This window comes from Micromonospora sp. NPDC047670 (genome assembly GCF_043204915.1).
In the GTDB taxonomy this organism is placed as follows: domain Bacteria; phylum Actinomycetota; class Actinomycetes; order Mycobacteriales; family Micromonosporaceae; genus Micromonospora.
This window is the reverse complement of record NZ_JBIDDA010000024.1, coordinates 1-57,302: the sequence shown is the minus strand read 5'-3', so window position 1 is coordinate 57,302 and position 57,302 is coordinate 1. Positions and strand designations below refer to the sequence as shown.

Sequence of the window (57,302 nt, the reverse complement as noted above, 5' to 3'; positions counted from 1 at the left end):
CAGATCGACGTGCTGGTTCGGGGTCTGGTGGCGCAGGTGCTGGGGCACGGGGGCGCGGGGGCGGTGCCGGCGGATCGGGCGTTCCGGGAGTTGGGTTTCGACTCGCTGACCGCCGTGGAGCTGCGCAATCGGCTGAACGCGGCCACGGGGCTGCGGCTGGCCTCGACGCTGGTGTTCGACTACCCGACCCCGGCCGTCCTCGCCGATCACCTGTGGTCGGAGTTGGCCGGGGTCCGTCAGTCGACCGCTGGCGTGGCCACCAGCATGGTCCTCAGCACCGACGAGCCGATCGCGATCGTGGGCATGGCCTGCCGCTACCCGGGTGGGGTGGAGTCTCCCGACCAGTTGTGGGAGTTGCTGGCCGCCGGTGGCGACGGCATCTCGGAGTTCCCCGCCGACCGGGGTTGGGACCTGGAGTCGCTGTTCGATCCGGACCCGGACCGCAGCGGCACGTCGTACACCCGGCACGGCGGCTTCCTCTACGGGGCGGCGGAGTTCGATCCCGGGTTCTTCGGGATCTCGCCGCGGGAGGCCCTGGCGATGGACCCGCAGCAGCGCCTGCTGCTGGAAGCCTCGTGGGAGACGTTCGAGTCGGCCGGGCTGGACCCGCAGCGGCTGCGGGGCAGCCGGACCGGTGTGTTCGCCGGTGTGATGTACCACGACTACGCCTCCCGCCTCATGGATCTGCCGACCGAGGTGGAGGGCTACGTCGGCACGGGAACCTCGGGCAGCGTGCTGTCGGGTCGGGTCGCGTACACGTTCGGCCTCGAAGGCCCGGCGGTCACCGTGGACACCGCCTGCTCCTCCAGCCTCGTCGCGCTGCACCTTGCCGCGCAGGCGCTGCGCAGCGGGGAGTGCGATCTGGCGTTGGCCGGTGGGGTGACGGTGATGGCGACGCCGGGCACGTTCATCGAGTTCTCACGGCAGCGGGGTCTGTCGCAGGACGGCCGGTGCAAGTCGTTCGCGGCGTCGGCCGACGGCACGGGTTGGTCCGAGGGCGTCGGCGTGCTGCTGGTGCAGCGGCTCTCCGACGCGCAGCGGGAGGGCCGGCGCATCTACGCGGTCGTGCGGGGCACGGCGGTGAACCAGGACGGGGCGTCGAACGGGTTGACGGCGCCGAACGGTCCGTCGCAGCAGCGGGTGATCCGTCAGGCGCTGTCCAACGCGCGCCTGAGCCCCGCTGACGTGGACGCCGTCGAGGCGCACGGCACCGGCACCACGTTGGGTGACCCGATCGAGGCGCAGGCCCTGCTGGCCACCTACGGGCAGGACCGTCCGCAGGACCGACCGTTGTGGCTCGGATCGATCAAGTCGAACATCGGGCACACCCAGGCCGCCGCCGGCGTGGCCGGTGTGATCAAGATGGTCATGGCGATGCGGCACGGCCTCGTCCCGCCGACGTTGCACGTGGACGAGCCGTCGCCGCACATCGACTGGACGGCGGGTGCGGTGGTGTTGGCGACGGAGCCGACGCCGTGGCCGGTGGTGGATCGGCCGCGTCGGGCGGCGGTGTCGTCGTTCGGCATCTCCGGCACGAACGCGCACGTGATCATCGAGCAGCCGCCCGCCGACGTCGTCGAGGGCGAGGTCGTTGGTCGGGGCGTGCCGCCGGTGGTGCCGGTGCTGCTGTCCGCGCGGTCGGAGGCGGCGCTGGCCGCGCAGGCGGGCCGGTGGGCGCGATCGCTGACAACCGACGAGCACCTGCGTCCGCTGGACGTGGCCTGGTCCTCGGTGACCACCCGGCCGGCGCTGGAGCAGCGCGCCGTCGCGCTGGTCGCCGACCGGGACAGCCTCCTCTCCGCCCTGCGAGCCCTCGACGCGGGCGAGTCCTCCGGCGCCGTCGTCACCGGTTCCGCTGCCGCCCAGGGGCAGCTCGCGCTGCTGTTCTCGGGCCAGGGCGCGCAGCGTGCGGGCATGGGCCGGGAGCTGTACGGGGCGTTCCCGGTGTTCGCGGCCGCGTTAGACGAGGTGTGTGGGCAGCTCGATCCGTTGTTGTCGCGTCCGCTGCGGGAGGTGCTGTTCGCTGCCGAGGGTTCCGCCGAGGCGGGTCTGCTGGATCAGACGGTGTTCACGCAGGCGGGGTTGTTCGCGGTCGAGGTGGCGTTGTTCCGTCTGGTGGAGTCGTTCGGTGTGGTGCCGGACTTCGTGGGCGGTCACTCGGTCGGTGAGATCGCTGCCGCGCACGTGGCGGGTGTGCTGTCGCTGGCGGACGCGTGCCGGCTGGTGGCGGCGCGGGGCAGGTTGATGCAGGCGTTGCCGGCCGGCGGTGGGATGCTCGCAGTCGCCGCTGCGGAGCAGGCGGTGGTCGAGTCGATCGCCGGTCTGTCCGACCGGGTCGGGGTCGCTGCGGTGAACGGGCCGACGTCGGTTGTGGTGTCCGGTGCGCTCGACGTCCTCGATGAGGTGGAGCGGGCCTGGCGGGAGCGTGGTGCGCGGACCCGTCGGCTGGCGGTGAGTCACGCGTTCCACAGTCCGTTGATGGAGCCGATGCTGGCGGAGTTCCGCACGGTCCTGGACGGGCTGGCGTTCGCGGCGCCGTTGCTGCCGTTGGTGTCGAACGTGACCGGCGCCCTCGCCGACCCCGAGGAGGTCCGCAGCCCGGAGTACTGGGTGCGGCACGTCCGCGAGGCGGTGCGTTACGCCGACGGGGTCACCGCCCTGCGGGCCGCTGGGGTGGACACGTTCCTGGAGGTCGGCCCGCAGAGCGTGTTGACCGCGATGGCGGCGGACATCCTGCCCGACGACGACGACGTGTTGGCCGTCGCCGTCCAGCGCAGGGACCGGCCCGAGGCGCATGCGCTGCTGCACGCCCTGGCCGAGCTGCACGTCCACGGAATACCGGTGACCTGGCGGCAGTGGTTCGCCGACACCGGGGCGCGCCGGGTCGACCTGCCCACGTACGCCTTCCAGCGCCAGCGCTACTGGCCCGAGGGCACGCCCACGGCGCCGACCGTCCGGGACAGCGGCGACGCCGACTTCTGGGCCGCCGTCGAACGCGGCGACCTCACCGCCCTCGCCGCCGAACTCGGCGAGGACGCCGAGGCCCTGGACGCCCTCAGCCCGGCCCTGCCGGTCCTCTCGCGCTGGCGGCAGGCCCGGTCCCGGGACACCACGCTCGACGGGTGGTCGTACCGGGTCGCGTGGGAGCCGGTACGGCCGGCCCCGGCGGCCGGGCTGTCCGGGCGGTGGCTCGTCGTCACCGTCGACAGCGGGGCCGACGCGGGCGCCGCGAGGACGCTCACCGAGGCGGGGGCGCAGGTCGACACGCTGGCCGTGCCGCCCACCCTCGCCCGGGCCGACCTGGCCGAGCGGCTGCGCCGGACCGGCGCGGAGGGCTGGGCCGGGGTGCTCTGCGTCCTGCCCCGGCAGGACCAGCCCCTGGCGCACACGCCGGCGCTCTCCGCCGGCACCGCGGTGCTGCTCACCCTCACCCGGGCGCTGACCGACACCGGCCTGCCGGGCCGGGTGTGGGCGCTCAGCCGGACCGCGATGCCGGTCACGGCGGGGGAGCGGGCCGGCGACATCTGGGCGGCCCAGGCCTGGGGACTCGGCCGCGTCGTCGCCCTGGAACAGCCGGACCGCTGGGGCGGGCTGGTCGACCTGCCCGCCCGCGCCGACCGGAGCACCCGCGCCGGGCTCGTCGCGGTCCTGGCCGACGGCACCCTGGACCAGGTGGCGGTGCGTCGCAACGGCCTCTTCGGCCGGCGGCTCGTCCCGGCCGCGCCGCCCGCCGGTGCGGGGTGGCGGCCCGCCGGCACGGTGCTGGTGACCGGCGGTACGGGTGCGTTGGGTCGGCACGTGGCCCGGTGGTTGCTGGCCAGCGGGGCCGACGAGGTGGTGCTGGCGTCGCGGCGTGGCCCGGACGCGCCCGGCGCGGCGGAGTTGGTCGAGGAGTTGGGGGCGGTGCGGGTGGTGGCCTGCGACGTCACCGACCGGGGGGCGGTCGACGGGCTCGTCGCCGGGCTGCCGGAGCTGACCGCCGTCGTGCACACCGCCGGCGCGTCCGGCGGCACCACCCCGGCGTACGAGGTGACCGACGGCGAGCTGTCGGACACCCTGGCAGGGAAGGTGCTCGGCGCCGTGCACCTGGACGCCGCCTGCCGGGGCCGCGATCTCGACGCGTTCGTGGTCTTCTCCTCGGTCGCCGGCGTCTGGGGCGGCGGCGGGCAGGCCGGCTACGCGGCCGGCAACGCCCTGCTCGACGCCCTCGTCGCCGCCCGCCGCGCGGCCGGCCTGCCCGCCACCGCCCTGGCCTACGGCCCGTGGGCGGAGGACGGCATGGCCGCCGGGGAGACCGGGGACGGCCTGCGCCGCCGCGGGTTCAGCCCGCTCGCGCCCGACGCCGCCGTCGCGGCCCTGGGCCGCTGGGTGAACGCCCCGGAGGCGGCGCCGGTGATCGTCGACGTCGACTGGTCCCGGTTCGTCTCGGCGTTCACCGCCGCGCGGCCGAGCCACCTCTTCGACCGCGTCGCCCCGGCCGTCGCCGAGGAACCGGAGCGGCCGGAGAGCGCCGCGGCCACCGACGGGCTGCGCGCCCGGCTCGCGGCGCTGACGGCCACCGGCCAGGAGGCGCTGCTCGTCGACCTCGTCCGCGCCGAGGCGGCGGCCGTCCTCGGCCACGCCACCACCGACCAGGTGCCGGCCGGCCGGGCGTTCCGCGAGCTGGGCTTCGACTCCCTCGCCGCCGTGCAGCTGCGGGACCGGCTGGGCCGGGCCACCGGCCTGACCCTGCCGTCGACCGTGGTCTTCGACCACCCGTCGGCGGCGGAACTGGCCCGCTTCCTGCGTACCGAAATCGTGGTCGGCGCGGACGGCGGCCCGGCCACCGGCGGCGCGACCACGGCCCGGCCGCCGGCGGACGAGCCGATCGCGATCGTCTCCATGGCCTGCCGCTTCCCGGGCGGGGTGTCGTCGCCGCAGGAGCTGTGGCGGCTGCTGGCCGACGGCGTGGACGCGGTGACGCCGATGCCCACCGACCGGGGCTGGGATCTCGACGGCCTCTTCGACAGCGACCCGGAGCGGGTCGGCACCAGCTACACCCGCAGCGGCGGCTTCCTGCCCGACGTGGCCGGCTTCGACGCCGCGTTCTTCGGGATCAACCCGCGCGAGGCCCTGGCGATGGACCCGCAGCAGCGGCTGCTGCTGCACACCACCTGGGAGGTGTTCGAACGCGCCGGCATCGACCCGCACCGGGTACGCGGCTCCGCCACCGGCGTCTTCATGGGCACCAACGGGCAGGACTACGCCACGCTGCTGCTGGGCGCCCGGTCCCAGGTGGAGGGCTACCAGGCCACCGGAAACGGCGCGTCGGTGGTCTCCGGCCGCCTGGCGTACTCGTTCGGGCTGCACGGCCCGGCCGTCACCGTCGACACCGCCTGCTCGTCGTCGCTGGTGGCGCTGCACCTGGCCGCGCAGGCGCTGCGCAGCGGGGAGTGCGACCTCGCCCTGGCCGGCGGCGTGACCGTCATGTCGACGCCGGGCGCGTTCCTGGAGTTCTCCCGGCAGCGCGGCCTCGCCGCCGACGGGCGGGTCAAGGCGTTCGCCGCGGCCGCCGACGGCACCGGCTGGGGCGAGGGCGTCGGCGTCCTGCTGCTCCAGCGGCTCTCCGACGCCCAGCGGGACGGCAACCGGATCCTCGCCGTCGTGCGGGGCAGCGCGGTCAACCAGGACGGCGCGAGCAACGGCCTCACCGCCCCGAACGGGCCGGCCCAGCAGCGCGTCATCCGGCAGGCGCTGGACAACGCGGGCCTGACGCCCGACGACGTGGACGCGGTCGAGGCGCACGGCACCGGCACCACCCTCGGCGACCCGATCGAGGCGCAGGCGCTGCTGGCGACGTACGGGCGGGGCCGACCCGCCGACCGGCCGCTGTGGCTCGGCTCGGTGAAGTCGAACCTCGGCCACACCCAGGCCGCGGCGGGCGCCGCCAGCCTGATGAAGATGGTGCTGGCCCTGCAGCACGAGGTGCTGCCGGCGACCCTGCACGTCGACGCGCCGACCCCGCACGTCGACTGGACGTCGGGAGCCCTGGCGCTGCTCACCGAGGCGCGGCCCTGGCCCGCCACGGACCGGCCCCGCCGCGCCGGCGTCTCCTCGTTCGGGATCAGCGGCACCAACGCCCACGTGATCCTGGAACAGCCCCCGCAGCCGGACGCCCCGCCGACCGGGCAACGGCCGGCCGGGGGAGACCTGCCGTGGCCGGTCTCGGCGGCCGACCCCGCCGCGCTGCGCGACCAGGCGGGCCGGCTGGCCGAGCGGATCGCCGCGGGCGACGACCCGGCCGACCTGGTCGCCTGGGCGCTCGCCGACGGCCGGGCCCACCTCGGGCACCGGGCGACCGTGGTCGCCGCCGACCGGGCGACGCGGCTGGCCGCGCTGCGGGCGCTGGCCGGCGGGGAACCCCACCCCGCGCTGGTCACCGCCGAACGGCGCTCGGGCGGCCTCGCCGTCCAGTTCTCCGGCCAGGGCGCCCAGCGTCCCGGCGCCGGTCGACAGTTGTACGCCACGTTCCCGGTGTTCGCGGCGGCTCTCGACGAGGTGTGCGGGGTGCTGGACCGGCACCTGCCGCAGCCGCTTAAGCCGGTGCTGTTCGCCGACGACGGCAGCGCCGAGGCCGCGCTGCTCGACGAGACGGTGTTCACCCAGGCCGGGCTGTTCGCGCTGGAAGTGGCCCTGTTCCGGCTGGTCGAATCGTTCGGGGTGGTGCCCGGGCACGTCGCCGGGCACTCGGTCGGCGAGATCACCGCCGCGCACGTCGCCGGGGTGCTGTCCCTCGCGGACGCCGCCACGCTGGTGGCCGCCCGGGGCCGGCTGATGCAGGCCCTTCCGGCCGGGGGCGGGATGCTCGCCGTCGCCGCCGACGAGGCCGCCGTGGCCGCGTCGCTGGCCGGGCTGACCGACCGGGTCGGCGTCGCGGCCGTGAACGGACCCACCTCCGTGGTGGTCGCCGGTGCGGTCGACGACCTCGACGGGCTGGAGCGTCTCTGGCGGGAGCGCGGGGTGCGGACGCGCCGGCTGCGGGTCAGCCACGCGTTCCACAGCCCGCTGATGGAGCCGATGCTGGCCGAGTTCCGGGCCGTCCTCGACAGGCTGACCTTCGCCACGCCGCTGCTGCCGATCGTGTCGAACCTGACCGGGGCGGTCGCCGACCCGGACGAGATCCGCACGCCCGACTACTGGGTGCGGCACGTCCGGGCGGCCGTGCGGTACGCCGACGGCATCCACGCGCTGCGCGGCGCGGGGGTGGACACGTTCCTGGAACTCGGCCCGCAGGCGGTGTTGACCGCGATGACCGCCGGCCTGCTGCCCGACGGGGACGACGGCACGGCCGTGGCGGCGCTGCGCGCCGGCGCCGACGAGCCGGCCGCCCTGCTCTCCGCGCTGGCCGCCCTGCACGGCACCGGTCGGGACGTCGACTGGGCGGCGGTGCTCGGCGTGCTGGCCGGCCCGCGTCCGGACCCCCGGCGGCTGCCCGAGCTGCCCACGTACGCGTTCCGGCCGCAGCGCTACTGGCCGACGCTCGACGCGACCCCGACCCCGGCCGCCGATCCGGTGGACGACGCGTTCTGGCGGGCCGTCACCGACGGCGACGTGGACCGGCTCGGCATCGACCCGGACCAGCCGCTGCGCGACCTGCTGCCGGAACTGGACTCGTGGCGTCGCCGCCAGCACCTCGACGGCACCCTCGCCGGCTGGCGGTACCGGATCGCCTGGGAGCGCCGGCCCCTGACCGGCCGCGAACCGGGCACCTGGCTGGTGGTGGCCCCGCCGCAGCAGGTCACCGACCGGGTGGTCGCCGGGCTCACGGCCGGCGGCGCGACGGTGCACGTGCTGACCGTCGACCCCGCCACGGTCACCCGCGACGGCCTCACCGCCGACCTCGACCGGCTCACCGAGGCGCACCGGCCGACGGCACTGCTCTCCCTGCTGGCGCTGGACGAGGCCCCGCACCCGGAGCAGACCGCGCTGCCGACCGGGCTGGCGGCGAACCTGCTGCTCGTGCAGGCGCACACCCTGCGCGCCGCGCCGCCCGTGCCGCTGTGGTTCGCCACCACCGGGGCCGTCGCCGTCGCCGACGAACCGGTCGCCCACCCGACGCAGGCCACCACATGGGGCCTCGGCCTCGTCGCCGCGCTGGAGCACCCCCGCCACCTCGGCGGGGTCGTCGACCTGCCCGCGGGCGCGGGCCAGGCGTCGTACGCGGCCCTGGCGGGCGCCCTCACCAACGTCGACGGGGAGGACCAGCTCGCCGTCCGGGAGTCCGGGGTGCACGCCCGGCGCCTGGTCCGGGACACCGGCCGGCCGGCGGCTGACGGCGGGTACGCCCCGCACGGCACCGTCCTGCTCACCGGCGGGGCCAGCGCCCTCGCCCGGCACACCGGCGACTGGCTCGGCCGGCAGGGCGCGGAGGTGCTCCCGCTGGCCGAGCCGGCGGCGGGCAAGCTCGGCGACCTGGTCGACCAGCTGGCCGCCGAGAACCGGCCGGTGACCGCGCTCGTTCACGTGCCGGCGGAGACCGGGTCGGTGCCGCTGGCGGAGCTGACCGTCGCCGGCCTGGCCGCCGACCTGGCCGCCACCGTGGGCGACATCCCGAGGTACGCCGACGAGCTGACCCACCGGCCGCTCGACGCGTTCGTGCTCTGCACCTCCACGTCGGGCGTGTGGGGTGCGGGCGGCCGGGCCGGCCAGTCCGCGGGCGACGCGCTGCTGCACGCGCTCGCGGCCAACCGGCGCCACGGCGGGCTGGTGGCCACCGCCGTGGCGTGGGGGCCGTGGCGGGACGAGCCCGAGTCGGCCGAGCTGGCGCAGCTGCGCCGGCGGGGCCTGCCGGGCCTGCCCCCGGAGTTGGCCGTCGAGGCGTTCGGGCAGGCGCTGCGCGAGGAGGCCGCGCTGGTCGTCGCGGACGTGCGCTGGGACCGGTTCGTGCCGGCGTTCGCGTCGATGCGGCCGTGCCCGCTGCTGACCGGGATCCCCGAGGCGCGCGCGGCGCTGCCCGCCGACGACGTGCGCCAGCCGGCGGACGACGAGGCGGCGACCGCGCTGCGGGAGCGGCTGCGCCCGCTGAGCCCCGGCGAGCGGGAGGGGATCCTCGTCGAGCTGGTGGGCACCCTGGCGTCGACCGTGCTCGGCCACGCCGAGGGCGGGGGACTGGAGCCGGACCGCGCGTTCCGGGAGGTCGGCTTCGACTCGATGACGGCGGTGGAGCTGCGCAACCGGCTCCGCACCGCCACCGGGGTGCCGTTGCCCGCGAGCGTGGTGTTCGACTACCCGACGCCGACGGCGCTGGCCCGGCACCTGCGCGACCAACTGGTCGAGGACGGCGCCGCCGCGGCCGCCCCGCTGCTGGCGGAGCTGGACCGGCTGGACGGCGTCTTCGCGGCCAGCGCGCCGGACCGGCTGACCCGGCAGAAGCTGCTGGTGCAGTTGCAGGCGTTCGTCGCCCGGTGGGGCGACGACCGCCCCGTCGAGGAGAAGCCGGTCACGCACGCCCTCGACGACGCGACGGACGCCGAGATCTTCGATTTCATCCACCGCGAGCTGGGTGGTCCCGGCGGCAATCTGCCGGGGCTGTAGCCATGGGTCGGCGCGACCGTCACCGGCGGTCGCGCCCCCCGTGGCCGGGCGGATGCCGTAGCAGCACCGTCGAGCGAGCCGTCGGTCGGCTTTCCGAACAGGAGTCGATCGCCGGGGCGACACGATGTCGGAGGAGATGTACAGAGCGCGGTGCTCGCAGAGCGCAATGCTACGCGTACGCGCAGATCTGCGTCGACTACGACGGCGACCACGTCTACGTCAGGGACGGCAAGGCCGACGGCTACGCCGCGATGGGTTTCGTCTACTCCGCCAACGGCGTCGACAGCCGCTTCTGCCGGAACAACCACGGCCACGGCACCTGGGCCAGGTGCAACTTCGACTGGACCGAGGCAGGCAGGCACGCCGCGTCCGCAGGGTACGAGGAGCAGTTCTACATCATGCACCTCGACTACCTCTGGACCTGGTACGACAAATAACGGCCGGGCAGATCCGGGCCGGCGCCGCCGGCTCGCTGACTGCGCGTCGGTCAGATCCCGCCGCCTGACCGGCCGGCAAAAGAAGCCTCCTGCCGAATCTGCTCGCGACACAGCAGACTCGGCAGGAGGCCACCTTGACCCGGATCCCCAGGGTGGACTATTCGACCGTCGCGCCGACCGGGCAGTCGCCGGAGCCCGGAGGACGCCACCGCCCGGCGAGCCCGACGGCCTGGAACTCGCCCGTCCCTACTCCGTGAACGTCTTTCCGGGCCATACGTTGGGCGCGCAGCGGCTCATGCTGTTGTCGCCCGAACTGGTCACCGAGCAGATGACCATCGAGTAGGTGAGCCCCTCCAGGACGTTGTACTGGAATTCGGTGTACGTGCCTGCTCCGTTGCCGTTGTACTTGGTCGCGATCAAGGACCTGTCCGTAGGGGAGATCCACACGTAGAGGTACCCCTTTGCGCCGCGACCGTCCTTCAGTTGGTCGTAAACCCGAAATTTGTCGCCGTCGTCGACGTGTTGCATCGCGGCGACCCCGGTGTAACTGTTCACCAGGGAGACCCACGTGTCGCCGGCGAATGCGGGGGTGCTTGTCCCGAACACGACGGCGGGAACGGTCAGCGCGGCTGCAGCGCGAATGGACCATTTTCTTGACATCGTCATCCACCTCTCAGACCGAACCGCTCGCCGCGGCCGAATGCCAGGAGACTAAGAGGCGTTCCCGAATATCGACAATGATCGCGGGATGTTCTTGAGCCAGACTTGAGCTTCTGCCGGGTCCTTCCTGCCGCCGTGGCGCTGGTCGCGATGGTGCGACAGGCTCCGGCGGGACCGACGCGCTGGGCGATGCTGATGCCGCCGCACCGGGTCGCAGGCCCGGCGCCGATGTGGCCGGATCGACCACCCGGGATGTCGGCGTCGACGCCGCCAGCGCTGGGGTCCACCAGCACGTCGTCGGCGCGCGTCGGTGCCTCGTGCGTTGGGTCGGGCCGCCGGCGGGGTGGCGCGGAGCCGGTCGCGACGCACTCGGTCGTCCCCGCGACGGGCCGACGGAGTTGCGCCGGCCCGGCCGTCCGCGTGGCCGACCCGACCGCGAGGCCGCACCCGGCGCCGGCCGTCCGCGTGTCCGACCCGACCGGGTCGCTGCCGACCGTGCCGCGCTGACCGCACCCACCTGCGCCGCGTCGAGAGGTCACCTAGGGGCAGCCGTAGGGGCCCGCTAGGGGTTGTGACCGCCGTCCGGCGACAATTACCTTTCCTCCGGCAAGTAAGACCTGGTGTGCGCGGAAACGCTTTTCGTCTGGCAATTCGTGGTCGGCTGAATGGGCTCTGATCTTCGCGGCTTGTGGCGTCTGTGGACGGTATTGGGTCGCCTGGTTGTTTCCGGCCCGAAGAGGTGGCGCTAATGGCGACTGAAGATACGCTCCGGGAGTACCTGAAATGGGTGACGGCGGACCTTCACCAGACCAGGAGGAAGCTCGGCGAGCTTGAGGCGGCCAGCCGCGAACCCATCGCGATCGTCGGCATGGCCTGCCGCTTCCCGGGCGGGGTGCGCTCGCCGGAGGAGCTGTGGGAACTCGTCGACTCGGGCCGCGACGCCGTCTCCGGGTTCCCCGCCGACCGCGGCTGGGACCTGGCCCGGCTCTTCCACCCGGACCCCGACCACCCGGGCACGTCGTACGTCTCCGAGGGCGGCTTCGTCGACTCGGCCACCGACTTCGACGCCGCGTTCTTCGGCATCTCGCCCCGCGAGGCGCTGAGCATGGACCCCCAGCAGCGGCTGCTGCTGGAAACCTCCTGGGAGGCGTTCGAGCACGCCGGGATCGACCCCTCGGCGCTGCGCGGCCACCAGGTGGGGGTGTTCGCCAGCACCACCGGCCAGGACTACGTGGGGCTGCTCCAGCAGCCGCCGCCCGGCACCGAGGGCTACATCCTCACCGGCACCGCCGCGAGCGTGGTGTCCGGCCGCATCTCGTACGCCCTCGGCATCGAGGGCCCCGCGCTCACCGTCGACACCGCCTGCTCGTCCTCGCTGGTCGCGCTGCACCTGGCCTGTCAGGCGCTGCGGCAGGGGGAGTGCACCCTGGCGCTGGCCGGCGGGGCCACCATCATGTCCACCCCCGCCGCCTTCATCGGGTTCAGCCGCCAGCGCGGCCTGGCCGCCGACGGCCGGTGCAAGTCGTTCGCCGCCGCCGCCGACGGCACCGCCTGGGGCGAGGGCGTCGGTCTGCTCCTCGTCGAGCGGCTCTCCGACGCGCGGCGCAACGGCCACCCCGTCCTGGCCGTGGTGCGCGGCAGCGCGGTCAACCAGGACGGCGCCAGCAACGGGCTCACCGCCCCCAACGGCCCGTCCCAGCAGCGGGTCGTGCTCCAGGCGCTGGCCAGCGCCCGGCTCGCGCCGGAGCAGGTCGACGTGGTGGAGGCGCACGGCACCGGCACCACCCTCGGCGACCCGATCGAGGCCCAGGCCCTGCTGTCGACGTACGGGCAGGGGCGACCGGCGGACCGGCCGCTCTGGCTCGGCTCCGTCAAGTCGAACATCGGGCACACCCAGGCCGCCGCCGGCGTGGCCGGCGTGATCAAGATGGTGATGGCGCTGCGGCACGAGACCGTGCCGGCGACGCTGCACGTCGACGCGCCCACCCCCAACGTGGACTGGACGGCCGGCGCGGTGTCGCTGGTGACCGAGCCGCAGCCGTGGCCCGCCGGGGAGCAGCCCCGCCGGGCCGGCGTCTCCTCCTTCGGCATGAGCGGCACCAACGCGCACGTGATCATCGAGGAGGCGCCCGCCGTCGACGCGGCCCCGGTGCAGGCCCCGGACGGCCCCGCCGCCGCGCCCGACGCGGCCACCGCCACGGACGCGGGCACCACCGCCGCCACGGACGCGGGCCCCGCCCCGGTCACCGGGGCCGGCCTCGTGCCGGTGCTGGTCTCCGCCCGCGACGCGGACTCCCTCGCCGCGCAGGCGACCCGCTGGGCCGACTGGCTCGACGGCCGCCCCGACCTGCGGCTGACCGACGTCGGCTGGTCGTCGGCGCGCACCCGGGCCAGCCTGGAACACCGGGCCGCGCTGCTCGTGCCCGATCGCGCCGCCCTGCTGGACGGTCTGCGCGCGCTCGCCGCCGGCGGCCACGCCCCGGGCCTGGTCACCGGCGCCGGGTCGCGCGGCGGCAAGCTGGCGTTCCTCTTCTCCGGGCAGGGCGCGCAGCGCAGCGGCATGGGCCGCGACCTGGCCGCCGCGTTCCCCGTCTTCGCCCGGGCCCTGGCCGAGGTCTGCGCCGAGCTGGACCGGCACCTGCCCCGCCCGCTCACCCCGGTGCTCCTCGCGCCCGAGGGCGACGAGGCCGCCGCGCTGCTCAACCAGACCCTCTACACCCAGGCCGGCCTGTTCGCCGTCGAGGTGGCGCTGTTCCGGCTCCTGGAGAGCTGGGGAATCGTCCCGGACGTCCTGCTCGGCCACTCGATCGGCGAGCTGTCGGCGGCCCACGCGGCCGGCGTGCTGTCGCTGCCCGACGCCGCCACGCTCGTCGCGGCCCGGGGCCGGCTGATGCAGGCCCTGCCGGCCGGCGGCGCGATGCTGGCCGTCCAGCTCCCCGCCGACGCGGTAGGGACCGCGCTGGCGGGTTTCGAGGACCGCGTCGCCGTGGCCGCCGTCAACGGACCCACCGCCGTGGTCGTCTCCGGCGCCGCCGACGCCGTCGAGGAACTCGAACGCCGCTGGGCCGACCGGGGCGTACGCACCAGGCCGCTGCGCGTCAGCCACGCCTTCCACAGCCCGCTGATGGAGCCCATGCTCGCCGAGTTCGCCACCGTGGTGCGCGGGCTGGAGTTGCACCCGCCGGCGCTGCCGATCGTGTCGAACCTGACCGGCGCGGTCGCCGACCCCGAGGAGATCCGCACCGCCGACTACTGGGTGCGGCACGTGCGGGAGGCGGTCCGTTTCGCCGACGGCGTGGCGCAACTGCGCGCCCTGGGCGCGCGTACGTTCCTGGAGGTCGGCCCCAGCGGAGTGCTCACCGCGCTGGTCCGCGACATCCTGACCGCGAGCGGCACCGACGACGACGGCGCCGTGGCGCTGCTGCGCCGGGACCGCGCCGAGCCCGCGTCCGTGTTCACCGCCCTCGCCGAGCTGCACGTCGCCGGGGTCGAGGTGGGCTGGGCCGAGCTGTTCGCGGGCACCGACGCCGCGCGGGTGCCCCTGCCCGGGTACGCCTTCCGCCGGCAGCGGTTCTGGCCCGAGCCGCCGCCGGCCGCCCCCGAGGCCACCGCGCCCGGCGACGACGACGAGTTCTGGGCCGCCCTGGAGCGGGCGGACGTCGACACCCTCCGCGACGAGCTGGGCGTCGGCCCGGACGACGACGAGCAGGTGCGGGCGCTGCTGCCGGCCCTGCCGGTGCTCACCTCCTGGCGTCGCTCCCGGCGGGAACGCTCCCTGGTCGACGGCTGGTCGTACCAGGTGACCTGGCAGCCCGTCCCGGTCGAGGACCGGGACGGCCCCGCCGGCCGCTGGCTGCTCGTACTGCCGACCGACGACGCCCCGCGGTGGGCCGACCGCCTGGCCGGCCTCTTCCCCGACGCCGAGCCGCTGCCCCTGCCGGTCGGCGCGGCGGACCTCGACCGCGCGGCCCTCGCCGCCCGGCTGCGGGACCTCGTCGCCGGCCGGCCGGTCGACGGCGTGCTCGCCGTGGTCGCCGGCCAGGACCGGCTGCTGCCCGAGCACCCCGGCGTGACCCTCGCCGCCGGCACCACCCTCGCCCTGGTCCAGGCGATGACCGACCTCGACCTGGTGGCCCCGCTGTGGTGCGTCACCAGCGGCGCGGTGGCGGCGGCCCCGGGCGACCGGGTGGCGCACCCGCTGCAGACCGAGGTCTGGGGCCTCGGCCGCGCGGCGGCGGTCGAACAACCGCACCGCTGGGGCGGCCTGGTCGACCTGCCGGCCATCGTGGACGACACCACCACCCGGCGGCTCGCCGCCGTGCTCGCCGCCGCCGGCGAGGACCAGGTCGCCGTGCGGCCCGGCGGGGTCTGGGCCCGCCGGCTCGCCCCCGCCCCGCCGGCGTCGGACGAGTCCGCCGCCGGCGACTGGTGGTCCGGCACCGTCCTGGTCACCGGCGGCACCGGCGCCCTCGGCGGCCACGTCACCCGCTGGCTGCTGGACCGGGGCGTCGGGCAGGTCGTGCTGGCCAGCCGCCGGGGCGCCACCGCGCCGGCCGTGGCGGACCTGCTCGACCGGTACGGCGCCGACGGGCGGGTCACCGTCGCCGCCTGCGACGTCACCGACCGGCGTTCCGTGGCGGACCTGGTGGACTCGCTGCCCGGCCTGACCGCGGTCGTGCACGCCGCCGGCACCGACCAGCTCACCCCGCTGACCGACACCACCCTCGACGAGTTCTCCCACGTCGTCGCGGGGAAGGTGCTCGGCGCCCTGCACCTCGACGCGTGCCTCGCCGACCGCGAACTCGCCGCGTTCGTCATGTTCTCCTCCATCTCCGGCGTGTGGGGCAGCGCCGGCCAGTGCGCGTACGGCGCCGGCAACTCGCTGCTGGACGCCCTCGCGGTCAACCGGCGCGGCCGGGGCCTGCCGGCCACCGCCGTCTCGTGGACCGCGTGGGGCGGCGCGGACGGCATGGCCGCCGAGAACGTGGCCACCGAGCAGCTCAACCGGATGGGCCTGCCGCCGATCGACCCGGACACCGCGCTCGTCGCGCTGGACCGGGCGCTGCGCCGGCCGACGCCCTGCGTGACCGTCGCCGACGTCGACTGGACCCGGTTCCACCCCGCGTTCACCGTGGCCCGGCCCAGCCCGCTGCTCGGCGACCTGCCGCAGGTACGGGCGATCGTCGCACAGGAGGAGGTCACCGCCTCGGCCCCGGGCGGGATCGCCGCGCCGTTGCGGCACCTGGCCGCGCTGCCGGCGGCCGAGCAGGAGCGGGAGCTGCTGCGCCTGGTCAACGAGCAGACCGCGGCGGTGCTCGGCCACGCCACCCCCGACGAGCTGCGCGGGCGCCCGTTCAAGGACCTCGGCTTCGACTCGCTGACCGCGGTGGACTTCCGGGGGCGGCTGAACGCGGCCACCGGCCTGCGGCTGCCCACCACGCTGGTCTTCGACTACCCCACCCCGGCCGAGCTGGCCGCGCACCTGCGCGAGCTGGTGTCCGGCGCCGACCGGGCCGACGCGCCGCAGACCGTCGTCCTGGACGCCGACGAGCCCGTCGCGATCGTCGGCATGGCCTGCCGCTACCCGGGCGGCGTCGACGGGCCGGAGGCGTTCTGGCGGCTGGTCGCCGACGGCGTCGACGCCGTCTCGCCGTTCCCCACCGACCGGGGCTGGGAGATCCCCGAGACGGTGGCGGGGGCGCCCGCCCCGGCCGGCGGCTTCCTCTACGACGTGCCCGACTTCGATCCCGCCTTCTTCGAGATCTCGCCCCGCGAGGCGGTGGCGATGGACCCGCAGCAGCGACTCACCCTCGAGGCGTCCTGGGAGGCGCTGGAACGGGCCGGGGTCGACCCCGCGTCGCTGCGCGGCACCCGCACCGGCGTCTTCGTGGGCGCCTCGACCTCCGGGTACGGCACCGGGCTGACCGAGGTCCCCGACGGGGTCGAGGGCTACCTGATGACCGGTGCCGCGCACAGCGTGATCTCCGGCCGGGTGGCGTACGCGCTGGGGCTGGAGGGGCCGGCCGTCACGGTCGACACCGCCTGCTCCTCGTCGCTGGTGGCGCTGCACCTCGCCGGGGCGGCGCTGCGGCGGGGCGAGTGCGACCTGGCGCTGGCCGGCGGCGTGGCGGTGATGGCCACCCCGACGGCGTTCCAGGAGTTCGCCCGCCAGGGCGGGCTGGCCTCCGACGGGCGGTGCAAGTCCTTCGCCGCCTCGGCGGACGGCACCGGCTGGTCCGAGGGCGTCGGCATGCTGCTGGTGCAGCGGCTCTCGGACGCCCGGCGGCAGGGCCGCCGGATCCTCGCCGTGGTGCGCGGCTCCGCGGTGAACTCCGACGGTGCGTCGAACGGCCTGACCGCGCCCAACGGTCCCTCCCAGCAGCGGGTGATCCGGCAGGCGCTCGCCAGCGCCCGGCTGGCGGTCACCGACGTGGACGTCGTCGAGGCGCACGGCACCGGCACCACCCTCGGCGACCCGATCGAGGCGCAGGCCCTGCTCGCCACGTACGGGCAGGGCCGGGGCGACGCCGACCCGCTGCTGCTGGGGTCGGTGAAGTCGAACATCGGCCACGCGCAGGCCGCCGCCGGCGTGGCCGGTGTGATCAAGATGGTGCTGGCGATGCGGGAGGGCACCGTACCGGCGTCGCTGCACGTGGACACCCCGTCGCCGCACATCGACTGGTCGGCGGGCGCGGTGGAGCTGGTCACCCGGTCCCGGCCGTGGCCCGCGGTGGACCGGCCGCGCCGCGCGGCGGTCTCCTCGTTCGGGATCTCCGGCACCAACGCCCACGTCGTCATCGAGCAGCCCACCGACGCCGACGTGGCCGCCGACGCCGAGCCGGCGCCCGCCCCGACCCCCGGCCTGGTCGACTCCGACACGGTGGTGTGGCCGGTGTCGGCCCGCTCCGCCACCGCCCTCGCCGCGCAGGCGTCCCGACTGGCGCGGCACGTGCGGGAACACCCCGGCCTCGCCCCGGCGGCGGTCGGCTGGTCCCTCGCGGCCACCCGGTCGGCGTTCGACCGGCGGGCCGCGGTGATCGGCGCGACCCAGGGTGAGCTGCTGGCCGGCCTGGACGCGCTCGCCGCCGGCACACCGGCCGACAACGTCGTCACCGGCGCCGTCGCCAACCACGGCGCCGGCCCCGTGTTCCTCTTCCCGGCGGCGGGTCCGGCGGGTCCGGCGGCCGGGCTGGTCGGCCGCTGCCCGGTCTTCGACGACACGCTCGCCGAGTGCCGGCAGGCCCTCGCGCCCTGGCTCGACGTCGACCCGGCCGCCCTGCTGACCGGCGCGGACACCTCCTGGACCGGCCGGCCGGAGGTGGCCCGGCCCGTCCTGTTCGCCGTCGGGGTGGCGCTCGCCGCCGTCTGGCGGCACGCCGGCCTCACCCCGGCCGCGGTCGTCGGGGACGGCGACGGCGAGGTCGTGGCCGCCTGCGTGGCGGGCCTGCTGTCCCTGCCCGACGCCGCCCGGACGGTGGCGCTGCGGGCCCGGACCGCCGCCGGCGAGGTGGACCCCGACGGGCTGCGGGCCGGCCTGGACGGGCTCGCCCCGCAGCCCGGGACCGCCCGGCTGGCCTCCACGGTCAGCGGGGACTGGGCCGAGCCGGCGACCCTCGGCGCCGATCACTGGGCGGAGGCGACGGCGGGCCGGCTCGACGACGCCGTCCGCGCCGCCGTGGCGGCCGGACACGTGACGTTCGTGGAGGTGTCGCCGGAGCCGACGCTGACCACCCGGGTCGCCGCCGTCCTCGACGCCACCGGCGCCACCGGCCACGTCCTGGACACCCTGGGCGGGGCGGCCGACGCCGCGACCCGGCTGCTCACCAGCCTCGCCACCGCGCACACCCTCGGCCTGCCGGTGGACCACCGCCGGGTGCTGGCCGCCACCGAGCCGGTCGACCTGCCGACGTACGCCTTCGACCGGCACCGCTACTGGCTGGAGCGCACCGGCGCCCACCGCTCGGTCCTGCCCGCCGTGGGTCTCGACGTCGTCGACCACCCGCTGCTCAGCGCGGTGGCCGACCTGCCGGGCGACGAGGGCCTGCTGTTCACCGGCCGGATCACCCTCGCCACCCACCCCTGGCTGGCCGACCACGCCGTGCTGGGCACGGTGCTGCTGCCCGGGACGGCCCTGGTGGAGCTGGCGTCGTGGACCGGGCGGCACGCCGGCGCGGCGACCGTCGCCGAGCTGAACCTGGAGGCTCCGCTGGCGATCCCCACCGAGGGGGGAGTCGACGTGCGGGTCCGCGTCGGCCCGTTGGACGACACCGGGCACCGGCCCGTCGCCGTCCACTCCCGGCGCGACGACGACACCGACCCCGACGGCTCCCGCGCCTGGCAGCGGCACGCCTCCGGCCAGCTCACCGGCACCGCCGACCCGGCGGACGCCCCGGCGGCCGTGTGGCCGCCGGCCGACGCCGAGCCGATCGCCCTCGACGGGCTCTACGCCCGGCTCGCCGCCCAGGGCTACCACTACGGCCCGGTCTTCCGGGCGCTGCGCGCCGCGTGGCGGTCGGGGTCGGACATCCTCGCCGAGGTAGCCCTGGACGCCGACGCGTCCACCGACACCACCGCCTTCTCCGTGCACCCGGCCCTGCTGGACGCGGCGCTGCACGCCATCGGCGCCAGCGTCACCGACCCCGCCGGTGCCGACCCCGCCGGCGCCGACGGCGCGGCGCCGGCCCCGCAGGGCGACCCCGACATCCGCCCGGGCCTGCCGTTCACCTGGTCGGGCGTCACCATCCGGCCCACCCGCGCCCGCGAACTGCGGATCCGGCTGCGCGCCACCGACACCGGGTCGGTGACGCTGACGGTCACCGACACCGGCGCGACGCCCGTCGTGTCCGTCGACGGCCTGGTCCTGCGGCCCATCTCCGGCGAGCAGCTCAGCGCCGCCCGGCGGTCCGCCTCCCGGTCCCTGCACCGCCTCGACTGGGTCGCTCCCGCCCCGGGCCGCACCGACGGCACGGCCCGGCCGGTCGCCCTCGGCGCCGACTGGCCCGGCGCCGACCGGCACCCGGACCTGTCCGCGCTGGTCGCCGCGACGCGCGCGGGCGGCCCGGTCCCCGACGCGGTGGTGGTCACCTGCGTCGGGCCGGCCGCCGACGAGCCGCACCCCGCCCGCCAGGCGCACCGGGTCGCCCACCGCACCCTCGCCCTGGCCCAGCAGTGGCTCGCCGAGGAGTCCCTCGCGCCGGCCCGGCTGGTGGTGGTGACCCGTGGCGCGGTCCGGGTCGACCCGGACGAGCCGCTCGCGGACGTGCCGGCCGCCACCGCCTGGGGTCTGCTCCGCTCCGCCCAGTCGGAGAACCCGGACCGGATCGTGCTCCTCGACGTCGACGACGACGCGTCGGCCGCCGCGCTGCTGCCGGCGGCCCTGGCCACGGGCGAACCCCAGCTCGCGGTACGCGCCGGCCAGCTGCGGGCGCCCCGGCTGACCCGGCTCGGTCCGCCCCCGGCCGACCGGCCCGGCCCGGACCTGGCCGCCGGCACCGTCCTGGTGACCGGGGCGACCGGCCTGCTCGGGCGGCTGGTGGCGCGGCGGCTGGTGGCCCGGCACGACGTACGCCACCTGCTGCTGGTCAGCCGCAGCGGGGCGGACGCCCCGGGCGTCGCCGGCCTCGTCGACGAGCTCGCCGGCCTCGGGGCCACCGCCCGGGTGGTCGCCTGCGACGTCACCGACCGCGACGCGCTGGCCCTGCTGGTCGACCAGATCCCCGCCGACCGCCCGCTGAGCGGCGTGGTGCACGCGGCCGGCGTGCTGGACGACGGCATCCTGCCCGCGCTCACCCCGGACCGCTTCGACACCGTGCTCCGCCCCAAGGTCGACGCCGCCTGGCACCTGCACGAGCTGACCGAGAAGCTGGACCTGGCGGCGTTCGTACTCTTCTCCTCGGCGGCCGGCCTCTTCGGCGGCCCCGGCCAGGCCAACCACGCCGCGGCCAACTGCTTCCTCGACGCCCTCGCCCAGCACCGGCGCGACCGGGGGCTCCCGGCGCTCTCCCTGGCCTGGGGTCCGTGGACCAACGACACCGGGGACGGCCAGACCGGCCACGTCGACGAGGACCGGATGAGCCGGGGCGGCTTCGTCCCGCTCGGCGCCGACGAGGGCATGGACCTGTTCAGCGAGGCGCTGCGCTTCGCCGAGCCGGTGGTCGTACCGGTCAACCTGGACCTCGCGCTGATCGGCCGGCACGGGCCGGCGGCGGTGCCGCCGGTGCTGCGGTCGCTGGTCCGGCCGGTGGTGACGGGCGCCGCGCGGGCCGCGGAGCGCGACCCGGCGGAGGCGCTGCGGGAGACCCTGGCCGCCACCCCCGACGCGGACCGGGACCAGGTCCTCTCCGACCTGGTCCGCACCCACGCCGCCGCGGTCCTCGGGTACGCGTCGATCCGGTCGATCGACGCCGAACGCGGCTTCGTCGAGCTGGGCTTCGACTCGCTGACCGCGGTCGAGTTCCGCAACCGGCTCAACGCGGCCACCGGCCTGCGGCTGCCGTCCACGCTGATCTACGACCGGCCGACCACGGCCGCGCTGGTCGAGCACCTGCGGGGCGCGCTGTTGGCGGAGCGCAGCACGTCCGCGCTCACGGTGCTCGGCGAGCTGAACAAGCTGGAGCACGCCATGCGCACGGTGGCCGCCGGGGACACCGACCGGGCCGCCGTCGGTGCCCGGCTGCGTGAACTGCTCTCCCTGTGGACCTACGCCGAGTCCGACGCCGACTCCGCCGCCGACGACGGCGCCAGCCTCCGGTCGGCCTCCGCCGAGGAGATCTTCAGCCTGCTGGACGAAGAGCTCGGCACGGCCTGATCCGGCATGTCGCACCCCTCGATTCCTGATACGGAGTGGCCCGATGCCCACTGAGGCGGAGTTCCTCGACTACCTCCGGCGTGCGACTGCCGACCTGCGCGACGCGCGCCGGCGGGTGCGCGAGGTGGAGGCCAAGGACCGCGAGCCGATGGCCGTCATCGGGATGGCGTGCCGGTTCCCGGGCGGCGTCTCCAGCCCGGCGGAGCTGTGGGACCTCGTCGACCGGGGCGGCGACGGGGTGGGTGGCTTCCCGACCGACCGGGGCTGGGACCTGGAGCGACTCTTCCACGCCGACCCGGACAACCCGGGCACGTCGTACAGCAACCAGGGCGGCTTCCTCTACGACGCCCCGCAGTTCGACCCGGGGTTCTTCGGCATCAGCCCTCGCGAGGCCCTGGCGATGGACCCGCACCAGCGGCTGCTGCTGGAGACCTCCTGGGAGGCGTTCGAGCACGCCGGCATCGACCCGCAGCGGCTGCGCGGCAGCCGGACCGGGGTGTTCGCCGGCGTGATGTACCACGACTACGCCTCCCGGGTGCTGGACCTGCCCGACGGCGTGGAGGGGTACATCGGGACCGGCAACTCCGGCAGCGTGGTGTCCGGTCGGGTGGCGTACACCTTCGGCCTGGAGGGGCCGGCGGTCACGGTGGACACCGCCTGCTCGTCGTCGCTGGTCGCCGTACACCTCGCGACGCAGGCGCTGCGCCAGCGCGACTGCGACTTCGCGCTGGCGGGCGGCGTGACGGTGATGTCGACGCCGGGCACGTTCGCCGACTTCTCCCGGCAGCGCGGCCTGGCCGCCGACGGGCGCTGCAAGTCGTTCGCCGCCGCCGCCGACGGCACCGGCTGGTCCGAGGGCGTCGGGGTGCTGCTGTTGCAGCGGCTCTCGGACGCCCGCCGGGACGGCCGGCGGATCCTGGCCGTCGTGCGGGGCAGCGCGGTCAACCAGGACGGCGCCAGCAGCGGACTGACCGCGCCCAACGGCCCGTCCCAGGAACGGGTGATCCGGCAGGCCCTCGCGAACGCCCGCCTCTCGCCGGCCGACGTCGACGTGGTCGAGGCGCACGGCACCGGCACCACCCTCGGCGACCCCATCGAGGCGCAGGCGCTGCTGGCCACCTACGGCCAGGACCGGGGCGACGGCGGACCGCTCTGGCTCGGCTCGGTCAAGTCCAACCTGGGTCACACCCAGGCCGCCGCGGGCGCCGCCGGTCTGATCAAGATGATCGAGGCGATCCGGCACCGGACCATGCCCGCCACCCTGCACGTCGACGCGCCGTCGCCGCACATCGACTGGTCCGCCGGCCAGGTCTCGCTGCTGACCGAGGCCCGTCCCTGGCCGGCCGCCGACCGGCCGCGCCGGGCCGCCGTGTCGTCGTTCGGCATCAGCGGTACGAACGCCCACGTCATCATCGAGGAGGCGCCCGCCGAGGACGCCCCGCCCGCCGCCGACGCCCCGCCCGCCGCCGAAGCGCCGGCGGTGCTCCCGCTCGCCCCGGTGCTCCTCTCCGCCCGCACCCCCGAGGCGCTCGCCGGTCAGGCCGACCGGTGGGCCGCCCACCTCGGCCGCGTCGACTCGCCGCGGCCGGTGGACGTGGCCGCCTCCTCGGTCCACCGGGCCGGGCTCGACCACCGCGCCGTGATCCTGGCCGGCGACGCCGACGAGCTGCTCGCCGGGCTGCGGGCGCTCGCCGACGGCGAGCCGAACGGCATGGTCACCACCGGCGCGGCCACCCCGCGCGGCCGGATCGCCTTCCTCTTCTCCGGGCAGGGCGCGCAGCGCCCCGGCATGGGCCGCCAGCTCGCCGAGACGTTCCCCCGCTTCGCCGCCGCCCTCGACGAGGTCTGCGGACACCTCGACCCGCTGCTGCCCCGCCCGCTGCGGGAGGTGCTGTTCGCCGAGGCGGGCACCCCCGAGGCGGAACTGCTGGACCAGACGGTGTTCACCCAGGCCGGGCTGTTCGCCGTCGAGGTGGCCCTGTTCCGGCTGGTGGAGTCCCTCGGGGTCGTACCCGACCTGGTGGCCGGGCACTCCATCGGCGAGATCGCGGCCGCGCACGTGGCCGGCGTGTTCTCCGTCGAGGACGCCTGCGCGCTGGTCGCGGCCCGGGGCCGGCTGATGCAGGCCCTGCCCGCCGGCGGCGGCATGCTCGCCGTCGCGGCGGACGAGGCGGCGGTGGCCGGCTCCCTCACCGGGCTGACCGACCGCCTGGACGTGGCCGCCGTGAACGGCCCCGCCGCCGTGGTGGTGGCCGGCGACGCCGACGCGCTCGACCAGGTGCAGCGAATGTGGTCCGAGCGGGGCGTGCAGACCCGCCGGCTGCGGGTCAGCCACGCCTTCCACAGCGGGCGGATGGCCCCGATGCTCGCCGAGTTCGCGGCGGTCGCCGAGAAGCTGACCCTCCGGCCGCCGACGATCCCGGTCGTGTCCAACCTGACCGGCCGGGTCGCCGACGCCGAGCAGCTCCGCGACCCCGGCTACTGGGTGCGGCACGTACGCGGCACCGTCCGCTTCGCCGACGCCGTCGACTGCCTGCGCGCGCAGGAGGTCGACACCTTCCTGGAGGTCGGACCGAACGGCGTCCTGACCGCCATGGCGCAGGGCTGCCTCGCCGAGCGGGCGGCGGACGGGCCCGCGCCCCTGCTGGTTGCGGCGTCGCGCCACGACCGACCCGAGCCGCAGGCCCTCCTCGAGGCCCTCGCGCGGCTGCACGTGCACGGCATCGCCGTCGGCTGGGCGGAGCTCCTCCGCGGCGGCCGGCACGTGGACCTGCCGACGTACGCCTTCCAGCACCAGCGCTACTGGCTGGAGCCGGCCGGGCGGTGGACGGACGTGTCCGGGGCCGGCCTCGGCGCGGCCGGGCACCCGCTGCTCGGCGCGGCGGTGTCGGTGGCGGGCGAGGACATGGTGGTGCTGACCGGCCGCCTGGCCACCTCGACGCACGCCTGGCTGGCCGACCACGCCGTCGCCGGCGCGGTGGTGGTGCCGGGCGCGGCCCTGGTGGAGCTGGCGGTGCGGGCCGGCGACGAGGTGGGCGCGTCGCGGGTGCGGGAGCTGACCATCGCCGCGCCGCTGGTGCTGCCCGCGACCGGCGCGGTGCGGGTGCAGGTGCGCGTCGGCGCGGCCGACGAGGCGGGCACCCGGTCGGTGACCGTGCACGCCCAGCCGGAGGAGGCCGTCGACCCGGAGTGGGTCCGGCACGCCGAAGGCGTGTTGGCGCCGGCGTCGGCCGACGAGCCGGGCGTGGGGGAGTGGCCCCCGGCCGGTGCGTCCGAGGTGGACCTGTCGGGCTGGTACCCGGCCCTGGCGGAGCACGGCCTGGCGTACGGGCCGGTGTTCCGGGGGCTGCGGCGGGCCTGGTCGTCCGGCGACGAGGTGTTCGCCGAGGTCGCGTTGCCCGACGAGGTGGCCGGCGACGCGGCGGCGTTCGGGCTGCATCCGGCGCTGCTGGACGCCGCCCTGCACCCGGTCGGGCTGCTGCTGGGCGGGGAGTCGGGCAGCCCGCGGGTGCCGTTCGCGTTCGAGGGCGTGCAGGTGCACGCCTCGGGCGCGCGGGTGCTGCGCGTGCGGCTGACCCGCAACGGTTCCGGGGTGCGGCTGGTCGGCGGTGACGAGTCGGGCGCCGCAGTGGTGTCGGTGGACTCGTTGGCGTTGCGGGAACTGACCGCGGTGTCGTCCGCGGGGTCGGCGGCCCGGTCGTTGTTCGAGGTGGCCTGGCAGGCCGAGGAGATCGCCGCGGCGGGGGACGTGTCCGGGTGGGCGCTGCTCGGCTCGCCGGCCTCCGTGGACCTGCCGGCGTTCCCGGACGTCGAGGCGGCGGTCGCGGCGGTCGCCGAGCCGTCGGGCGTACCGCCCCGCCTGCTGCTGGTGCCCGCCGGCTCGGCGGGCGGCGGGGAACGCCCGGAGGACGCCGCCAACGGCCCCGACACGGTACGCGAGGCTGCCTCCGCCGTGTTGGCGACCGTGCGGTCGTGGCTGGCGGCCGACGTGCTGGCGGATGCGCGGCTGGTGGTGGTGACCCGGGGTGCGGTGTCGGTCGGGGCCGAGGACCGGGTGAGCGATCTGGCGGGTGCGGCGGTGTGGGGTCTGCTGCGGTCGGCGCAGTCGGAACACCCGGGCCGGATCGTCCTGGCGGATGTGGACGGGGACCTCGACGCCGGGACGCTGGGTGTCCTGGCCGGGGTGGCGGACGAGCCGGTGGCGACGGGCGGCCAGGTGGCCGTCCGCTCCGACGCGGTCTTCGTGCCGCGGCTGGTGCGGGCGGGCGTCGGCGCGGCGGCTGAGACGCCGACCCTCGGTGACGGCACGGTGCTGGTGACCGGTGGTACCGGTGCGTTGGGTGCGTTGGTGGCGGAGCATCTGGTGTCGTCGTACGGGGTGCGGTCGCTGGTGTTGGTGTCGCGGCGGGGGCCGGAGGCTGCGGGTGCCGAGGGGTTGGCGCGGCGGTTGACCGGGTTGGGTGCCGCGGTGCGGGTGGTGGCGTGTGACGTGGCGGACCGGGATCAGGTGTTCGGTCTGGTCGGTGAGGTGACTGCGGCGGGTCGGTTGGCGGGTGTGGTGCACACCGCCGGCGTGCTGGACGACGGTGTGGTCGAGGGGTTGACCGAAGAGCGGCTTGCCGGGGTGTTGGCGCCGAAGGCGTCGGCGGGTTGGTGGTTGCACGAGGCGACGGCGTCGTTGGATCTGGATCTGTTCGTGGTGTTCTCGTCGGTGGCGGGGGTGTTGGGTTCGCCGGGTCAGTCGGCGTATGCGGCGGGTAACGCGTTCCTGGACGGGTTGGCGGTGTGGCGGCGGCAGCTCGGGTTGCCGGCGGTCAGCCTGGCGTGGGGCATGTGGGACACCGCCGGCATGGCCGCATCCCTCGACGCGGCGGACCGGGCACGGTCGACCCGGGGCGGCGTCACCGCGATGAGCGCCGAAACCGGGCTGCGCCTGCTCGACGCCGCCCTGGGCGCCGACCGGCCCGCCCTCGTGCCGGCCGTGATCGACCTGGCCGCCCTCCGCGCCGCGGCCGGCGCCGGCCTGGTGCCGCCGATGCTGCGGGCCCTGCTCGGCACGACCACGACCCGCCGCCAGGCGGGACAGGGCACCACCTGGGCCAGCCGCACCACCGGCCTGTCCCCCGACGAGGCACGCGCCCAGGTCGGCGTGCTGCTCCGTGGCCTGGTCGCGCAGGTGCTCGGACACGGAAGCGCGGAGGCGGTGCCGGCGGACCGGGCGTTCCGCGAACTGGGTTTCGACTCGCTGACCGCCGTGGACCTGCGCAACCGGGTCAACGCGGCCACCGGGCTGCGGCTGCCGTCGACCCTGGTCTTCGACTACCCGACGCCGGCCGTGCTCGCCGACCACGTGTGGTCCGAGCTGGCCGGTGTGCGTCAGCCGGGCGCGGACGCGACCGGCGGCACGGCCGACGGCACCGACGAGCCGATCGCGATCGTCGGCATGGCCTGCCGCTACCCCGGTGGCGTCGACGACCCGGACCAGTTGTGGGAGCTGCTGGCCACCGGTGGCGACGGCATCTCGGAGTTCCCCACCGACCGGGGTTGGGACCTGGAGTCGCTGTTCGACCCGGACCCGGACCGCAGCGGCACGTCGTACACCCGGCACGGTGGCTTCCTCTACGGGGCGGCGGAGTTCGACCCGGCCTTCTTCGGCATCTCGCCGCGGGAGGCCCTCGCCATGGACCCGCAGCAGCGGCTGCTGCTGGAGACGTCGTGGGAGGCGTTCGAGTCCGCCGGCCTCGACGTGCGGCGGCTGCGCGGCAGCCGGACGGGCGTGTTCGCCGGGGTGATGTACCACGACTACGCCTCCCGGCTGATGGACCAGCCCGGCGAGGTGGAGGGCTACATCGGCACCGGCACCTCCGGCAGCGTCCTGTCCGGGCGGGTGGCGTACACGTTCGGCCTGGAGGGCCCGGCGGTCACCGTGGACACCGCCTGCTCGTCCTCGCTGGTCGCGCTGCACCTGGCGGCGCAGGCGCTGCGGGCGGGGGAGTGCGAGTACGCGCTGGCCGGCGGTGTCACCGTGATGGCCACCCCCGGCACGTTCATCGAGTTCTCCCGGCAGCGGGGCCTGTCGCCCGACGGCAGGTGCAAGTCCTTCGCCGCCGCCGCCGACGGCACCGGCTGGAGCGAGGGCGTCGGCATGCTGCTCGTGCAGCGGCTCTCCGACGCCCGCCGCGAGGGCCGGCGCATCCTCGCCGTCATCCGGGGCAGCGCGGTCAACTCCGACGGGGCGTCCAACGGCCTCACCGCGCCCAACGGCCCGTCCCAGCAGCGGGTCATCCGGCAGGCCCTGGCCAGCGCCCGCCTGACCCCCGCCGACGTCGACGCCGTCGAGGCGCACGGCACCGGCACCGTCCTCGGCGACCCCATCGAGGCGCAGGCGCTGCTGGCCACCTACGGCCGGGACCGGCCGGCCGACCGGCCGCTGCTGCTCGGCTCGGTCAAGTCGAACCTCGGCCACACCCAGGCCGCCGCCGGCGTCGCCGGGATCATCAAGATGGTCCTGGCGATGCGGCACGGCCTGGTGCCGGCGACCCTGCACGTCGACGAGCCGTCCCCGCACATCGACTGGACCGCCGGCGCCGTGACGCTGGCCACCGCGCCCACCCCGTGGCCGCAGGTGGACCGGCCCCGCCGGGCGGCGGTGTCCTCCTTCGGCATCTCCGGCACCAACGCGCACGTCGTCATCGAACAGGCCCCCGAGCCGGCCGCCGCGCCGCAGCCCGCCGCCGCGAGGCCGCACGGCACCGACACCGCCGTCCCGTTCGCGCTCTCCGCGGCGGACCCCGTCGCCCTGCGCGGCCAGGCGAGCCGGCTGCGGTCCCACCTGGCGGCGCACCCCGAGCTGGAGCCGGCCGACGTGGCGTACGCGCTCACCACCAGCCGGGTGTCGTTCCCGTACCGGGCGGTGGTGCTCGGCCGCAGCCGCGACGAGCTGGCCCGGGGCCTCGACGCCCTCGCCGCCGGCGACACCGCCGCCGACGTGGTCACCGGCGTCGCCCTGCGCGACGCCGCGCCGGTCTTCGTCTTCTCCGGGCACGGCTCGCAGTGGCCCGCGATGGCCGCCGACCTGCTCGACACGTCCCCGGTCTTCGCCGCCGCCGTCGCCGAGTGCGAGGAGGCGCTCGCGCCCTGGGTGGACTGGTCGCTCACCGACGTGCTGCGCGCCGCCCCCGACGCGCCACGGCTGGTCTCCTCCGGCGTGGTGCAGCCCGCGCTGTGGGCGGTCATGGTCTCGCTGGCCCGGCTGTGGAGCTCCCTCGGCGTACGGCCGGCGGCCGTGTTCGGCCACTCGCAGGGCGAGATCGCGGCGGCCTGCGTGGCCGGGGCGCTGTCCCTGGCCGACGGCGCGAAGGTCGTCGCGCTGCGCAGCCAGGTGTTGGTCGAGATCGCCGGGCGGGGCGGGATGGCCTCGGTCGCGCTGCCCGCCGCCCGGGTCCACGACCTGCTCACCCCGTGGGCCGGCCGGCTGTCGGTGGCCGTCGTCAACGGTCCCGGCTCCGTCGTGGTCGCCGGCGACCAGGAGGCCCTGACCGAACTGCTCGCCGCCTGCCAGGCCGACGACGTACGCGCCCAGCGCATCGACGTCGACTACGCCTCCCACTCGCCGCACGTCGAGGCCGTCGCCGACCGGCTCACCAGCAGCCTCGCCGGGATCGTCGGCCGCCCGGCCGAGACGCCGTTCTGGTCCGCCCTGACCGGCTGGCCCCTGGACACCACCGAACTCGACGCCGGCTACTGGTACCGCAACCTGCGCGAGACGGTGGACGTGGAACGCGTCGTGCGCGGCCTGCTCGACGAGGGCCACCGGGTCTTCCTGGAGGTCGGCCCGCACCCCGTGGTCAGCTTCGGGATCCAGGAGACCATCGACGCCGCCGAACACGAGGCGGTCGTGGTGCACACCCTGCGCCGCCACGCCGAGGGCTGGCCGCGGGTGCTCACCGCCCTGGCGACGCTGCACGCGCACGGCGTCGAGGTGGACTGGACCGCCGTCCACGGGGTGCGCACCGGTCCGCCGGTGCCGCTGCCCACGTACGCCTTCCACCGCCAGCGGTACTGGCCGGAGGCGCCGGTGCTGCCCGGCGTCGCGGCGAGCACCGAGGAGCCGGCCGACCGGCGGTTCTGGGACGCCGTCGAGCGGGCCGACGCCGGGGCGCTCGCCGAGGCGATGCGGCTCGACGACACCGAGGCCCGCCGCCTCGACGACGCGCTGCCGGTGCTCGCCGCCTGGCGGCGGCGCCGCCGCGACGAGTCCACCGTGGACGGCTGGCGCTACCGGGTCGCCTGGAAGCCGGTCATCGCGCCGACGACCGCCACGCTGGCGGGCACCTGGCTGGTGCCGGTGCCCGCCGCGTACGCCGACGCCCCGCTGACCGGCGCGGTCGTCCGGGCGCTGGCCGAGGCCGGCGCGGAGCCCACCCTGCTCACCGTCACGGAGCCCGACCGGGCCGCGTTGGCCGACCTGTTGCGCGCCACCGAGCCGGAGTCCGTCGTCGGGGTGTGCTCGCTGCTCGCTCTCGACGGCGTGCCGCACCCGGCGCACCCCGTGGTGCCGGCCGGGCTCGCCGGCACGCTCGCCCTGGTGCAGGCGCTCGGCGACGTCGGCATGACCGCCCCGCTCTGGTGCCTCAGCAGCGGCGCCGTCAGCACGGGCCGGGCCGACCCGGTGGACCGGCCCGAGCAGGCCCTGGTCTGGGGGCTCGGGCGGGTCGCCGCCCTGGAACACCCGGACCGCTGGGGCGGCCTGGTCGACCTGCCCGCCGACCCGGACCAGCGGGCCCGCGCCCGGCTGGCCACCGTGCTCGCCGGCATCGGGCACGAGGACCAGGTCGCCGTCCGTTCCTCCGGCCTGTTCGCCCGGCGGCTGGTCCGTGCCGTCGCCGACCGCCCGGCCGGCGACGGCTGGCGTCCCGCCGGCACCGTCCTGGTGACCGGCGGCCTCGGCTCGATCGGCGCCCACGTGGCCCGCTGGCTGGCCCGCGCGGGCGCCGCGCACCTCGTGCTGACCAGCCGGCAGGGGCCCGCCGCGCCCGGCGCCGCCGAACTGGAGGCCGAGCTGGCCGGTTACGGCGCCGCGGTGACCGTGGCCGCCTGCGACGTGGCCGACCGGGCGGCGCTGCGCGCGCTCGTGGACCGGCTGGCCGAGCGCGACGTCCGCATCGACGCGGTGTTCCACGCCGCCGGCGTGCCGCACGCCGGCGCGCTGGCCGACACCGACCTCGCCGAGCTGGCCGCCGCCCTGCACGCCAAGGTCGCCGGGGCGGTCAACCTCGACGAGGTCCTCGGCCCGGACCTGACCGCGTTCGTGCTCTTCTCCTCCGGTGCCGGCGTCTGGGGCGGCGGCTACCAGGGCGCGTACGCCGCCGGCAACGCCTTCCTCGACGCGCTCGCCGAGGACCGGCGGCGGCGCGGGCTGCCCGGCACCGCACTCGCGTGGGGCGCCTGGGACGGCGGCGGCATGGTGGAGAGCGAGGGCGCCGCCGACCAGATGTTCCGCTCCGGCGTCCGGCCGATGCACCCGGACCTGGCGGTCTCCGTGCTGGCCGGGGCGCTGGAACGGGACGAGCCGGCCCTCACCGTCGCCGACATCGCCTGGGACCGGTTCCTCCAGACCTTCGCGCTGGCCCGGCCCCGGCCGCTGATCGGCGACATCCCCGAGGTGGCCCGCGTCCTCGCCAGCACCGGCGACGACGACGAGACGCGGGAGGCGTCCCCGCTGCGCGGCCGGCTGGCCGGGCTCGCCGCGCCGGAACGGCGCCGGGTCCTGCTCGACCTCGTACGGGTCCACGCGGCAGCGGTGCTGCGGCTGCCCTCGCCGCAGGCGTTGGCGGCCGACCGGTCGTTCCGGGAGATCGGGTTCGACTCGCTCAGCGCCGTCGAGATGCGCAACCGGCTCGCCGAGGCGGTGGGCCTGACCCTGCCCGCGACGCTGGTGTTCGACCGGCCGACGCCCGCCGCCCTCGCCGACCACCTGGTCACCCGCATCGCCGGCGACGACACCCCGGCGGCCTCGCCCGTGCGGGCCGCCGCCGCCCTGGACGAGCCGATCGCCGTCGTCTCGATGAGCTGCCGGTACCCGGGCGGCGTCGCCGGCCCCGAGGACCTGTGGCGACTGGTCAGCGAGGGACGGGACGGGATCGCGGAGTTCCCGGCCGACCGGGGCTGGGACCTGGACGCGATCTACCACCCGGATCCCGACCGGCCCGGCACCTCGTACGTCCGGGAGGGCGGCTTCCTCGAAGACGCCGCCGGCTTCGACGCGGCCCTGTTCGGCATCTCCCCGCGCGAGGCGATGGTGATGGACCCGCAGCAGCGGGTGCTGCTGGAGAGCGCCTGGGAGCTGTTCGAGCGGGCCGGCACCGCGCCGGCCGACATGCGGGAGACCAACACCGGCGTGTTCGTCGGCACCAACGGCCAGGACTACGCGACGCTCCTGCTGGCCGCCCGGGTCGAGACCGAGGGCTACCAGGCCACCGGCAACGTCGCCGCCGTCATCAGCGGGCGGCTGGCGTACCACTTCGGGTTGCAGGGCCCCGCCGTCAGCGTCGACACCGCCTGCTCGTCGTCGCTGGTGGCGCTGCACCTGGCGTGCCAGTCGCTGCGGCAGGGCGAGTGCGACGTCGCGGTCGCCGGCGGGGTGACCGTGATGGCCACCCCCGGACCGTTCCTGGAGTTCGCCCGGCAGCGGGGCCTCGCCCTCGACGGCCGGTGCAAGTCGTTCGCCGGGGCCGCCGACGGCACGGGCTGGGGCGAGGGCGTGGGCCTGGTGATGTTGCAGCGGCTCTCCGACGCCCAGCGCGAGGGCCGGCGGATCCTGGCCGTCGTCCGGGGCTCGGCGATGAACCAGGACGGCGCCAGCAACGGCCTGACCGCGCCCAACGGGCCCGCCCAGGAGCGGGTGATCCGCCAGGCCCTCGCGAACGCGCGGCTCTCCGCCGCCGACGTCGACGCGGTCGACGGGCACGGCACCGGCACCCGGCTCGGCGACCCCATCGAGGCGCAGGCGCTGCTCGCCACGTACGGGCAGGACCGGCCCGCCGACCGGCCGCTCCTGCTCGGCTCGGTCAAGTCGAACATCGGCCACACCCAGGCCGCCGCGGGCGTCTCCGGCGTGATCAAGATGGTGCTGGCGCTCCAGCACGATCTGCTGCCGCCCACCCTGCACGTGGACGAGCCCTCGCCGCACGTGGACTGGTCGGCGGGCGCGGTCGCGCTGCTGACCGAGCCGCAGCCGTGGCCGGACGTGGACCGGCCGCGCCGGGCCGGGGTGTCGTCGTTCGGGGTCAGCGGCACCAACGTGCACGTCATCCTCGAACAGGCGCCCGCCGCGCCGCCGGCCGACACCGGGGCGCCCCGCCCCACCGACGGGCTGCCGGTGCTGCCCTGGGTCGTCTCGGCCGACAACGCCGAGAGCCTGCGGGCCCAGGCCGCCCGGCTGGCCGACTGGCTGCCGCGGCACCCGACCCCCGCCGCCGACGCAGCCCGGGGCCTGGCCACCGGACGCTCCCCGCTGCGGCACCGCGCGGTGCTGCTCGCCGCCGACGCCGACGCCGCCCTCGCCGGCCTGCGGGCACTCGCCGCCGGGCAGGACCACCCCGGCCTCACCCGGGGCGTCGCCGAACCCGGCGGCGCGCTGGCGGTGCTCTTCTCCGGTCAGGGCGCCCAGCACGCCGGGATGGGGCGCCATCTCTACGCGACGTTCCCCGTCTTCGCCGAGACCCTCGACGCGGCGTGCCAGCACCTCGACGCCCACCTGCCGCGACCGCTGCGGCCGGTGCTGTTCGCCGAGCCCGGCACCGCCGAGGCCGACCTGCTCGACCAGACGGTCTTCACCCAGGCGGGCCTCTTCGCGGTCGAGGTGGCGCTGTTCCGGCTGCTCGAACACTGGGGGATCCGGCCGGACCTCGTGGCCGGCCACTCGGTGGGCGAGATCGTCGCCGCCCACGTGGCCGGGGTGCTCTCCCTGCCCGACGCCTGCACGCTCGTCGGCAACCGGGGCCGGCTGATGCAGGCCCTGCCCGCCGGCGGCGGGATGCTCGCCGTCGCCGCGCCCGAGGTCGACGTGCTGCGGGCGTTGACCAACATGGAGGACCGGGTCGCCGTCGCCGCGGTCAACGGGCCGGCGGCCGTCGTCGTCGCGGGGCCGGAGGACGCACTGACCGACCTGGCCGCCCACTTCACCGGCCTCGGGGTGCGGACGAAGCGGCTGCGGGTCAGCCACGCCTTCCACAGCCCGCTGATGGAGCCGATGCTCGCCGACTTCGCCGCCGTGGCGGCGACCCTGTCGTACGCCCCGCCGACCGTGCCGCTGGTGTCGAACCTGACCGGCACGGTGGTCGGCGCCGACGAACTGTGCACCCCGGACTACTGGGTCCGGCACGTCCGCGAGGCCGTCCGCTTCGCCGACACCGTCACCCATCTGCACGCCAACGGGGTGACCCGGTTCCTGGAGGTCGGGCCCGACACGGTGCTGACCGCCCTGACCGCCGACGCGCTGCCGGCCGACGCCCCGGTCACCGTGACCGGCGTGCAGCGGCCCGGCCAGGACGAGGTGGCCACCCTGCTCGGCGCGGTCGCCCGGCTGCACTGCCAGGGCGTGGCCGTGCGCTGGTCGCGGCTGCTGCCGGGCACCGGCCCGGTGGACCTGCCCACGTACGCCTTCGCCCACCAGCGCTTCTGGCCGACCCTCGGCGCCGCGCCGGCGGACACCCCCACCGCCACCCACGACGACGTCGACTCGGCGTTCTGGCGGGCCGTGGCGTCGGGCGACGGCGACGCGCTCGCCGGCCGGCTCGGCCTCGACCCCGACCGGCCGCTGCGGGACCTGCTGCCGGAACTCGACCGGTGGCGGCGCCAGCAGCAGGAGGACACCCTCGCCGGCGGCTGGCGGTACCGGATCACCTGGCGGCCCCGGGCGCTCACCGCGGGCGTCGCCGACGGCGCCTGGACCCTCGTCCACACCGGCGCGGACCAGCCGGTCGTCGACCGGCTCGCCGAACTCGTCACCGCGCGGGGCGGCACGGTGCGGCTGCTCACCGTCGACCCGACCACCACCGACCGGACGGCGCTCGCCGAGCAACTGACCGCCGCCCCGCCGACCCGGATCGTGTCGCTGCTCGCGCTCGACGAGCGACCGCACCCCGACCGGCCCGCCGTGCCCGTGGGCCTGACCGCGAACCTCGCCCTCGTGCAGGCGGTCACCGACGCCCTGCCCCCGGTGCCGCTGTGGCTGCTCACCCGGCAGGCCGTCGGCACCGCCGCCGACGACCCCGTCGCGCACCCCGCGCAGGCCACCACCTGGGGCCTCGGCCTGGTGGCCGCGCTGGAACACCCCCGGCACTGGGGCGGTCTGCTGGACCTGCCCGCGACCCTGGACCCCGCCTCCGCCGAGCAGGTCCTGGCGGCGCTGACCGCCGCCGGGCACGAGGACCAGCTCGCGGTGCGGGACTCCGGCACGTACCTGCGCCGGCTGGCCCGCGCGCCCCGGACCGAGGCACCGGGCGACTGGCGGCCACCGGGCACCGTCCTGGTCACCGGCGGCACCGGCGCCGTCGGCCGGTACGCCGCCGCCTGGTTCGCCCGGCACGGCGCGCGACGGCTGCTGCTGGTCAGCCGGCGCGGCCCCGCTGCCCCCGGAGCCGACGAGGCGGTGGCGGAACTGGCCGCGCTGGGCGCCGAGGCGCGGGTCCTGGCCTGCGACCTGGCCGACCGGGCCGCGGTCGCGGACCTCGCCCGCAGCCTGGCCGACGACGGCGAGACCGTGCACGCGGTCGTGCACGCCGCCGGCGTCGGGCGGCTCAACCCGGTCGCCGCGGTGACCGAGGCGGAACTCGCCGACGTGGTCTCCGGCAAGATCGCCGGCGCCCGGCACCTGGCCGAGTTCCTCGACCCCGGGCCGCTCGAACTGGTCGTCCACTTCTCCTCCATCGCCGCCGTCTGGGGCGTCGGCGACCACGGGGCGTACGCCGCCGGCAACGCCTTCCTGGACGCCTGGGCGCAGTCCCGGCCGGCCGGGGGCCCCCGGCACCTCTCGGTCAACTGGGGACCGTGGGCCGGCGGCGGCATGGTGACCGACGCGCACGCGGCGGCGATGAGCCGGCGCGGGGTGTCCCTGCTGGACCGGGAACCGGCGATGGCCGCCCTGCGCGCCGGCCTGGCGGGCGACGACACCATCCTCACCGTCGCCGACGTCGACTGGGACCGCTTCGCGCCGGTGTTCGCCTCCGCCCGGCCACGGCCCCTGATCAGCGAGATCGCCGAGGTGGCCGCCCGGGCCGCGGCGGAGCGGACGGACGCCGAGGACGGCGACCTGGTCGCCGCCGAGCTGCGCAAGCGGCTCGGTGAGCTGTCGCCGGCCGAACAGACCCGGGTGCTGGTCGATCTGATCCGCACCGCCGCCGGCGAGGTCATCGGGCACGACAGCCCGTACGCCGTGGAGGCCGGCCGGCCCTTCCGGGACCTGGGCTTCGACTCGCTGACCGCGGTGGAGCTGCGGGGCCAGCTGGCCCGGTCGACCGGGCTGAGCCTGCCCAGCTCCGTGGTCTTCGACTTCCCGACCCCGCAGGCCCTGGCCGAGCACCTGCGGGCCGAACTGCTCAGCGAGGCGTCGGTGGAGGCGCTGCCGACCCTCGCGGAGCTGGACCAGTTGGAGAGCGCCCTCGCGCTGCGCGACCCGGACGACATCGGCCGGGTGCGGATCACGATGCGGTTGCACAGCCTGCTCGAACGGCTCGGCGCCGCCGAGGAACGCCGGGAGGAGACCGCCGAGGTCGCGGACCGGCTGCGGGTGGCCAGCAACCAGGAGCTGTTCGACCTCATCGACCAGGACCTCGGGCTCTCCTGAGCCGCCCGCGGAACCTGTGGTGTCACGAGAAAGCGAGATGTCATGGCGGACGAAGAGCGGCTGCGCGAATACCTGACGCGGGTCGTCGCCGAGCTGCACCAGACCCGCCAACGGCTCCGCGAGGTCACCGCCGAGGAGTCCGAGCCGGTGGCGATCGTGGCGATGAGCTGTCGCTACCCGGGCGGCATCAACTCGCCCGAGGACCTCTGGCAGTTCGTCTCGTCCGGCGGGGACGCCATCGGCGACTTCCCCACCGACCGCGGCTGGGACCTGGAGCGGCTCTACCACGCCGACCCGGACAACCCCGGCACCTCGTACACCACCGCCGGCGGGTTCCTGCCCGACGCGGGGCAGTTCGACGCCGCGCTGTTCGGCATCTCGCCGCGCGAGGCGGTCGCCATGGACCCGCAGCAGCGGCTGCTGCTGGAGGTCACCTGGGAGCTGTTCGAGCGGGCCGGCATCGCCCCGCTGTCGCTGCGCGGCAGCCGCTCCGGCGTCTTCGTCGGCACCTCCGGCCAGGACTACGCCGCCGTGCTGCACCGGGCGCCCGGCGTCGAGGGGTACGTGCTGACCGGCACCGCCGCCAGCGTCGTCTCCGGCCGGCTGGCGTACATGTTCGGGCTGGAGGGCCCCACGGTCACCGTGGACACCGCCTGCTCCTCGGCGTCCGTCGCCATCCACCTCGCCTGCCAGGCGCTGCGCCAGCGGGAGTGCGGCCTCGCCCTGGCCGGCGGCGCGACCGTGCTGGCCACCCCCGGCCCGTTCGTCGAGTTCTCCCGGCAGCGCGGCCTCGCCGCCGACGGCCGGTGCAAGTCGTTCGCCGCCGCCGCCGACGGCACCGGCTGGTCCGAGGGCGTGGGCATGCTGCTGCTGGAACGGCTCAGCGACGCCCGCCGCAACGGCCACCCCGTGCTCGGGATCATCCGCAGCTCCGCCGTCAACGCCGACGGCGCGTCCAACGGGCTCACCGCCCCCAACGGCCCGTCCCAGCAGCGGGTCATCCGGCAGGCCCTGGCCGGCGCGAGGCTCACCCCCGACCTGGTCGACGTGGTGGAGGCGCACGGCACCGGCACCACCCTCGGCGACCCGATCGAGGCCCAGGCGCTGCTCGCCACCTACGGCCAGGAGCGGGGCGACGCCGCGCCGCTGCTGCTCGGCTCGATCAAGTCCAACATCGGCCACAGCCAGGCCGCCGCCGGCGTCGCCGGGGTCATCAAGATGGTGCAGGCGATGCGGCACGGGATCGTGCCGGCCACCCTGCACGTCGACGAGCCCACCCCGCACGTGGACTGGACCACCGGCGCGGTCACCCTGGTCACCGAGGCCACGCCGTGGCCGGCCGTGGACCGGCCGCGCCGGGCCGCCGTGTCGTCGTTCGGGATGAGCGGCACCAACACCCACCTCATCCTGGAACAGCCCGAGGCGACCCCCGCCGACGCCGACCGGCCGGAACTCCCCGCGCCCGCACCGGTGCTGCTCACCGGCCGCACCCGCGCCGCGCTGCGCCGCCAGGCCGAGCGCTGGTCCCGGTACGTCGCCGACGACGCCGACCTGCGACCGGCCGACGTCGCCTGGACCTCCGCGGTCTCCCGCTCGCCCCTGGAACACCGGGCGGTCGTCCTCGCCGACGACCGGGACGGCCTGCTCACCGCCCTGCACGCCCTCGCCGACGACCGGCCCGCGCCCGGCCTGGTCACCGGCGCCGCCGCCGAGCGCGGCGCGGTCGCGTTCCTCTTCTCCGGCCAGGGCGCCCAGCGCGCCGGCGCGGGCCGGGAGCTGTACGAGGCGTACCCGGTCTTCGCGGCGGCGCTCGACGAGGTCTGCGCCCACCTCGACGACCGGCTGCCCCGACCGCTGAGGCCGCTGCTGTTCGCCGAGCCCGGCACCGACGAGGCGGCGCTGCTCGACCAGACCGTCTTCACCCAGGCCGCGCTGTTCGCCGTCGAGGTGGCGCTGCACCGGCTGCTCGGCTCCTGGGGGCTGGCCCCCGACCTGGTCGCCGGGCACTCCGTCGGCGAGCTGACCGCCGCCCACGTGGCCGGCGTGCTCACCCTCGACGACGCCTGCGCCCTCGTCGCCGCCCGGGGCCGCCTCATGCAGGCCCTGCCCGCCGGTGGGGCGATGCTCGCCGTCGCCGCCGACGAGGCGCGGGTCGCCGAGTCGATCGCCGGGCTGACCGACCGCGTCGCCGTCGCGGCCGTCAACGGGCCCACCGCCGTGGTCCTCTCCGGTGACAGCGCGGCCGTCGACGAGCTGGCCGAACTCTGGGCCGCCCGGGGGGTGAAGGTGCGGCGGCTGCGGGTCAGCCACGCCTTCCACAGCCCGCTGATGGAGCCGATGCTCGCCGAGTTCGCCACCGTCGCCGCCGGCCTCGACCTGCGCGCCCCCACCCTGCCGGTGGTGTCCAACCTGACCGGCGAGCTGGCCGACCCGGCGCAGCTCACCGACCCCGGCTACTGGGTGCGGCACGTCCGGGAGGCGGTCCGCTTCGCCGACGGCGTACGCACCCTGCGCGCCCACGGCGTCGGCACCTTCGTCGAGGTCGGCCCCGACGCCGTCCTCACCGCCACCGTCCAGGAGACCCTCGCCGGGGCCGAGGCCGCCGACGCCGCCCCCGCCGTGGTGGTGCCGGTGCTGCGCCGGGACCGCCCGGACCGCCGCGCCCTGCTCGCCGCCCTCGCCCAGCTCCACGTCGCCGGCACGCCGGTGCGCTGGGCGGACCTCTTCGCCGACCGGCCCGGCCGGCTCGTCGGCCTGCCCACCTACCCGTTCGAGCGGCAGCACTACTGGGTGCCGGCCGAGGAGCCCGCCGACCCGGCCGACGCCGGCAGCGCCGTGCTCGACAGCCGGTTCTGGGCGGCCGTCGAACGCGCCGACCTCGACGCGCTGCGGGACACCCTCGCCGTCACCGACTCCGCCGCCGCCGAGTCGTTGCGCACGCTGCTGCCCGTCCTCGCCGACTGGCGGCGGCAGCGACAGGAACACTCCGTGCTCGACGGTTGGCGGTACCGGGCCGACTGGCAGACCACCCCCGAGCCCGCCCCGGCCCGGCTGACCGGCACCTGGCTGCTGGCGCTGCCCGCCGGCGCCGCCGACGACCCGGCCACGGAGACCGTCCGGGCCGCGCTGACCGGCGCCGGCGCCGACGTGCTGCCGCTGACCGTCGACCCGGACGCCGACCGGGCCGGCCTCGCGGCGTCCCTCGCCGGCACCGCCCCCGCCGGGGTCGTCTCCCTGCTGGCCGGGGAGCCGCCCGCCGCCGGCGGTGCCGTGCTGCCCGGCCTGGCCGGCACCCTCGCGCTCGTGCAGGCGCTCGGCGACGCCGGGATCGACGCGCCGCTGTGGCTGATCACCCGGGGCGCGGTCGCCGCCACCTCGTACGACCGGGTCGCCGACCCGGCGCAGGCCGCGATCTGGGGCCTCGGCCGGGTGGTGGGCGTCGAGGCGCCGCACCGCTGGGGTGGCCTGGTCGACCTGCCGCCCCGCCCCGACCACCGCACCGCCGCCCGGCTCGCCGCGATCCTCACCGGCTCGACCGGCGAGGACCAGCTCGCCGTACGCGGCCCCGGCGTCTTCGTCCGCCGCCTGGTCCGCGCCGCCCTCGGCGACCGCCCACCGGTGCGCCAGTTCACGCCCACCGGCACCGCACTGATCACCGGCGGCACCGGCGGGCTCGGGGCCCGCGCCGCCCGCTGGCTCGCCGCCGCCGGGGCCGAGCACGTGGTGCTGGTCAGCCGGCGCGGGCCGGACGCCCCCGGCGCCGCCGAGCTGGCGGCCGAGCTCAGCGGCCTCGGCGCCCGCGTCACCGTCGCCGCCTGCGACATCGCCGACCGGGCCGCCCTCGCCGACCTGCTCCACCGGGTCGAGGCCGACGGCCCGCCGGTGCGTACCGTCGTGCACACCGCCGGCATCGCCCAGGCCACCCCGCTGGCCGAGGTCACCCCCGCCGAGCTGGCCGAGGTGACCGCCGGCAAGACCATCGGCGCCACCCACCTCGCCGACCTGCTCGCCGACCGGGAGCTGGACGCCTTCGTCGTCTACTCGTCCATCGCCGCCACCTGGGGCAGCGGCGGCCAGGCGGCGTACGCGGCCGGCAACGCGTACCTGGACGCGCTCGTCCAGCAGCGGCGGGCCGACGGCCGGGCCGGCACCGCCATCGCCTGGGGGCCGTGGTCCGACGGCGGGATGCACGCGGCCGACGCCGAACGGAACCTGCGCCGCCGGGGCCTGCCCGCGATGGACCCGGCCGTGGCCATGGGCGCCCTGCCGCAGGCCCTCGACCACGACGACGTCACCGTCACCGTGGCCGACGTCGACTGGTCCCGGTTCGCTCCGGCGTACGCCTCCGCCCGCCGCCGGCCGCTGCTGGACGGCGTACCGGAGGCGCGGGCCGCCCTCGACGGCGGCGCGCCCGCCGACGACGGCGACGAGGGCCCGGCGGCGACCCTGCGCCGGCGGCTCGCCGGGCTGACCCCGGCGCGGCGGGAGGAGACCGTCGCCGACCTGGTCCGGGACCTCGCCGCCGACGTGCTCGGCCACGACGGCGGGGCCGCCGCCGTCCCGGCGACCACCGCGTTCCGCGACCTCGGCTTCGACTCCCTGACCGCGGTGGAGCTGCGCAACCGGCTCGTCGCCGCCACCGGGCGGGCGCTGCCCACCACCCTGGTCTTCGACCACCCCACCCCGGCCGTGCTGGCCCGCTTCCTGCTCGCCGGCCTCTTCGACGCCGCCGTCGAGCCGGCCCCCGCCGCCGCGCCGGCCACCGTGGACGACGACGAGCCGGTGGCCATCGTCGCCATGGCCTGCCGCTACCCGGGCGGCGCCGACGACCCCGAACGGCTGTGGCGGCTCGTCGCCGACGGCGTCGACGCCATCGGCGACTTCCCCACCGATCGGGGCTGGGACCTCGACCGGCTCTACGACCCCGACCCGGCGAACCCCGGCACCACCTACGCGGACAAGGGCGGGTTCCTGCCCGGGGCCGCAAAGTTCGATGCGGGTTTCTTCGGGATTTCGCCGCGGGAGGCCCTGGCGATGGATCCGCAGCAGCGGTTGTTGCTGGAGGTGTCGTGGGAGGCGGTGGAGCGGGCAGGGGTTGACCCGGGGTCGTTGCGGGGTTCGCGAACAGGGGTGTTCGTGGGCACGAATGGTCAGGACTATGGGGCCCTGTTGGCGGTGGCCGCGGACGAGGTGGAGGGATTCGCGGCGACGGGGAACGCCGCGAGTGTGGTGTCGGGTCGGGTGGCGTACGCGTTGGGGTTGGAGGGGCCGGCGGTGTCGGTGGACACGGCGTGTTCGTCGTCGTTGGTGGCGTTGCACCTGGCGGTGCAGTCGCTGCGGCGCGGCGAGTGCGACCTCGCCCTCACCGGCGGCGTCACCGTGATGGCCACCCCCGGCACGTTCGCCGAGTTCTCGCGGCAGCGCGGCCTGGCGGCCGACGGCCGGTGCAAGGCGTTCGCGGCGGGTGCGGACGGTACGGGTTGGGGTGAGGGTGTCGGTGTGCTGCTGGTGGAGCGGCTGTCCGACGCGCGGCGTAACGGTCACCGGGTGTTGGCGGTCGTGCGGGGTAGTGCGGTCAACCAGGATGGTGCGTCGAACGGGTTGACGGCGCCGAACGGTCCGTCGCAGCAGCGGGTGATCCGCCAGGCGCTGGCCTCGGCGCGGCTGACCTCCGCCGACGTGGACGTGGTGGAGGCGCACGGCACCGGCACGACGCTCGGTGACCCGATCGAGGCGCAGGCGCTGCTCGCCACGTACGGGCAGGGCCGCGACGGGCACGAGCCGCTGCTGCTCGGCTCCATCAAGTCGAACATCGGGCACACCCAGGCGGCGGCGGGCGTCGCCGGGGTGATGAAGATGGTCCTCGCGATGCGCCACGGCCTCGTCCCGGCGACGCTGCACGTGGACGAGCCGTCCCCGCACATCGACTGGTCGGCCGGCGCGGTGGAGTTGGTGACCGAGTCGCGGCCTTGGCCGGCGGTGGACCGTCCCCGCCGGGCGGCGGTGTCGTCGTTCGGCATGTCCGGCACGAACGCCCACGTGATCGTCGAGCTGGCCGACGACTCCGCCGAGGCGCCCGCGGCGCCCGACACCCCGGCTCTGGTCGATTCTGACACCGTGGTCTGGCCGGTGTCGGCGCGGTCGAGGGCCGCCCTCGCCGGTCAGGCCGCCCGGCTGGCCGAGTATGTGCGCGGGCACGACGGTCTGGATCCGGCGGCGGTGGCGTGGTCCCTCGCCACGACCCGGTCGACGTTCGACCAACGGGCCGCTGTGGTCGGTGCCGGCGTGGACGAGTTGCTGTCGGGCCTGGACGCCCTGGTCGCCGGCCAGCCGGCCGGGAACCTCGTGACCGGCGCCGTCGCCACCAGCCCTGGTCCGGTGTTCGTGTTCCCCGGTCAGGGTGCCCAGTCGGCGCGGATGGCCGCCGGTCTCGTCGGTCGTACGCCGGTGTTCGACGCGAGGCTGGCGGAGTGCCAGCGGGCCCTCGCCCCGTACCTGGACGTGGATCTGGTGTCGGTGTTGACGGGCGAGGACGAGTCGTGGCTGGAGCGGGTGGAGGTCGTGCAGCCCGTCCTGTGGGCCGTCGGCATGGCTCTCGCCGCGCTCTGGCAGCACGCCGGTGTCACCCCGCAGGCGGTGATCGGCCACTCGCAGGGTGAGATCGGCGCGGCGTGTGTGGCGGGCATCCTCAGCCTTGAGGATGCGGCGAAGGCGGTGGCGTTGCGGTCGCGGGCGCTGACCGTGCTGCGGGGCACCGGGACGATGGCGTCGGTGGACCTGCCCGCCGAGGCCGTGACCGCCCGTCTGGGCGGGTTCCTGGGTGTCGGGGTGGCGGCGGTCAACGGCCCGTCGACCGTGGTGGTGTCGGGTCCGCCGCAGCCGGTCGCGGATCTGGTGGAGGCGTGTCAGGCCGAGGGTGTGCGGGCGCGGTTGATTCCGGTGGACTACGCGTCGCACTCGCCGGCGGTGCGGGAGGTCGCCGAGCGGTTGCGTGCCGACCTGGCCGACATCGTCCCGCAGGCCGGTCACACCCGCCTGGTCTCGACGCTGACCGGCGACTGGGTCGATCCCGGGAGCATGACCGCTGACTACTGGTACGACAACCTGCGGCAGACCGTGCGGTTCGACCGGGCCGTGCGCGTCGCCATCGCCGCCGGGCACAGCGTGTTCGTGGAGATCAGTCCGCATCCGGTGTTGACGATGCCGGTCACGGCGATCCTGGACGACACCGGCACCAGCGGGTACACCCTGGGCAGTCTGCGTCGCGGTGACGACGACCCGACCCGGTTGCTGACCAACCTGGCCACCGCCCACGCGATCGGCCTGCCCGTCGACCTGACGAAGATCCTCGCATCCACCCCGACCGTCGATCTGCCCACCTACGCCTTCGACCGGGGACGCTTCTGGCTGGAGCCGACCGCGCACCGGGTGCGGGACGTCGGCTCCGCCGGCCTCCAGGACGCCGGACACCCGCTGCTCAGCGCGGCCGTGCCGGTGGCCGACGACCGGACGGTCGTGCTGACCGGGCGGCTGTCGGTGCGTACCCACCCGTGGCTCGCCGACCACGCCGTCGGCGGCGCGGTGATCGTCCCCGGCACCGGCGTCGTCGACATGGTGGTCCGGGCCGGTGACGAGGTCGACGCCGGCCAGGTGGGCGACCTCACGCTGGTCAACCCGCTGGTGCTGCCGGCCACCGGCGCGGTCCAGGTGCAGGTGCGGGTGGGGCCGCCGAGCGACACCGGCGAGCGGGCGGTCACCGTGCACTCCCGCCCCGAGGCGGACGGCGACACCGAGTGGACCCGGCACGCCGAGGGCCTGCTGCTGCCGCAGCTCGCCGCCCCGACGGCCGTGCCGGGGGAGTGGCCGCCGGCCGACGCGGTCGAGGTCGACGCCGACCTGGACGCCTGGTACGCCGCGATGGCCGAGGGCGGCCTCGGCTACGGTCCCGCCTTCCGCGGCCTGCGCCGGGTGTGGCGCGGCGACGACGAGGTCTACGCCGAGGTGGCGCTCCCCGCCGAGGCCGCCGCCGAGGCGTCCCGGTTCGGGCTGCACCCGGCCCTGTTCGACGCGGCCCTCCAGGCCAGCGGGGTCACCGCGCTGCTCGGCGACCCGGCGGACTCCTCCGGCGCCGGCTGGATGCCGTTCGCCTTCCGCTCGGTCGCCCTGCACGCGCACGGCGCCACCCGGCTGCGGGTGCGGCTGCGGCCGCTCGGCCCGGACACGGTCGCCGTGACCCTCGCCGACACCGCCGGCCAACCGGTCGCCACCGTCGAGTCGCTGACCTTCCGGCCGGTCGCCGCCGGCCGGGCCGACGAGGCCGCCGCGCTGCGCCGCACCTCGGTGTTCCACCTGGACTGGACGCCGCTGCCGGCAACCGACGCGACGGCGGGGGACACCCGCTGGGCGCTGCTCGGCGACGACACCCTCGGCCTCGCCGAGGCGTTGGCCGCCGCCGGGCACCCGGTGCGCGGCCACGCCGACCTGGCGACCCTGGTCGGGGCCATCGAGCGGTACGGGGACGTACCCGATGTGGTGCTGGACCTGCGGTTCGGGGCGGAACCGGACCCGGACCGGGCCGGCGGGGCCGCGCACGACGCGGCCCGGGATGCGCTGGCGCTGGTCCAGGGCTGGCTCGGCGAGCCCCGGCTGGAGCAGGCGCGGCTGGTCCTGCACACCCGGGGCGCGGTCGGCGCCGCCCCCGGCGAGGCGCCCCGCGACCTGGCCCGGGCGAGCCTGTGGGGGCTGGTCCGCTCGGCGCAGTCCGAGCATCCCGGCCGCTTCACGCTGCTCGACACCGACGACGCCGCCGCCTCTCTCGCGGCGGTCCCGGCGGCGGTCGCCTCCGGGGAGCCGCAGCTCGCGGTCCGTGACGGCGGTCTGCTGGTGCCCCGGCTGGCCCGGGCGCGCGACGCCGGAGTGCTGCCGTTGCCCGCCGACGAGGTGCCGTGGCGGCTGGACGTCACCGAGAAGGGCACGCTGGAGAACCTGGCCCTGCTGCCGACCCCCGACGTGGGCGGGGACCTGCCGGCGGGTCACGTCCTGGTCGGGATGCGCGCCTCCGGGCTGAACTTCCGGGACGTGGTCCTAGCCCTCGGCATGGTTCCCGACCAGGAGGTGCTGGGCAACGAGGGCGCCGGCGTGGTGCTCGGCGTCGGGCCCGGAGTCGACGACCTCGCGCCCGGCGACCGGGTGATGGGCATCTTCTCCGGCTCGTTCTCCTCGGCCGCGGTCACCGACCGCCGCCTGCTCACCCGCATCCCCGACAACTGGTCGTTCACCGACGCCGCCGCCGTGCCCGTGGTCTTCCTGACCGCCTGGTACGGCCTGGTGGAGCTGGCCCGGCTGCGCGCCGGGGAGTCCGTGCTCGTGCACGCGGCGGCCGGCGGGGTCGGCATGGCCGCCGTGCAGATCGCCCGCCACCTCGGCGCGGAGGTGTACGGCACGGCCAGCCCCGGCAAGTGGTCGGCGCTGCGCGCCACCGGCTTCGACGACGCGCACCTCGCCTCCTCCCGCACCCTCGACTTCGCCGACGAGTTCGCCGGCCGCACCGGCGGGCGGGGCGTCGACGTGGTGCTCAACGCGCTCAGCGGCGAGTTCGTCGACGCGTCGCTGCGGCTGCTCGCCCCGGGTGGCCGGTTCGTCGAGATGGGCAAGACCGACAAGCGGGACCCCCGGCGCGTCGCCGCCGACCACCCCGGCGTGAGCTACCAGGTATTCGACCTCATCGAGGCCGGCGAAGACCGGATCGCCGGCATGCTGGCCGAGCTGATGGCGCTCTTCGCCGCCGGCGCGCTGCGGCCGCTGCCCCGGCGCACCTGGGACGTCCGGCGCGCCCCCGAGGCGTTCCGCTTCCTCAGCCAGGCCCGGCACGTCGGCAAGCTCGCCCTCAGCATCCCGCGGCCGCCCCGGCTCGACGGCACGGTGCTGGTCTCCGGGGCGACCGGCACCCTCGGTGCGCTGCTCTGCCGGCACCTGGTCACCGCGCACGGCGCCCGGCAGCTGCTGCTGGTCAGCCGCCGCGGCCCGGACGCCGAGGGCGCCGACGAGCTGCTCGCCGACCTCAAGGCGCTCGGCGCGGACGTGTCGATCGTCGCCGCCGACCTGGCCGACCCGGACGCCGTCGCGGACGTGCTGTCCATGGTGGACCCACGGCGTCCGCTGCGCGCGGTCGTACACGCCGCCGGGGTCCTCGACGACGCCACCGTCGAGTCGCTCACCGCGGACCGGCTCGACGCGGTGCTGCGGCCCAAGGTCGACGCGGCCTGGAACCTGCACCGGGCCACCCTCGGCCACGAGCTGACGGCGTTCGTGCTCTTCTCCGCCGCCGCCGGCGTGTTCGGGGGCCCGGGCCAGGGCAACTACGCCGCCGGCAACGCGTTCCTCGACGCCCTCGCCGAGCACCGGCGGGCCCTCGGCCTGCCGGCGGTCGCCCTGGCCTGGGGCCGCTGGGCCCGCGCCAGCGGCATGACCGGGCACCTCGACCCGGCCGACATCCGTCGGCTCGACCGGGGTGGCATGGCCGCCCTGGCCGACGACGAGGCCCTCGCGCTGTTCGACGCGGTCTGGCGCGCCGAGCGGGCGACGTTGGTGCCCGCCAAGATCGTCACCGGGACGGCGGCGCCCGGCGCGCCGGTCCACCCACTGCTGGCCAACCTCGTCCGCCCCGCCGCCCGCCGGGCCGCGGTCGGCGAGGTCGCCGACGGGCAGGCGTTCGCGGAGACGCTGCGTGGCCTCCCCGACGACAGGCGGGCCCGCGCCCTGCGGGACCTGGTGCTGTCGCACGTGGCGGTCGTCCTCGGCCACGGCGACCCGGCCGGCATCGAGCCGACCCGCGCCTTCCGCGAACTCGGTTTCGACTCGCTCACCGCCGTCGAGCTGCGCAACCGGCTCGGCGCGGCCACCGGGCTGCGGCTGCCGGCGACGCTGGTCTTCGACAACCCGACGCCGACCGCGCTCGCCGAGCACCTGGCCGGGCAGTTCGCCCCGGTGGCCCCGGCGGGCGACCGGTCGGCGGCGGGCCGGGAACTCGACCGGCTGGAGGCCGCGCTCGCCGGACTCGACCCCACGGACGACGAGTTCCGCCGGATCACCGACCGGCTGCACGGACTGCTGGACCGGCTGACCGAGCGGCAGGCGGACGCGGACGGCGACGACGACCTCGAGTCGGCCACCGCCGAGAACATCTTCGACCTGATCGACCGCGAGCTGGAGACGTCGTGACCACCAGCCGCAACGACATCGGCATGCCGAGTGAGGTAGGTCCACGGTGAGCAACGAGGACGAGAAGTACGTCGAGTACCTGAAGCGTACGACCTCGGAGCTGCGGCGTACCCGGCGGCGGCTGCGCGAGCTGGAGGCCCGGGACTCCGAGCCCATCGCCATCGTGGCGATGAGCTGCCGGTACCCGGGCGGCGTCGACAGCCCCGAGTCGCTGTGGCAGCTCGTCCGCGACGGCGGCGACGGGATCGGGCCGTTCCCCGCCGACCGGGGCTGGGACCTGGACCGCCTCTTCCACCCCGACCCGGACCACCCGGGCACCAGCTACGTCCGCGAGGGCGGCTTCGTCTACGCCGCCGCCGACTTCGACGCGGACCTCTTCGGCATCTCGCCCCGCGAGGCCGTCGCCATGGACCCCCAGCAGCGGCTGCTGCTGGAGACCTCCTGGGAGGCGTTCGAGCGGGCCGGGCTGCCGCTGCCGGCGGTGCGGGGCAGCCGTACGGGGGTGTTCGTCGGGGCGGCGTCGCACGGCTACGACGGCATGATGGCGCAGGCCGAGAACGGCGAGGGGCACCTGCTCACCGGCAACGCCACCAGCGTGATCTCCGGCCGCGTCGCGTACACCCTCGGGTTGGAGGGGCCGGCGGTCACCGTCGACACCGCCTGCTCGTCGTCGCTGGTCGCCATCCACCTGGCCGCGCAGGCGCTGCGCAACGGCGACTGCGAGCTGGCGCTGGCCGGCGGCGTGACGGTGATGCCCACCCCGGCGGTGTTCGTCGGCTTCAGCCGCCAGCGCGGCCTCGCCGCCGACGGCCGGTGCAAGGCGTTCGCCGCCGGCGCCGACGGCACCTCCTGGTCCGAGGGGATCGGGATGCTGCTGCTCACCCGCCTCTCCGACGCCCAGCGCCACGGTCACCCCGTGCTCGCCGTGGTCCGGGGCAGCGCGGTCAACCAGGACGGCGCGTCCAACGGCCTGAGCGCCCCGCACGGCCCCTCCCAGGTGCGCGTCATCCGCCAGGCCCTGGCCAACGCCCGGCTCACCCCCGAGCAGGTGGACGTGGTGGAGGCGCACGGCACCGGCACCCGGCTCGGCGACCCGATCGAGGCACAGGCCCTGCTCGCCACGTACGGGCAGGACCGGGGCGACGCCGCGCCGCTGCTGCTCGGCTCCGTCAAGTCGAACATCGGCCACACCCAGGCCGCCGCGGGTGTCGCCGGCGTGATCAAGATGGTCATGGCGATCCGGCACGGTCTCGTCCCGCCGACCCTGCACGTGGACGAGCCGTCCCCGCACATCGACTGGACCGCCGGCGCGGTCACCCTCGCCACCGACCCCACGCCGTGGCCCGACGCGGACCGGCCGCGCCGGGCCGCCGTGTCGTCGTTCGGGGTCTCCGGCACCAACGCGCACACCATCATCGAGCAGGCGCCGGCCCCGACCGAGGCCGAGGACGAGCCGCCCGTGGCGGCCGACCGCCCGACGGTCCCGGTGCTGCTCTCCGCCCGGTCGGCGGACGCCCTCGCCGCGCAGGCCGGCCGCTGGGCGGCCTGGCTGGCCGCCGACCCGGCCCCGCGCCCGCTCGACGTGGCCTTCTCGTCGGTCACCGCCCGGTCCACCCTGGACCACCGGGCCGTCGTGTCGGCGACCGGCCGCGACGACCTGCTCGCCGGGCTGCGCGCCCTCGCCGCCGGGGAACCGGCCGGCAACGTCGCCGCCGGTGCCGGATCGCCGCGCGGCCAGCTCGCGGTGCTCTTCTCCGGCCAGGGCGCGCAGCGCGCCGGCATGGGCCGGGAGCTGTACGCCGAGTTCCCCGTCTTCGCCGCCGCGCTCGACGAGGCGTGCGGACACCTGGACCGGGCCCTGCCGCGCCCCCTGCGGGAGGTGCTGTTCGCCGAGGCGGGCACGCCCGAGGCCGAGCTGCTGGACCAGACGGTGTTCACCCAGGCCGGCCTCTTCGCGGTCGAGGTGGCCCTGTTCCGCCTCGTCGAGTCGTTCGGGATCGTGCCGGACCTCGTGGGCGGCCACTCCATCGGCGAGGTCACGGCCGCGCACGTGGCCGGGGTGCTGTCCCTGGAGCACGCGTGCGCGCTGGTGGCTGCCCGGGGCCGCCTGATGCAGGCGCTGCCGGCCGGGGGCGCGATGCTGGCCGTCGCCGCCCCCGAGGCGGACGTGCTCGCCACGCTCGAGGGGCGCACCGACCGGGTGGGGATCGCGGCCGTGAACGGCCCGTCGTCCGTCGTCGTCTCCGGCGCCGTCGAGGCCCTCGACGAGGTGGAGCGGCTCTGGCGGGACCGGGGCGCGCGCACGCGCCGGCTCGCGGTCAGCCACGCCTTCCACAGCCCGCTGATGGAGCCCGTGCTCGCGACCTTCCGCGCGGTGCTCGGCCGGCTCACCTTCGCCGCGCCGGCGCTGCCGATCGTGTCGAACGTGACCGGGGCGCTCGCCGACGCCGACGAGGTCCGCACGGCCGACTACTGGGTGCGGCACGTCCGCGAGGCCGTGCGCTACGCCGACGGGATCACCGCCCTGCGCGCCGCCGGGGCGGACACGTTCCTGGAGATCGGGCCGCAGAGCGTACTGACCGCGATGACCGGTGAGGTCCTGCCCGACGGGGACGGCGTGCTCGCCGTGCCGATCCAGCGCAAGGACCGGCCCGAGCCGCAGGGCCTGCTGGCCGCGCTGGCCGAGCTGCACGTGCACGGCGTGCCGGTGACCTGGCAGCCGTGGTTCGCCGGCGCCGGCGCGCGCCGGGTCGACCTGCCCACGTACGCCTTCCAGCACCGGCGCTACTGGCCCGAGGCGGGCGACGCCGCCGGGCAGGCCGCGCCGACCGACGCCGCCGAGGGCGGCTTCTGGGCGGCGGTGGAACGCGGCGACCTGACCGAGGTGGCGTCCCACCTGGCCGTGCAGGACGACCCCGCCGCGGTCGAGGCGCTCGCCCCGGCCGTGCCGGTGCTGTCGTCGTGGCGGCGGGCCCGGCAACGCGACGCCGTCGTGGACGGCTGGTCGCACCGCGTCGACTGGGAGCCGGTGCGCCCCGCCGCCGCGTCGACGCTGACCGGCCGCTGGCTGGTCGTCACCGCCGCCTCCGACGACGACGCCGCCGACGACGCCGGTGTGAGTGGGACGCTGGCCGGCGCCGGAGCCCACGTCGACACCCTCGCCGTCGCCCCCGGCGCCGGCCGCGCCGAGCTGGCCGAGCTGCTGCGCCGGCACGGCGACCAGGGCTGGACCGGGGTGCTCTGCGTGCTGCCCGGACGCGACCGGGCGCTGCCGGACGCCCCGGCCGTCTCCGTCGGCGCCGCGCTGCTGCTCGGCCTCACCCAGGCGCTCGCCGACGCCGGCCTGCCCGGCCGGCTCTGGTGCCTCACCCGGGGCGCCGTCTCCGTCGGCGCCGAGACCGTCGCCGACCCGTGGCCCGCGCTGGCCTGGGGACTCGGCCGCGTCGTCGCCCTGGAACAGCCGGACCGCTGGGGCGGGCTGGTCGACCTGCCCGCCCGCGCCGACCGGAGCGCCGGGGACGCGCTGCTCGCCGTCCTCGCCGACGCCGGGCACGACCAGGTGGCGATCCGCCCGCAGGGCACCTTCGGCCGGCGGCTCGTCCCGGCCGCGCCGCCCGCCGGTGCGGGGTGGCGGCCCGCCGGCACGGTGCTGGTGACCGGCGGTACGGGTGCGTTGGGTCGGCACGTGGCCCGGTGGTTGCTGGCCAGCGGGGCCGACGAGGTGGTGCTGGCGTCGCGGCGTGGCCCGGACGCGCCCGGCGTGGCGGAGTTGGTCGAGGAGTTGGGGGCGGTGCGGGTGGTGGCCTGCGACGTCACCGACCGGGGGGCGGTCGACGGGCTCGTCGCCGGGTTGCCGGAGCTGACCGCCGTCGTGCACACCGCCGGTGTGGTCGACGACGGCGTCCTCGACGGGCTCGACCTGACCCGGATGCAGGCCGTCCTCGACGGCAAGGTCCGCGCCGCGCGGGTGCTGCACGAGGCGACCGCCGGCCGGCACCTCGACGCGTTCGTGCTCTTCTCCTCCCTCGCCGGGGTGATCGGCAGCGCCGGACAGGGCAACTACGCGGCGGCCAACGCCTACCTCGACGCGTTCGCGGCCTGGCGGCGCGGCCAGGGCCTGCCCGGCACCGCCATCGCCTGGGGCGCCTGGGCCGAGGACGGCATGGCCGCGGCGACCACCGCGCTGACCGCCCGCCTCACCCGGGGCGGGATCAACCCGCTCCCCGCCGCCGAGGCGGTCACCGCCCTCGGCCGGCTCGTCAACACCGCCGAGCCGGCGGTCACCGTCGCCGACGTCGACTGGGGCCGCCTCGCCGCCGCCTGGGGCCGGCCCACCCCGCTGATCGCCGCACTGCCCGGGGTACCGGCCGTGCCCACCGGCCCCGTCCGCGCCGTCGTGGTCGGCCGGTCCCTGCCGCAGCTCGCCGACCTCGTCCGCACCCAGGCCGCGGTGGTGCTCGGCTACCCGGCCGGCCAGCCGCTGCCCGACCGCACGTTCCGCGACCTCGGCTTCGACTCGCTCACCGCCGTCGAGCTGCGCAACCGGCTGACCGCCGAGACCGGTATGAGCCTGCCCGCCACGCTGGTCTTCGACCACCCCACGGTCGCCGAGCTCGCCGCCCACCTGCACGGCCTCACCGCCGGCCACACCGCCGACGAGGTGCTCGCCGACGGCACGCACCCGCAGCGCGAGCCGATCGCCATCGTCGCCATGAGCTGCCGGTTCCCCGGCGGTGTCACCTCGCCCGAGCAACTGTGGGAGCTCGTCGCCAGCGGCACCGACGCGATGAGCCTGATGCCCGGCGAGCGCGGCTGGAACCTCGCCGAGCTGTACCACCCCGACCCCGAGCACCTCGGCACCAGCTACGTCCGCGAGGGCGGCTTCGTCACCGGGGCCGGCGAGTTCGACCCCGCCTTCTTCGGCATCAGCCCCCGCGAGGCGCTCGCCATGGACCCGCAGCAGCGGCTGCTGCTGGAGGCCACCTGGGAGGCGTTCGAGCGGGCCCGGATCGACCCGACCGCGCTGCGCGGCAGCCGCACCGGCGTGTACGTCGGCACCAACGGCCAGGACTACGGCTCGCTGCTGATGGCCGCCGGGGACGTCGACGAGAACTACCTCGCCACGGGCACCTCCGCCAGCGTCATCTCCGGCCGGCTGGCGTACACCTTCGGGCTGCACGGCCCGGCGGTCACCGTCGACACCGCCTGCTCGTCGTCGCTGGTCGCGATGCACCTGGCCGCGCAGGCCCTGCGGGCGGGGGAGTGCGACCTCGCCCTGGCCGGCGGCGCCACCGTGATGGCCACCCCCGGGATCTTCGTCGGTTTCTCCCGGCAGCGCGGCCTCGCCGCCGACGGCCGGTGCAAGCCGTTCGCCGGGGCCGCCGACGGCACCGGCTGGGGCGAGGGCGTGGGCCTGCTGGTGCTTCAGCGGCTCTCCGACGCCCAGCGCGACGGCAACCCGGTCCTCGCCGTGCTGCGTGGCAGCGCCGTCAACCAGGACGGCGCCTCCAACGGCCTCACCGCCCCCAACGGCCCCGCCCAACAGCGGGTCATCCGGCAGGCCCTGGCCAACGCCGGGCTGACCGCCGGCCAGGTCGACGTGGTGGAGGCGCACGGTACGGGCACCACGCTCGGCGACCCGATCGAGGCGCAGGCGCTGATCGCCACGTACGGGCGGGAGCGGGCCGCGGACCGGCCGCTGTGGCTGGGGTCGATCAAGTCGAACATCGGGCACACCCAGGCGGCGGCGGGTGTGGCCGGGGTGATGAAGATGGTCCTCGCCATGCGGCACGGGGTGCTGCCGCCGACCCTGCACGTCGACGAGCCGACCCCGCACGTCGACTGGTCCGCCGGCAACGTCGAGCTGCTCACCTCCGCCCGCCCCTGGCAGCCGGCCGACGGCATCCGCCGCGCCGCCGTGTCCTCGTTCGGCATCAGCGGCACCAACGTGCACACCATCCTCGAACAGGCCCCCGCCGACGAGCCCGAGCCCGAGCCGACGACCACCGGGCCGGCCGGAGAGCTGCCCTGGGTGCTCTCCGGGCGCACCGCCGACGCCCTCACCGCCCGCGCCCGGGACCTGCGCGCCCACCTCGACACCGTCGGGGACGCCGGGCTCGCCGACGTCGGCTGGTCGCTCGCCGCCACCCGCGCGTCCCACGACCACCGGGCCGTCGTCTTCGCCGCCGACCGGGACGAGCTGACCGCCGCCCTCGACGCGCTCGCCGCCGGCCGGCCCACCCCAGCAACCGTCACCCGCGTACCCGGCACGCCGGGGGAGGTCGCGTTCGTCTTCCCCGGCCAGGGATCCCAGTGGGTCGGCATGGCCGCCGAACTCCTGGACACCGCCCCGGTCTTCGCCGAGAAGTTCGCCGCCTGTGCCGAGGCGCTGCGCCCGTACGTCGACTGGTCGCCGACCGACGTGGTGCGCGGCGTGCCGGACGCCCCGTCGCTGGAGCGGGTCGACGTCGTCCAGCCCACCCTGTTCGCGGTCAGCGTGTCGCTCGCCGCGCTCTGGGAGTCGTACGGCGTGCGCCCGTCCGCCGTCGTCGGACACTCCCAGGGCGAGATCGCCGCCGCCCACGTCGCCGGGGGCCTCACCCTTGACGACGCGGCGGCCGTGGTGGCGCTGCGCAGCCGGATCATCGCCGGCATCGCCGGGGACGGCGGCATGGTCTCCGTCGCCACCACCGCCGACGAGGCCACCGACACGATCACCCGCTGGGCCGGGCGGGTCGCCCTCGCCGCCGTCAACGGGCCCACCTCCGTGGTGGTCTCCGGCGACGGCGCGGCCCTCGACGAGCTGGTCGCCCACTACGAGTCCCGCGAGGTGCGGGTGCGCCGCGTCCCGGTGGACTACGCCTCCCACTCCGCCCACGTCGAGCCGCTGCGCGAGCAGCTCCTCGAACTGCTCGCCGGGCTGCGCCCCCGCACGGGCGAGGTCCGGTTCCGGTCCACCGTGGCGGGGGACTGGCTCGACACCGCCGCCCTCGACGCCGACTACTGGTACCGCAACCTGCGGCAGACGGTCCGCTTCGACGACGCGGTGCGCAGCCTTGTCGCCGCCGGCTACCGGACCTTCGTCGAGGTCAGCGCCCACCCGGTGCTCACCATGGCGGTGCAGGAGAGCGTCGAGCTGGTCGCCGCCGACCCCGGCGCGGCCACCGTCACCGGCACCCTCCGCCGCAACGAGGGCGGCCTCGGCCGCTTCCTCCGTGCCCTGGCCGAGGTGTACGCCGGGGGAGCGCCGGTCAACTGGCGGCCCGCGTTCGCCGGCTTCGCCGGACGCCGCCGCGACCTGCCCACGTACCCGTTCCAGCGGCAGCTCTACTGGCCGCAGCCGTCCGCCGCGCAGGCCCCGGCCGCCGGCGCCGCCGGCCCGGTCGCCGACGACGAGGTCGACGCCCGGTTCTGGGCCGCCGTCGAGGCGGAGGACCTGGCCGCCCTCACCGCCGAACTCGCCGACTCCACCGACGTGGGGCCCGTCCCGGAGGCAGCCTTCGCCGACGTGCTGCCGGTGCTCGCCGCCTGGCGCCGCCGGCACCGCGACCAGGCCACCGTCGACTCCTGGCGGTACCGGGACAGCTGGCTGCCGATCGCGGCCGACGACCCCGGTGAGCCCACCGCCGCCGGCACCTGGTGGCTGGTCACCGGCCCCGACGACACCGACGCCGCCCAGGCCGCGTTCTGCCGGGAGGCGCTGCAACGGCACGGCGGCACCGTCGTACCGCTGGCGCTGGACGGCGACCGCACGGACCGCGCGGCCCTCGGCGCCCGGCTGCGCGACCTCGCCGACGGCGGCGCCCCCGTCGCCGGGATCCTGTCGCTGCTGGCGCTCGACGAGACGCCCGCCCCCGCGCACCCCTCGGTGCCGGTCGGCTTCGCCGGCACCGTGACGCTGGTGCAGGCGCTCGGCGACGCCGGCGTCCGCGCCCCGCTGTGGTGCCTCACCCGGGGCGCCGTCTCCACCGACCCGGGCGACCCGCTGCCGCACCCGCTGCAGCAGCTCGCCTGGGGCTTCGGCCGGGTCGCCGCCCTCGAACACCCGGACCGCTGGGGTGGCCTGGTCGACCTTCCCGCCGAGCCGGACGACGCGGCCGCCCGCCGGCTCGTCCGCGTCGTCACCGGCCTCGACGGCGAGGACCAGGTCGCGCTGCGGCGGGTTGGCGCGTTCGGCCGCCGGCTGCTGCACGCCCCGCTCGGCGACGCGCCCGCCGCCCGCGAGTGGCGGCCCTCCGGCACCGCCCTGGTCACCGGCGGCACCGGCGCGCTCGGCGGACACATGGCCCGCTGGCTCGCCGCCAACGGCGCCCCGCACCTCGTGCTGCTCAGCCGGCGCGGCCGGCAGGCCGAGGGCATCGCCGAGCTGGAGGCCGAGCTGGTCGGGTTGGGTGCCCGGGTCACCGTGGCCGCCTGCGACGCCGCCGACCGGTCGGCGCTCGCCGCCGTCCTCGCGGACCTGCCGCCCGAGCACCCGCTGACCACCGTCGTGCACACCGCCGCCGTGCTCGACGACTCGGTGATCAACTCGCTGACCCTGGACCAGGTCGACTACGCGCTGAGCGCCAAGGTCACCGCCGCGCTGAACCTGCACGAGCTGACCCGCGACCTGGACCTCGACGCGTTCATCCTGTTCTCCTCGATGGCGGGCACGGTCGGCAGCTCCGGTGTCGGCAACTACGCCCCCGGCAACGCGTTCCTCAACGCCCTCGCCGAGCACCGGCGCGACCTCGGCCTGCCCGCCACCTCCATCGGCTGGGGCGCCTGGGGCGGGGGCGGCATGGCAGACGGCGAGTTCGGCCGGATGCTGCACCGCCACGGCGCGCCCGAGATGCCCCCACGGCTCGCCGTCGCGGCGCTGCACCAGGCCGTCGAGCACGACGAGACGTTCCTGACCATCTCGAACATCGCCTGGGACCGGTTCTTCGTCGCGTTCACCGCGACCCGACCCGGCCCGCTGATCTCCGAGATCCCCGAGGCACAGCGGTTGCGGGCCACCAAGGGCCTCACCGAGGCGAAGCAGGCCGACGAGGCCGGCCCCGCCGCCGCGTTCACCCGGATGAGCGCCACCGAGCGCCAGCAGGCGCTGCTCGACCTGGTCCGCGACCAGGCGGCCACGGTCCTCAAGTACGCCGACGGCGAGGCCGTCGACCCGCACCACGCGTTCCGCGACCTCGGCTTCGACTCGGTGACCGCCGTGGAGCTGCGCAACCGGCTCGCCACCGCCACCGGGCTGCGGCTGCCGGTCACCCTGGTCTTCGACTACCCGTCCCCGACCGCGCTCGCCCGGCACCTGCACGAGGAACTGGGCGGCGGGGCTGCCGCGACGGTGGAGACCGCCCCCGTGGCGCTCGGCGACGACGAGCCGGTGGCCATCGTCGCCATGGCCTGCCGCTTCCCCGGCGGCGCGAACGACCCCGAGCGGTTCTGGGAGATGCTGCGCGCCGGCCGGGACGCCGTGTCCGACCTGCCCGGCGATCGGGGCTGGGACATCGACCGGCTCTACGACCCCGACCCCTATTCCACCGGCACCTCCTACGTCCGCAGCGGGGCCTTCCTGTACGAGGCGGCGGAGTTCGATGCGGGTTTCTTCGGGATTTCGCCGCGGGAGGCCCTGGCGATGGATCCGCAGCAGCGGTTGCTGTTGGAGACGTCGTGGGAGGCGGTGGAGCGGGCAGGGGTTGACCCGGGGTCGTTGCGGGGTTCGCGAACAGGGGTGTTCGTGGGCACGAATGGTCAGGACTATGGGGCCCTGTTG

7 protein-coding genes are annotated in these 57,302 nt (G+C 76.5%); 6 read left to right on the top strand and 1 reads right to left on the bottom strand.

Translation table 11 applies throughout. The features are described 5' to 3' along the window. Together ACGF7U_RS30950 and ACGF7U_RS30945 are read left to right on the top strand one after the other, a co-directional pair. Positions 1-9,573 (top strand): type I polyketide synthase (locus tag ACGF7U_RS30950; protein ID WP_393112767.1); only part of this gene is annotated, 9,573 nt, incomplete at its 5' end. A gap of 251 nt (positions 9,574-9,824) precedes the next feature. Beyond that, on the top strand, positions 9,825-10,010 hold the full coding sequence (locus ACGF7U_RS30945; protein ID WP_393112765.1) for a hypothetical protein: 186 nt from the start codon (positions 9,825-9,827) through the stop codon (positions 10,008-10,010). 246 nt (positions 10,011-10,256) lie between these two features. On the opposite strand, the gene ACGF7U_RS30940 is transcribed toward ACGF7U_RS30945, so the two are convergent. Then, positions 10,257-10,670 (bottom strand): hypothetical protein, encoded by a 414-nt coding sequence (locus ACGF7U_RS30940; protein ID WP_393112763.1) that lies wholly within the window; start codon positions 10,668-10,670, stop codon positions 10,257-10,259. Positions 10,671-11,418: 748 nt separating this feature from the next. On the opposite strand from ACGF7U_RS30940, the gene ACGF7U_RS30935 reads away from it, so the two are divergent. The 4 genes from ACGF7U_RS30935 to ACGF7U_RS30920 all read left to right on the top strand — a co-directional run. Beyond that, complete coding sequence (locus tag ACGF7U_RS30935; RefSeq protein WP_393112761.1) at positions 11,419-21,477, top strand: type I polyketide synthase; 10,059 nt, start codon at positions 11,419-11,421, stop codon at positions 21,475-21,477. Positions 21,478-21,502: 25 nt separating this feature from the next. Further along, positions 21,503-36,325 (top strand): type I polyketide synthase, encoded by a 14,823-nt coding sequence (locus tag ACGF7U_RS30930; protein ID WP_393112769.1) that lies wholly within the window; start codon positions 21,503-21,505, stop codon positions 36,323-36,325. A gap of 42 nt (positions 36,326-36,367) precedes the next feature. Next, positions 36,368-47,545, top strand: coding sequence for a type I polyketide synthase (locus ACGF7U_RS30925; RefSeq protein WP_393112759.1), 11,178 nt, complete (start codon positions 36,368-36,370; stop codon positions 47,543-47,545). Positions 47,546-47,591: 46 nt separating this feature from the next. Then, positions 47,592-57,302, top strand: a 9,711-nt coding sequence (locus ACGF7U_RS30920) for a type I polyketide synthase (RefSeq protein WP_393112757.1), incomplete at its 3' end; no start/stop codon positions are given.

Bases quoted from the DNA above. Each gene is read 5' to 3' on its own strand.
- ACGF7U_RS30935 (WP_393112761.1), top strand. From the start codon at position 11,419: ATGGCGACTGAAGATACGCTCCGGGAGTACCTGAAATGGGTGACGGCG.
- ACGF7U_RS30940 (WP_393112763.1), bottom strand. From the start codon at position 10,670: ATGTCAAGAAAATGGTCCATTCGCGCTGCAGCCGCGCTGACCGTTCCC.
- ACGF7U_RS30945 (WP_393112765.1), top strand. From the start codon at position 9,825: ATGGGTTTCGTCTACTCCGCCAACGGCGTCGACAGCCGCTTCTGCCGG.
- ACGF7U_RS30925 (WP_393112759.1), top strand. From the start codon at position 36,368: ATGGCGGACGAAGAGCGGCTGCGCGAATACCTGACGCGGGTCGTCGCC.